We start from the raw sequence: 57,671 nt of genomic DNA, 5'->3' as shown, positions 1-57,671 counted from the left end.
TGTCAATCAACCTGAAAATATTACTTTGAAAATTTTAAAGAAGAGAGAAATAAATACAGGTGAGTCAACTCAAAAAATAAAAACTTTAGAAAGAACGGATGAATTTGAATTAGTCTCGAAAAATTGGAATTTATATTTTGATTCCGAAATTTTAGCAACAGAAATAAAAAAATTAGGTTGGAATAACGAAACTTTGATTAAAATCAAAGATTTATTATATAATGCCAATTGCATTTCAATAAAAAATGGTGAAATAACTAATATTGGTTTTGCTAGAAGTAAAATGGGGAAATACTCTTTTAACATTTTTGATAAAACTTTAACTCAAAAGCAAATTGAAGAATATAATGACGGTTGTACATATATTTATTTTATGGAGAATATTGCTTTAGAGTATCGAGGTGGCGCAGTCGGAAATCAATGCTTTGAGAAAGAATAAAATAAATACGGTTGCTAACAGCAGTTTGGCACAATTGCTAAGTTTGGTTCGGGCTTGGAAACGCTAGTGAATATCTTTTTTCTTTTTAACTTCGTTTGTTCTTTCAAAGTTTTAGGTATATTTGTTTTGGCTTGGGCTAAACTTACGCAACTGAGCCAAGCGGCGAAACGTTGGCAGAAATTTTATATGAAACACTACATACTTATACTTTTAACATTAACGCATTTATTTTCCTTTGGACAAATAAAGCCAAATAATAAAACTGATTTCAACACAATTTTTATTTGTGTTGACAGTATTACTTACAAAAATTTATTTCAAAACAAGTTTCTTAAAGACACATTATTTTTTTGTAGGGAAAGTCATCAAGAAACAAATGACAATTCATATACAGGCAAATACTTTATTGGAGAATCTTCTACAATAGAATTTTTCCAACCCAAAAAATCTGACAAAGTTGGAGACAATTTTGGCGATTGGGGAATTGAATTTAAAACTCGTAAAATCGGCATACTAGACGACATAATTGGAAAATCAAAATTGCTTAAATATCAAATTGATACTTCTACAACCACATTTTTAGACAGTTTAACTATTATTCCTTGGTATAAAACTTTGAGTTTCAAAACTTCTAAAAATGAATTATCAATTTTAGAATATCAAAATGAATACTTAAAGTATTTAGGTTTTACCAGTGACCAAATAAACAAGTCAATGACGTATAAAGAGTATAATAGTATTTTATCAAATGGAGAAAAATATCCAAGACAGTTTTCAATGGTAACCTATATTAAACTTTATGCAGACAAAAAACTTATTGATGATTTACAAAAGTTTGGTATAATTAATAATTGTAAAAAAAATAAAAATAAAATTGCTAATAGTGAAACAACAATCGAATTTATCGAAGTACAAAAGTTGCCAAAATTTCAAATAAAGGAAATAACAATTTCGCTTTTGACAAAACAGAATAATCGTATTGTAAAAATTAGCGATAATCTTTACATAAAAATAAAGGGGAAAAAAGCTAAACTTATTTTTAAGGACAACTAATAAAAAAACTTCTGCTAACAATGGTTTACAACAATTACTGGGCTTGCGCTTGCTATCTAGTCTTCGTGGAGAACATGCTAGTTACCACTACTCTATCTTTCTAGAAAATTTTGTAAATTTGTTTAGGTTCGTGTTTGCAGCAGCAACAGGCGGCAAGCATGGGAACGTTGGTGGCAATTTTACCAAACCGACCGCAGACAAATGACAGACATAAACATTAAATAATTTTTAGAACATAAATGAGAAACAAACTTTACATTATTCAGACCTTTCTATTTTTTGTTTTTATTGGTTGTCAATCAAGTAAAAACACACAAAATTTAGAAACTGAAAAAGACTATATTTTCTTTATTCATAATAAATTTTTAGAAGAAAATTCAGATGGAACTTTTTCAGACAAATACAATGTAACGGTAGATTATAATGGGATTTTACAATCTTTTAAAAAAGATGGTTTTATTGTTTTGAGTGAAAAAAGAATAAAAAATACAGATACAAAAAAATATGCTGAAAAAATAGTTTCTCAAATTGATAGTTTAATCAAAACTGGCGTTAAACCAAATCATATAACGATAGTTGGGACTTCAAAAGGTGGATATATTGCTCAATATGTTTCCACTTTTTCGAAAAACCCGAACCTGAATTTTGTTTTTATTGGTAGTTTCCAAGAAAGCGATATTGAAAATTATTCTGAAATAAATTATTGTGGAAATATCTTGACAATTTATGAAAAATCAGACTTTTTTGGTGTTACAGCAATTAAACGAAAAGAAACATCCAAACTTAAAATTAATCAATTCAAAGAGATTGAATTAAACACAGGATTAAAACACGGATTTTTGTACATAGCATCAGACGAGTGGATAAAGCCTTGTAAAATGTGGGCAAAACGAAAATATGAAATGTTAGAATAAAAAACTGCCTTCAACAACAACTTTGCGCTATTGCTGGGCTTGCGATTGCTATTTTATACTTCGTGGAAAATAATCTGGTTGCTACAATTCTATCTTTCAAAGAAAAATCGTAGGTTTGTTTTGGTCAGTTTTTTTTACAGTTACATCAGACGCAAAGCTGCCATAACGTTATATTCAAGTATTGCTCAACGAAAACTAAAATGGAATGATACAACTAATTGGATTAATTGCTATTTCATGGTTACTATTAAAGTTTTTTGCAAAAGAGAACTTATCAGTCCTTGGATTAATGCCAACTAAAAAAAGGATTATCTTTTTTTTAATCCTTTTTATTTGTTCAGCTTTTTTTTCTGCTACAACATTTCTTCTAAAAATGTACTTCACTAAAGAAGAATATATAATTTCCGAGCTTTTAACATTTGAAAACTTTTTAATTGAGATTTGGTATCAAATTAGAACTGTTTTAACTGAAGAATTAATTTGTAGAGGTGCTTTGCTTTTTATACTCATAAAAAAAATTGGAACCCAGAAAGGAATAATTATATCATCAATCTTTTTTGCTGTATTACATTGGCTAAACAATGGTGTTTGGGGAGATTTAATTCAAATGATAATAGTTTTTGCGTTTACCTTTTCTATGGGACTTTTATTAGCATATTCATATTCTAAAACCTATTCATTACTTATTCCTTTTGCTATTCATTTGGGTTGGAATTTGACACAGAACTATATTTTTCCAGATTCTGCCAATGGTAATCACATCTTTATATTAGCAAAAAATCCGCCAACTGTTACAATCTCATATTTAGCTTTCTTTACTATGATTTTATTTCCAAAAATTGCTGTAATCTCATTTAATTATTTGATTGTAAAAAAATATCCTAAGGTAGAATTGATCGAAAAAAATGCCAACATATAACAGCGGTTTACATTAATTGCAAGGCTCGCGTTTACAATTTTGCTTCTTAGAAAATAAATCTAGTGGCTACAATTCTATCTTCAATTTAATTCCGTAGTTTTGTTTTGGTCAGTGCTTGCACCAGCAAAAAACGCAAAGCAAATAACATTAGCGCTCATTTATGCGCAGAATTGACGTAAAAAATTTTATAATTTAAAACGATTAAAATGAATTTATTTAAAACTTTAATATTTGCTTTAATCCTATTTAGCGGATTAAAATTGAGTGCTCAAGAACAAAATAGCAAATCAGAAATTGAGCAGATTTCCGAAACGCTCATGGATTATATTGAAGGTACTGCAAATGGAGAACCTGAAAGATTGAGAAAAGCATTTCATCCTGACTTTAATTTATATACCATAACTGAAGAAAATAAATTAAGAATTCGTTCAGGTGAAGAATATATTTCGCAAATAAAAAACGGAGAAAAATCAAACAGAATTGGGAGAATTATTTCAATAGATTACGAAAAAGATGCTGCTATAGCAAAAGCAGAAATCATAATTCCAAACTGGAGAATATTTACAGACTATTTTTTATTACTTAAATATGAAGGCTCATGGAAAATTGTTCAAAAAAGCTATACTTGGGTGGAATATCCAAAAAGTGAAGAGAAAAAATAAAACTAGCATAACCTAAGTTTTAAGCTATTTCTGCTTGCTATTTTGAACTTCGTAGAAAATAATCTGGTGGCTACAACTCTATCTTTCTTAGAAAATTTGTGGGTTTGGTTGGTTTGTGTTCGCAGTAGTAACTGATTTAAAGCTAAGGAACATTAACGGTAATTTTAAAAACGCATTAATATGAAATATCTCATTTTTTTTATTATATTGATTTTCAATATTCAAAAATTAAATGCTCAAGAAGATAACTTAACAAATATTGGAAAACAAATTTTTGAATCTATTCGTGATATTGATACAGCTAAAATAAATCGATTAATTCCAAAAAAAGAAGATTTTTTAGGTTACATTAATGAAAGCTCAGACAATAATCGCGACATACAAGTAATGATAAAAGATTTTGATCAAGATTCTGCAAACTTTAAAGTTAATGCGTTTAATAAATTAAAATCAATTAACAAACGAGGTCAAGACATTGGAATAAATTGGGAGAAAGCTGTTTATAAATCAACGGAAATAAAAAGTATAAATACTGAAAATTCTTTTAAAAATACCCATATTTATGTTTGGTTTTCCTTTAACAAAAAAGAATATATTCTTGAAACAATTCTTATATATTATAAGAAATACTTTATAGTAAGTGAAATTTTTTTTGAAGGCAAATAAAAAAGCTATCTTTAACAACCGTTTTGCGCTATTGCTGGGCTTGGTTTGTGTTTGGACACTGTAGCAATTATTTTTTTTAATATACATTATTTAGTTGAATAAACCCATTGGAAAACCTTTGCAAAATGTCAAAAGAACATAATTTTAAAAAAGCATTTTTTGATTCCTTTAAAACATTATGCCCTGAAATAAATAAGAATGAGATAATTTTTTTGAATCAAAATAGTCAGATAGTCCAACTAAAAAAAGGAAAAGTTTATTTAAACAACTGCAAGGTTCAAAAGTCATTAGGATTTGTCGTTAAAGGCTTGATTAGAGGCTATTATTTAGATGATGAAGGAAAAGATATAACTATCTCCTTCATCAAAGAAAATGAATATGTAACTGACTATATTTCATTTTTGAAACAAAGCGTTTCAAAATATTGTTTCATTTGTTTAGAAGATTGTATAATTATAGAGTTAAGTTATGATAATATTCAACAGGGATACAAAAAATCAAAAACTTTTGAAAAATATGGAAGACTCATTGCTGAAAAAGTACTTGAAGAACGAATAAATAGAGTCGAAAAACTCCAATTTTTAAATGCAAAAGAGAGATATATTGACTTTTTAAATACTAATTTTGAATTGCTATCCAGAATCAAATTGAGTCACCTTTGTACTTATTTAGGTATTGAGAGACAATCCTTAACGAGAATTAGAAAAGAAATTATCAAAAATGACACAAATGTGTCAAGTTGAATTTATTCTTTATCATCAACTTTGGGTCAAAATATCAAGTTATGCAAAAATGTGTTCTTCTAGTTTTAATTGTTGTATTTCAAATTAACAAAATGTCAGCCTGTTCCGCATTTTTTTGTGACGGACAAACAAAATATTTTGCGAAAAATTTTGATTGGGGTTCAGGGCAAGGATATATCATCAAAAATATGAGAGGACAAACAAAATTTGCCTACGGACTTAGAGGCTCAAACCAAGCTAATTGGACTTCAAAATATGGCTCGATAACCTTTAATCAAATTGGCAAAGAATTTCCTTATGGTGGTATGAATGAAAAAGGTTTAGTTGTTGAGCAACTTTGGATGTCTGAAAGTGTATATCAAGAAAATAATAATCAAACTATTTCTGAACTTGAATGGATACAATATCAGCTTGATAATTATTCAACAATTGACGAGGTTATTTCAAACATTAATAAGTTGACAATAAAGCCAATTGCAACAATTCATTATTTCATTGCAGACAGAAATGGAAATTCAGCAGTAATTGATTTTGTAGAAGGCAAAACAGTTGTAAATAAAAAACAGGGCATAAATCAAGTCATTACTAATGAAACATTTTTAAATTCTGTAAATTACTTTGAACACAACAAAACAAAAATTGATAAAGATTCGCGAACTCATTTGGACAGATATTGCCAAATAAAAAACAGCTTATCTAATATAGAAATTGAAAACCCAAATCAAGCATTTGATATTTTAAATAACAGTTCTGAAAACAAAATCCATTATAAAACCTATTGGACTATACTATATGATCTAAGTAATTTGAAAATTTACTTTAAATCGTTTGATAATAGAACAGTTAAGGAATTTAACCTTTCTGAAATGAATTTTGACCCAAACTCAAATATAGATGCTTCTGCAATCAATCAGGATTACTTTAAACTTGAAAACTATACTTTTGAAATGAATAGAACCTTGTTCAGTACTTCTTTAAAGATGATGGGCTTAAAAATGGATGAAGAATTAGGTTCAATACACCAGATGACACCAAACCAAAATAGAATAGATAAAATTTATCAAGACAATTACATTGATTTGACAATTACTTTTGTTTCAAAATCTGCAAAAGGAAATATTTACTATACTTTAATGAATGGAGAAAAAAATTTCAATTCAAGAAAAGGAATAAAAAGTGGTATTTTCCCAATCCAGAAAACAGAAAACAAAAAAATTATTTATGGAATGCCAAAAACAGAAATTGCTTTGGCTTGTTTTCAAGACACTAACCTTGACAATAAAATAGACACTAAAATATTTGGAATACCAAAAAACTACGGATTTTCAAGAAACAACAGAGGTTTTTTGGGAACACCGCCAAAATATAAAGATGTAAAAATTAATCTAAAAGACAATACCGAAATAATAATAAAAATTAAATAGCAATAGACTCACTTACAAAACATTAAAAATATGGAAAATAAAAAAGGAATAAACTTATTCTTTGCATTAATAGCATTTACAATAGGTTTGACATTATTCAAACATATAGACTTAAAAAACTTCACTCTTAAAGAGCCTGTTTTAGACATTCTTTACATCATTGTATTTGTAATGTCTATTTACTTTATTATAAAAGACTATACAAAACGAACCAAAGATTAAAAATGAATTTTAAAGCAATATTTACACTTTTATTACTTTCAATTTATTCTGCTTTTGGGCAAAATGCTGAAGTAAAAAATTTATTATTAGATAAAACGTTAAAGAAAGACAGCATTAAAGCAGAATTTGCTGAACTGTATAATTTGACGAATGCCATCCATCCGGGACAGTTTATGTTTTGTTCTAAAAAGGAATTTGACAAAACCTATTTGAAATTAAAGAATTCAATCAAAACAGATCTTTCAATAGTAGAATACTACAAACTAACAGCCACTTTAATGGCAAAAATTAAAGATGGACATACGGCAGTTGACAGAACTCAAATCAGTTCTTTACTAAAAGATAGATTGGTATTTCCTTTCAGTATTTATAAAATTAAAGACAACTATTATTTAGATAAATCCACTATTGAAAATAAAGATTATGTTGGTTTGCAAGTGATAAAAATTAATGGAAAAGAAATGAATTCAATCGTGAAAGAAATTCAAAAATTCATTCACCTTGAAGGACAAAATAAAACAGGATTAAATACACGGTTTAAAAACTTTCCTTTTTACTATTTTATTCTTAATCAAACGGATAAATTTGAAATTGAATATTTAGATAGTAAAAATCAAAAACAAAAAGTAATAATAAAATCAATTTCTTTTCAAACATTCACAAATAGTATTTCAGAACAACACGAATCTTTAACAACCGAGTTTAAAACAAATAATTTGGCAATTCTGAAATTTCATTCTTTTGCAAATGGATATAACGAACCCGACAGAAAAGTTGCAGAAAAAAAATTAGATCATTTTTTTGCACAATTGGATAGTTTAAAAACTAAAAACTTAATTATTGATGTAAGAGATAATGGTGGCGGTGCACCTGAAATGGCAAACTATTTGTTTTCATATTTGACGAAAGAGCCTTACTATTATTTTGATTATATTGGAGTAAAATATAACAGTGTAAAAAATTGGAAGCAATATGCTCAATATCCAAACAATATAGAGGAAATAATTTTGAGCGAAACGAAACTTATAAATGGACTGAATTGCTACACAGAAACTGACAGTACAGATAATTGGTTGTTTAAAAAACAGCAAAACAAATCAAATTATTATATAGGGAAAGTTAGAATTTTGATAAATGGTGGATGTTTTTCAACCACAGGACACTTTTTATCCTTGTTGAGAGAATATAAAATTGGAACGTTTTACGGAGAATATTCACAAGGAAGTAATTATAGTAATTCGGGCATGCAAGCATTCGTTCTTCCTTATTCTAAAACATTAGTTTGGATACCGATTTTTCAATTTAAAATGAGAACACCAAATTTTAGAAGTAACCCAAAAGGAATTAAACCAGACCTTGAACTACAAATTGAGCCAAACGACTTGAAAACAAAGTTTGATAGACAAATGGATTTTGTAATAAAACAAATTGAACAAAATAAATGAACGCACACACAACAGCGGTTTTAAAAAATTGGGTTTTTGGGCTTAATTGTAAGTATGTTTGTACTTTTGATTTTCGTTGCTTAATCGAACGATGAGCATACAAATTCCCAACTTCTTAAAGCTGCATCCTTTTTGTAGCAGTCAAACCGCAGAATTCACAAATTAAATAAATTAAAAATGAAAGTTAAAATCCTTATACTTTTGATAATTGTTCTTGGGCTTTTGACAGCGTTATTTAGTTGGTTATTTTATATTCGCATCAGAATGGATTACAACTCAGAAGGCACCTATTTTGATAAAAATACTTTAGTGGTTTATAACGAACAAGCTGTATTAGTTTACGGAATAATTACATTTATATTGCTTACATTGACAGTAGTAACAACTTGGAAATTGAAAAAGAGGTAATAAAATAATTGTTTCTAATTCAATAATTTTAATATATTTGTTTGAGTTGCATTTATATCAACTAACAATACCTTGTAAAACTTATACCGTGAAAAATCAATGGCAAAAAACAACTGTCTTAACTGCGGAAAAGTACTTACCGATAAATTTTGTTCTGGTTGCGGACAAAAAGCCGATACACATCGTATTACTTTTAAAAATTTTATTTTTCACGATGTACTTCATGGTACGTTTCATTTAGATAGAGGAATTTTATTCACAGCAAAACAAGCTTTAACGCGTCCAGGACAAGCAGCACTTGATTACATTGCAGGAAAGAGAAAGCCATTTTACAATGTGTTTTACTTGATTTTGATTACTATTGGTTTAATGTTATTTACGCGTCATATTGGCGATTCATTAAATAACCAAGATGAAACAATTACTCAAAGTAAAGAATATATAAATGAAGCCAGCAGAAAAATAGATGAACTATTTGATCAAAAAAATAAAATAATAATTTTCCTATTCGTTCCTTTTGCTGCTTTAAACAGTTTCATTTTATTTAAAAGAAAAAAGCTAAACTTGAGCGAACATGCTATAATTGCAGGAATGGTTTTATTAGGTGTGCTATTAATTTCCACTTTCTCTAACATTCTCTTTTGGTTTAAACCAATTCAATACATTGGTCTTGTTATAAGTTTACTAATAATAGCACTTATTCTTTTTTACATTTGTTTTGGATATTTTAATGCCTTTGGTGAAGAATATTCCAAGTTAGGAATTGCCTACAGAATTGTATTGTTTTTTGCATTGATTGGTATTGAAATATTAATTTTAACATCGATTTTAGTTGGATTTGTAACCAATTGGAAATTTGGTAAAATTCAAATAACACCTTTTGGATAATAAATTTTAGAATTAATGCTTCAGAAATACAAAAAAATAACTACACAAATTCTTTATTTTGCATTAGTATTACTTGCACTTCTATTTGCAGATTCATGGCTTTTACCTCAAAAAACTATTAAAGATGAAATTGAATATTATTCTACAATTTATTCTACTCATAGAAGTAAATATAGTGCAAGTGAATCTAAAAAATTAATGGGTTATGTTTTTCTAACAAAAAATAAACATAAATTTTCTACTCAAGAAACTTTTATTAAAGAAAACGACATTATTATAGAACAAAGTTACCTTCTAAAAAACATAACTTCTGTTAAAACGCAAACCAAAGATTATTCTGAAAAATTAATGTCAGGATTTAGTGGTTTGAATCTTTATTTAGCTGTTGGATTATTAATCTCCATAGTAATTAGTCTTTTATCACTAAAGTTTGATAAAAACTTAACCGAAAATGGATTTCAAAATATAATTATATTCAATTCTTTTTTGGTATTAATAGCTTTATATTTTGCAATGATATTTCATTAGCTTATGCCTAAATTGTAGCTTTATATTATAACTATCGATTTGTCATAATCTTATTAATAACGATTTATTAAAAAAACTAGTATTTTTTATATTTTTGTTTTTATTATTGGATTTATTAATAGTTATGATAACAGAAATTATGAAAAAACATTTTATCCTACTCTTTTCTCTTTTTCTAATAACTACATCTAACGGACAAGAAATTGCTCGAGTTGAAAACATAAAAATCAATTCTAAAGAGCTACAACAAGAACGTGAAGTTTTAATTTACACTCCTCAAAGTTATAATGAAAATCTATATTCTTCTTATGATGTAATCTATGTATTTGATGCACACGCCAGAGAATTTTTTGATTATGTACATTCTGTAATAAGTTTTTTAAGTAATACTTCTAAAAAGTTTATTGTTGTAGGGATAACTTCACCTTACAATGAAAAATTAGATTACAGCAGAAACAACGACTTTTTACCTTATCCTAAAAATACCAATCCAAAAGATTTTTATAATGGTTATTCCGGAAATGCTGACAACTTCTTGAGATATGTAAATAAAGAAGTGGTTCCTTATATTGAATCCAATTATAGAACATTAAATCACCGAACAGCTGTAGGACATTCCTTAAGTGCATCGTTTATTGTGTATGCAATGTTAAACGAAACCAATTTATTTGACAATTACATTGCCATTTCACCTAACTTTTCTTTCGATAAAGAACGATTAGTAAATGATATTAAACAATTTGATTATACTAAAATAAAAAACAATAAATTTCTATATATAAGTCATGCCAACGAAGCCCAAAATTGGAAAGAATGGAAACCTGCTAGAGAAAAAGTGTATTCGTTTCTGCAAGATTCTCTAAAAACAGATAAGCTGAAAGTTGTAATTAAAGATTACTCAACAGAAACCCATTGGAGTACTTTTGCACCGAGTTTTAATACTGCTATTCAATATTATTTTGATAACATTTATGAAAACCAACAAAAAGAACTTTCTACCGAAGCATATGAAATTACAATCAATGTTAAAGTTCCAAATAAAGAAGATGAAATCTACATTACAGGAAACCAAATAAATTTAGGAAATTGGAATCCAAGTCTGATTAAAATGAATAAAAAATCTGATTTTGAAAGAGAGTTAAAAGTAAAGCTACATTCGCCAGCACAATTCAAGTTCACAAAAGGAAGTTGGGAAACAGAAGCCGAAGTTAAAAACAGCATTTCAGAAAACATAACAATTATGCCTAAAAAAGGCAAAGAATATAGCTTTGAAATCGTTGGTTTTAATCAGTAAATTCTAAAGACACAATTCTGAAAAAATAAATTTCTACTAATTTTTATACCAAAAAATCAGAAATCAAGCGCTGTTTAAAACGGTCTAAAGTTTTTAAATCAACATCGATTTCATCATTTGAAATATCGAAAGGGTCGTCTAATCCTACTATAAGTAAATACAAATAACAAAACAAAAAAGTAATAGAAAAAGTCACAAAATAGTCAGCAGCTGTAGTTTTAAATTTGGTGATTAACAACAAAGCCATTACAATAAACAAAATGCTTTGCAACAAAGTATAAGCAGGTTTAATAAAATTGTTTCTTGAAATGGAATACGCACGTGTCAATTGTTTGCGCATAGCATTAGTATTTTCTTGAATACCTTTTATAGCTTCTTTATCAACACCACGTTCGGCAAAATAATAAGCAATTTCGTTAGAATGTCTAATCAAAGGAAAAATAACATTGGAATCTTTCGCTTTAGAATAAATCCAAGAAATAATTCCGTCAGTTACAAAAATTAATTCCTCACGAAGAAAAGTGCTATTCAACTCCTCTTTACACAAATCAGAAGTTCCTGTTCGAGGAGCTTTGAAAGCCAAATAAATCCAATCTTTAATAGCTTCAAGATTTGCAGCAACTTCACCAGGAATCTTTTCACTTTCCTTAAAATCCGACATCGTAGCGGCAAGTAATAATCCAAAAACAAAAAAAGCACCTGTAAATATGATGGTAATATCGGATAGTTCAATTAAATCGTGAAAATCTTGTCCGTAAATAGACAAGTTTTTAAAAACAAAGTTCTTAATTATTAGTATAACAATACCAGCAATAATCGATTTTATAACAATAGCTCTTTTTGTAAAGAAACGCATAATGACTTTTTTTTTTACAAACATAATAAAAAGTTACTTTAGAATTTTCTGCAATACAGATTAGAAAAGTTTTAATAATTTCTCTAATCAGTATTCCTAAATAAAACTTCATATAGCTCACTTCTTACTTCGTATTTCGTACATCAAACTTAAAAAAATACTATGCGTGCATAAAATTTAACATAAATACTATGCGTGCATAATAAATTTTTTATATATTTGAATCCGAAACTAAAACGATATAGTAAAATATGATGAAAGAAAAAACTATAGATTATGTGCTACGCGCGACATGGCAAGCAGTTTCACGAATGTATAACGAGGAAGCATCAAAATTTGACGGTTCCATGGCAATTGGATTTGCCTTATTAAGTATAGACAAAGAAGAAGGAACGCCTTCAACTTACATAAGCAACCGAATGGGAATGGAAGCCACATCGCTAACCAGAACCCTAAAAACATTAGAAGAAAAAGGATTAATCATAAGAAAGAAAAATCCAGATGACGGCAGAGGCGTATTAATATACCTAACCGATCTAGGAAAACAAATGCGCGAACAATCAAAAACTACAGTGTTAAAATTCAACGAAGTAGTAAAACAAAACATCACCGAAGAAAAACTAAACCATTTTATGGAAGTAGCTGATGTGATAAATGATTTGATAACAGAGAAGAAGATTTTTTAAATATAATAAGTTGTCAGTTGTCTGTTATCAGTAAACTAACTGAAAACCGATAACTGAAAACCGATAACAAAAGAAAAAAATGAAACGAACAATTAAAAAAGTGGCAGTCGTAGGTTCTGGAATCATGGGTTCTGGGATAGCTTGTCATTTTGCTAACATCGGTTTGGAAGTACTCCTTTTAGACATTGTGCCAAACGCACTAACTGAAATCGAGGAAAAGAAAGGACTAACTTTAGAAAGTAAAGTCGTTCGCAACCGTGTGGTGAATGATCATTTGGCAAATGCTTTAAAGAGCAACCCATCACCTATTTACAGTCAGAAATTTGCTAGTCGAATTACAACAGGAAACACAACTGATGATATGTCCAAAATTGCAACTTGCGATTGGATTATCGAAGTAGTTGTAGAACGTTTAGACATCAAGAAATTGGTATTTGAACAAATCGACAAATTCCGTAAACCAGGAACTTTGGTAACTTCAAATACATCAGGTATTCCAATTAACTTTATGAGTGAAGGAAGAAGTGATGATTTTCAAGCACATTTCTGTGGAACGCATTTCTTCAATCCTGCACGTTATTTGAAATTATTCGAAATCATTCCAGGTCCAAAAACGTCTCAAGAAGTATTGGATTTCTTATTCGAATATGGTTCAAAATTCTTAGGAAAAACTTCTGTAATTGCAAAAGATACTCCAGCTTTTATCGGAAACAGAATCGGAATCTTCGGAATTCAAAGTTTGTTCCATCAAGTGAAAGAAATGGGATTAACCATTGAAGAAGTTGATAAACTAACAGGTCCAGTTATTGGTCGTCCAAAATCGGCAACTTTCAGAACGGTTGACGTAGTTGGTTTAGATACTTTAGTTCACGTTGCCAACGGAATTTATGACAATTGTCCGAATGACGAAGCACACGACTTGTTCAAACTACCAGATTTCATCAACAAAATGATGGAAAACAAATGGCTAGGAAGCAAAACTGGTCAAGGATTTTACAAAAAAGAAGGCAAAGATATTTTATCTTTAGACTTAGATACATTAGAATATAGAGCAGCTAAAAAAGCATCATTCGCAACTTTAGAATTAACTAAAACAATTGACAAACCAATTGATAGATTCAAAGTTTTAGTAAAAGGAAAAGACAAAGCTGGTGATTTCTACAGAAAAAATTTCTCAGCAATGTTTGCTTATTGTTCTAACAGAGTTCCTGAAATTACTGACGAATTCTACAAAATCGACGACGCTATGAAAGCTGGTTTCGGTTGGGAAAACGGTCCATTCGAAATTTGGGATGCTATTGGTGTAGAAAAAGCCATCGCAATGATGGAAGCAGAAGGTTACAAACCAGCAGCTTGGGTAACGGATATGTTGATTTCAGGAAACAAATCGTTTTATTCGGTTAAAAACGGAAAAACTTGTTTCTACAATATTCCATCAAAATCTCAAGAAGAAAAACCAGGTCAAGATGCTTTTATCATTTTAGATAATATCAGAGAAAGTCACAAAGTTTGGGGTAATTCAGATGCTTCAGTTATCGATTTAGGTGACGGAATTTTGAACTTAGAATTCCATTCCAAAATGAATACTATTGGTGGTGGCGTTTTAACCGCAATCAACAAAGCAATCGACTTAGCTGAAAAAGATTATAAAGGATTAGTAATTGGAAATCAAGGAACTAATTTCTCTGTTGGAGCTAACATCGGAATGATTTTCATGATGGCGGTAGAGCAAGAATACGACGAATTGAATATGGCTATCAAAATGTTCCAAGACACGATGATGCGTGTACGCTACTCTTCTATTCCGGTAATCGTTGCGCCTCACGGAATGACACTTGGTGGTGGATGCGAAATGAGTATGCACGCCGATAAAGTTGTTGCCGCTGCTGAAACGTATATTGGTTTGGTAGAATTTGGAGTTGGTGTAATTCCTGGTGGTGGTGGTTCAAAAGAAATGGCAGTTCGTGCAGCCGATTTGTTCCGCAAAAATGATGTGGAATTGAATGTACTTCAAGAAAACTTCCTTACAATCGGAATGGCAAAAGTAGCAACATCAGCTTACGAAGCTTTCGACTTGGGAATTTTACAAAAAGGAAAAGACATCGTCGTGGTAAACAAAGACCGTCAAATTGCAGTTGCTAAACAAGTAGCATTACAAATGGCTGATCAAGGTTACACACAACCTGTTAGAAGGAACGATATCAAAGTATTAGGTAAACAAGCTCTTGGAATGTTCTTAGTTGGAACCAATCAAATGGTAGCCGGAAAATACATCTCAGAACACGATTTAAAAATTGCCAACAAATTAGCTTATGTAATGGCTGGTGGAGATTTATCAGAACCAACATTAGTAAGTGAACAATATTTATTGGATATTGAAAGAGAAGCATTTTTATCTCTTTGTACAGAAAGAAAAACATTGGAGCGCATCCAATTTATGTTAACAAAAGGAAAACCGTTGAGAAATTAGTATTAAGACTGAAGTATTAAGTATTAAGACCTTAAAAAGTATGCACAATTTTGAAAAACTAAAAATCTGGCAAAAAGCAATGGACATAGCTGTTGAAGTTTATGAAATTTCTTTGCTTTTACCTGATGATGAAAAATTCAATTTGATACATCAAATAAAAAAATGTGCAGTTTCTATTCCTTCTAACATAGCTGAAGGTTCAGGTAGAAATCATAATAAAGAATTTATCCAATTTTTAGGAATAGCTAATGGTTCTACTTTTGAATTAATAACTCAACTAATACTCGCAAAAAGGTTAAAACTAATATCAGAAGAAATAATACAGCCTATAATTAACAAATTAGTAGAAGTTTCAAATATGAATTTCTCTTTTCAAAAAACATTAAAAGTATAATATAACGATTGGCTAGTCTTAATACTTAATACTCCAATCTTAATACAATAAAATATGAAAACAGCATATATAGTATCCGGATTTCGTACAGCAGTTGGAAAAGCCCCAAAAGGAGTTTTTCGTTTTAAACGTCCTGACGAATTAGCAGCAGAAACCATCGAACACATGATGGCACAGTTTCCAGATTTTGATAAAAAACGAATTGACGACGTAATGGTTGGAAACGCAATGCCAGAAGCTGAGCAAGGTTTAAATGTAGGTCGTTTAATTTCCTTAATGGGATTAAAAGTTACGGACGTTCCTGGAGTAACAGTAAATAGATACTGCGCTTCAGGATTAGAAACTATCGGAATGGCGACAGCAAAAATCCAAAGTGGAATGGCAGATTGTATCATTGCCGGTGGCGCTGAAAGCATGAGTTTTATTCCAATGGGTGGATATAAACCAACACCAGATTATGCTGTAGCAAAAGAAGGTCACGAAGATTATTATTGGGGAATGGGTTTAACGGCTGAAGCAGTTGCTAAACAATTTAACGTTTCTCGTGAAGACCAAGATGAGTTTGCTTACAATTCACATCAAAAAGCCTTAAAAGCGCAAACCGAAGGTAAATTTGATAAACAAATTGTTCCAATTACTGTGGAGCAAACTTTTATCAATGAAAATGGTAAAAAAGAAACCAAATCTTACGTTGTAACTAAAGATGAAGGGCCAAGAGCTGACACAAATATTGCCGCTTTAGGGAAACTAAAACCAGTATTCGCGGCAGATGGTTCTGTAACAGCAGGAAACTCTTCACAAATGAGTGATGGTGCGGCTTTCGTATTAATTATGAGTGAAGAATTGGTAAAAGAACTAGGTGTTACTCCTATTGCAAGATTAGTAAATTTTGCATCTGCAGGTGTTGAACCAAGAATTATGGGAATTGGTCCAGTAAAAGCCATTCCGAAAGCATTGAAACAAGCAGGTTTAACTTTAAATGATATTGATTTAATTGAATTAAACGAAGCTTTTGCATCTCAATCATTAGCTGTAACTCGCGAATTAAATTTAAATCCTGATATCATTAACGTAAACGGTGGTGCAATTTCTTTAGGCCATCCACTAGGTTGTACAGGAGCCAAATTATCAGTACAATTATTTGAAGAAATGCGATTAAGAAAATCTAAATACGGAATCGTAAGTATGTGTGTTGGAACTGGACAAGGTTCTGCAGGAATTTATGAATTACTATAATCAACCAACTATAAAAAAATAAAAAATGAGCGATATAACCAGAGGAGGACAATTCCTAGTTAAAGAAACAAAGTGTGAAGACGTTTTCACACTAGAAGATTTCTCGGAAGAGCAAATCATGATGCGTGATTCTGTTAAAGAATTCGTTGATAAAGAAATTTGGCCAAACAAAGACCGCTTTGAGCATAAAGATTATGCATTTACTGAAGAAACCATGCGTAAAGCAGGTGAAATGGGCTTTTTAAGTGTTGCTGTTCCAGAAAATTATGGTGGAATGGGAATGGGATTTGTGGATACTTGTTTAGTTTGTGATTATATTTCGGGAGCAACAGGTTCATTTTCTACAGCTTTTGGTGCGCATACTGGAATTGGAACGATGCCAATTACATTATACGGAACAGAAGAACAAAAACAAAAATACGTTCCAAAATTGGCTTCAGGAGAATGGTTTGGTGCTTATTGCCTAACAGAACCAGGTGCAGGTTCGGATGCGAATTCAGGGAAAACGAAAGCAGTTTTATCAGAAGATGGAACGCATTATAAAATCACTGGACAAAAAATGTGGATTTCAAATGCAGGTTTCTGTTCGGTTTTCATTGTTTTCGCAAGAATTGAAGATGATAAAAACATTACAGGTTTCATCGTAGAAAATGATCCTTCAAACGGAATTTCTATGGGTGAAGAGGAGCATAAATTAGGAATTCGTGCCTCTTCTACTCGTCAGGTTTTCTTTGCTGATACTAAAGTTCCAGTAGAAAATATGTTAGCTGCGCGTGGTGAAGGTTTCAAAATTGCAATGAACGCTTTAAATGTTGGTCGTATCAAATTGGCAGCAGCTTGTTTAGACGCACAACGTCGTGTGACTTCAAATGCAGTTAACTACGCTAATGAAAGAGTTCAGTTTAATACACCAATTTCATCTTTTGGAGCTATTCGTTACAAATTGGCAGAAATGGCAACTTCAGCTTATGCTGGTGAAAGTGCTACTTATCGTGCAGCAAAAGATATTGAAAACAGAATCAAACTTCGTGAAGCTGAAGGTGCAAGTCATCAAGAAGCTGAATTAAAAGGAGTTGAAGAATTTGCTATAGAATGTTCTATTCTGAAAGTAGCCGTTTCTGAAGACGTTCAAAATTGTGCTGACGAAGGAATTCAAATTTATGGTGGAATGGGATTCTCTGAAGATACTCCAATGGAAAGTGCTTGGAGAGATGCTCGTATTGCTCGTATCTATGAAGGAACCAACGAAATCAATAGAATGTTATCGGTTGGAATGTTAATCAAAAAAGCCATGAAAGGTCACGTTGATTTACTTGGACCAGCGATGAAAGTTCAAGAAGAATTAATGGGAATTCCATCATTTGACACACCAGATTATTCTGAATTATTTTCGGAAGAAAAAGAAATGGTTGGCAAATTGAAAAAAGCGTTCCTAATGGTAGCAGGTGCTGCTGTTCAAAAATACGGAATGGATTTAGACGCTCACCAACAACTATTAATGGCTGCAGCTGATATGTTAATTGAAATTTACATGGCAGAAAGTACTATTTTAAGAACTGAAAAATTAGTAAAATCAAAAGGTCAAGAAGCTGTTAAAGAACAAGTTGCAATGGCTGAATTATACTTATACAAAGCCGTTGATATCGTAGCTTCAAGAGGAAAAGAGAGCATCATTTCTTTTGCAGAAGGCGACGAACAACGTATGATGCTAATGGGATTAAGACGTTTTACAAAATACACCAATATGCCTAATATTGTAGGATTGAGAGAAACAATCACTGCAAAATTAGTAGCTGAAAATAGTTATTGTTTTTAATTTTTAGTTAAGTTAATTGTTAGAAGAAACCACTTGAGAAATTGAGTGGTTTTTTTTTATGCCCTTTTTAAATACTAAAAAACTAACTTTTAAGTTATTATAAAATGAAAAAGTTAGTTTACATACTCCTTCTAATACTACTTGCTTCTTGCAAAACAAAGCAACCTAGCACCTCTAAAGTTAACGAAAATGAATCTGTTGAAGTCAAATCACGTTTCGAAAAAATTAATCTTAAAGAAGTGAATAACCAAAAACTTACAAGAGCATATAATCTTGGCAAACGTTTATTAGAAACTTGTAATACATCAAGATTTAAAGTTTTTTCTAAAGAAGAAGCCACCGACAAAGTGATTCAAAATGCAACCGCTGAAAAAATAACAAAAACTTGTCAGAAAATTTTAATGCGTAATGGAAAGTTTATTGATTTGAATTTAATTGATGTAACTCAAGATAACGAAACAGAAGACTTATTTTTTAGATATAAAATCGAATATGAAAAGAAATATTTCGAACGTGAATTGTATATCACAATAAATTCAGAAGGCAAAGTTTCAGAAATGAAAACAAAAGAGTTACCAAAAAAACCTATATAAAATTGATTTTTTTGCTACTTTTGAAAAATAGCAAAGAATGAATTTTGGACAAAAAAGACTTACACTATTTTAAAAACACTCAAGAATGGCGCGATTGGTTGCATGAAAATCATCATTCATCTAGCGGCATCTGTTTAATGTTTTACAAAGTTGGAAGCTCAGAAGAAAGCATGCGTTGGGAAGAAGCCGTTCAGGTTGCTATTTGCTATGGTTGGATTGATTCTACCGTAAAAAAAATTGATGACGAACGACGTAAGCAAATGTTTACACCAAGAAAAGACAAAAGCGTTTGGAGTAAACTAAATAAAACTTACATCGAAAAACTCCTTGCTGAAAACTTGATGCACGAAAGTGGCTTGAGAAAAATTGAAATAGCCAAACAAAATGGTTCATGGGAATCACTAGATGCTGTTGAGAATCTTGAAATCCCAACTGATTTACAAAAAGCTTTTGATGTGAATAAAACTGCCTTCAATAATTATCAAAACTTTAGTCCTTCTTACCGAAAAAGCTATTTGTATTGGTTAAATCAAGCCAAACGTGAAGAAACACGTAACATTAGAATTACAGAAATCATTTGTCTTTGTGAAGAAAACATAAAATCAAGGCAATAAAATCTTAACATTTATAGTCTTGAACTTTCTTAAAAATAACTAGCTTTGTAACTCTAAATAAAGCTATGATAAACCCATCTGCACATGGTTGGATTGATAAGTATTTTGTGGAACAAAAATCATTGTTCGACACTACTATTGATGGTTTATCGTTTTATAAAAACATCAGAACCACTGGATTTATTTATGGACATATCATTGCAATAAATTCCAATCCAAAAATAGAAATATCACAATGGAAATCGGATGAAATTTCTAAAGTTGCTTTACTGACAACACTTCTTGATGTTTATCTTTTTACTTTTCAAAAAGAAAATTCAGAAGATTTCATTAAAAAAACAGTTGCCTTTTACAAGGAAATGACACCAAAAGGTTTTGTGCTTTTTGATAAAATAATGACTTCTAGTTCGAGTTCAAAATTGGAAACTTTGATAAACGAACGCGTTCAAACAAACAAAGATATTATCAGTAAAAATTTCTCTCACATTGTAACAAATGCCTTATTGTTTGTAGATGTTTTAGCATTTCACCAATATCTACAAAAAGGAGAAATTCCGGAAAAATACTTGAAACGCATGGAAGAAACGATTATGAGTATTGTTTCTTTAGCATTAAAGGTTAAGACTATTAAGTCGCAACACGATGATTTATTGATAAAATTATTTGAAGCGTCGGTTCGTTATACCAAATTTTCAAAAGTAAGTATTCAGAATTTAGAGGAATTACCTTTGGATTACTTTACAAATGATTTTGAAAAATTCTATCTTTTAGATTTAGCAGGCATCACACTTTGGAATGATGGAAAAGTAGAAAATGACGAAGTGTATTTCCTTCATAAATTGGCAGAAGCTATGACAATTTCTAGCGATTTTGTAAATGAAAGTGTTATTGCAACCAACGAATTTATAACGTTGCACAAAAAAGAAATTCAGTATTTTAATTATTCCAATCCGGTAAAGCATTTTTACGACCAAACTACTACTGGAGTACAAGTTTTGATTAAAAGAAATCAAAAACGATTAACAAAAGAAATTTCTGAGAGCAAAGAATTAATGAAACTTCTTGCTAAATCAACTCAAAAAGATTTGAGTACAGAAGAAAAAAAGAAAGTAAAAAAACAATTACTCGACATTTGCAAAAGCATTCCGTCTTTAACTATTTTTTTACTTCCTGGTGGCGGATTATTATTACCTATTTTGATAAAATTTATTCCACAATTATTGCCTTCGGCTTTTAATGAAAATTTGGAAGATTAAATATCAAAATATAACTGGTGTACTTCATCTAAATCTTTATTGCTGCTGAAATTCACATTTAAATCAGTTACATAACCATTATTTAAACCATAAACCCATCCGTGTAAACTAAGCTGTTGTCCTTTTTGCCAAGCCGATTGAACTATAGATGTTTTTGCCAAATCTAAAACTTGTTCACGAACATTTGTTTCAACGAATCTATTAAATCTTTCCTTTTCATCAACAACAGCATCTAACTCTGTTTTGTGCAAACGATAAACGTCTTTTATATGGCGAATCCAATTATCAATGATTCCAATAGAATTATTTTCCATAGCGGCTTTTACACCACCACAACCATAATGTCCGCAAACAATAACATGTTTTACTTTCAAAACATTTACTGCATAATCTAAAACGCTTAGCATATTCATATCACTATGAACCACCATATTAGCAATATTTCTATGAACAAAAACATCACCAGGTTTTCCGCCAACAATTTCATTAGCTGGCACACGACTATCAGAACATCCAATCCATAATAATTGAGGATTTTGACCTTTTGCCAAATCCTTGAAAAAATCAGGATCTACAGCCAATTGACTCTCAACCCATTTTTTATTGTTCTCTAATAGTTGCTTGTAAAAATCGCTCATCATTTTTTTATTATTTTCAAATGTATAAAAAAACCATCAATCAAATAATTAATGGTTTTAAAAGTTTTTAATGTCTTAATTCAGAAACTGTAAAATTAGGATTTTGTTCATCTTTTATAAATTCTACCTCTTTATAAAAAGTAACTTCACCTGTTTCAAGATTGTGCATTGCTCCTACTATTCCTATTTCTCCATTTTCAACCATTTGTTCCAAGATAAAACTTCTTTCAATAATGTTTTTAACACTTCTTTTAACATTGATTTGAGCTACATTTTCAACAAACTCAGAATTTTTAGAACTTCTATCAGCAGTTGTTTCTTTTTCTTGGTAAACAGAAGGTTGAATTTTGGATAATAATTCAGTTAAATTTCCCATCTCAACATGATCGCAAGCTCCTTTTACTGCGCCACATTTTGTATGACCTAAAACTACTATTAGCTTTGAACCTGCAACTTTGCAAGCAAATTCCATACTTCCTAAAATGTCTGTGTTTACTATATTTCCTGCAATTCTAACTGAAAAAATATCTCCTAATCCTTGGTCAAAAATTAATTCAGCAGATGTTCTACTATCGATACAACTCAAAATAGTAGCAAAAGGCCATTGTCCATCTACCGTAGCATTTGCTTGCTCTAATAAATCTCTATGAGCGTTAAGATTACTTATGAATCTTAAATTTCCTTCTTTTAAAAACTCCAATGCTTTTCTTGGAGTCATTTGTGCTTGTGATTCTCTATTATGTGCTTTCATATTAATTTTTATTTGTGTTCAACAAAAACATGTTTATCTTCTTCTCCAGTTTCTTGAATATTGTAAATTTTTTTGAAACCTACTAATTTAACTTTAATGTTTTCAGTTTTAGAATGTGCTTTTTTGAATTCTTTAATTAATGTTAATACATCATAATCAATATAAACTGTTTTAGATGCATCAATAAATACAGTAGAATTTTCTGGTATGTTTGTTAATGTTTGTTTGATTGCCGCTTTATTTAAAAACGAAACTTCTTCTGCCAAATCAATATGTATTACATCACCTTCTTTATATTTATCTTTTCTAAAAATATAGGCACGTTGCATATTTCCTTTAAGAACGAAGTAGATACTTATTATCATACCTAATGCAACACCTTTTAACAAATCAGTGAAAACTACTGCAATAATGGTAGCAAAAAACGGAAAATATAAATATTGATTACGTGCTAATTGAACAACAAAATCTTTATTACTTCTTGATTTTAAAAAAATAAATGCAAATTGCACTATTAGAGCTACTCCGAAAGCATATAGTAGTATTTTAGCTAAATCAAATGTAAACTTTTTGTTGATACTTTCTGTATTTACAAATACAGTTATAAACCCAACAATTAAAAATAATAATATATTTATTGCACTAGGCATGTATTTTGCAAAATGTTTAATATTTGGAACTGCCAATTTATAACCTATCAAAAGCAAAACTGCTGCCAAAGTTGCAAATGGAATTTTATTCAATAAAAGAGGTATTGAAAGTACACTAACTAACAATAAAATTCCGTGAATAATTGTTGACATTTTAGATTTTGCTCCAGCTGCATTATTTGCTGTAGTTCTTACTACAACTGAAGTCATTGGTAAACCACCTAAAAGACCACTTATTAGATTACCAATACCTTGAGCTTTTAACTCAACATTAGTATTAGTATATCTTTTTTGAGCGTCCATTCTGTCAGAAGCTTCAATACACAATAAAGTTTCAATTGAGGCTACAATTGCAATAGTCATTGCAACAATCCATACTTTAGGATTTGCAAATTGAGAAAAATCAGGAAATACAATAATTGCTTTAAAATCATCAACAGATTGTGGAACAGGCAAACTAACTAAATGCTCTTTTAACACTTGTAAACTTGAACCCGATTGAATAAAAAATTCATTGATTAAAATACTAACAATAACAGCAACTAATGCTGGTGGCACAACTTTAATTTTTTTGAATAATTCAATTTTTGGCCATATTATTAAAATTAATAAAGATACTAATGTAATAATTACAGCACCAAAATTTACTTTATCAACTATGTTCAATATTTCAGAAAATGTATTTTGATTGTCAGCCTGATTAAAAGACATGTCGCCTTCATAATCGGCATCATATCCAAAAGCATGAGGAATTTGCTTTAATAGTATAATTATACCAATACCTGCAAGCATTCCTTCTATAACATTATTTGGAAAATAATTAGAAATTGAACCCGCTTTTAAAAATCCTAATACTAATTGAATTAAACCGGCTAATAAAACAGCTAATAAAAAAATATTAAAAGCTCCTAAATCGGTAATAGAAGTTAGAACTATTGCAGTTAATCCTGCAGCTGGGCCAGAAACACTCAAGTGAGATTGGCTTAAATACCCCACAACGATACCACCAATAATACCCGAAATAATTCCAGAAAACAAAGGAGCTCCACTTGCCATTGCAATTCCTAAACATAGCGGCAACGCCACCAAAAAAACCACTAAACCTGAAGCAAAATCAGATTTAAGGTTAGAAAAAAGGTTGATTTTTTTTGTCATACCAATAAATAAATTTAATACATAAAGTAGCTTCCAAACAATTTGAAAACGAAAAGTCGAGATGTATTAAACCAATTCTGGCGGTGGTGAGAATATTTCTTCGGCAACATTGTCATGGTGCGACAAGTTTTCAGAAACAATTTTAGAGTTCAACTTGATTTTTGAATCTAGAAAAGGATAATCAAATTGTTGTTTTAAATCAGCTTTGATTTCTTTTAAATCTTTGTGAATTTCTTCTTCAGCAAAGCTATAAAACAAAGACACGTCAGTATTCTTTTCAATCAATGTTACTATTGTTGGCATTGATAGAAAAGCTATAAAAAGAACCATCAAAATTCTTGCTACTGACTTCATATTGCAAAAATAGCTTTTCAATCAGAATAAAAAAGTTATTGTTCAAATTTAACTAAAAATTATTAAGATTTATATCCATAACTTAAATTGATAGTTTTTATATTTGCATCAAATTTTACTATACAATGACCATTACACAACTTCAATATGTTTTAGCAGTAGCTGAATACAAAAATTTTACCCTTGCAGCCGAAAAATGTTTTGTTACACAACCCACTCTAAGTATGCAAATTCAAAAAGTGGAAGACGAACTTGACATCCAAATATTTGATAGAAGTAAGAAACCAATTCAATTGACAGAAATTGGTCAGAAAATTGTCAATCAAGCTAAGAACATTGTTAATGAAGCCGATAGAATTCAAGACATTGTTCATCAACAAAAAGGGTTTATTGGTGGTGAGTTTAGATTAGGTATAATTCCAACCATTATGCCAACACTTTTGCCAATGTTTTTAAAGAATTTCATAAAAAAATACCCAAAAGTAAAACTGATTATTGAAGAATTAAATACTGATGACATAATTTTCAAATTGAATAATGGTCATCTTGATGCTGCCATTGCTGCAACGCCACTAAACGAAGAAAAAATTAAAGAAGTTGTGCTTTATTTTGAGCCATTTGTAGCCTATATTCCTGAAAATCATGAAAGCTTTTCTAAGAAGGAAATTGAAATTTCAGATTTGAATTTGGATGAAATCCTTTTGCTTCAAGACGGACATTGCTTTAGAGATAGCGTTTTAAATTTATGTAAAAACAATACTAATTCTGAACACAATCATTTTCAAATTGAAAGTGGAAGCTTTGAAACATTAATAAAATTAGCAGACGAAGGTTTAGGCACTACGCTACTTCCTTATCTACATACATTGGATTTAAAGGAAAAAGATCAAGTAAAATTGCGTCAATTTAAAGAACCAAAACCAGCAAGAGAAGTAAGTTTAATTTATCCGAAAAACGAATTAAAAATTCATATAATTGATGCTTTAAGATCTTCAATAAGTGGCGTTGTAAAAGGCGCAATCGCTTTTCAAAATGTGGAAATTGTAAGTCCTAAATCAAATAAGTAAAATAAAAAAAGGAGTTAAAAAACTCCTTTTTTATTTTTTATTGTTTCGGTTATACATTCTTGCAAGTGAGGCTTGTTTATAGTAAAATAAGACAACCAATTTTGCAACAAGTCAATCTCATAAGGTAACAAGCTATTCACAGCTTTTTTTAACTTCCTTCTAAAAAGGTTAGGATCAATACTTACACTCTCTAATTCTGACTTAGTGTAATCGTAAATCATTCTTGGCATAAGAAAAAAAATTAGTAGGTTAATATTCTATGATAGATTTGGGAATCATAATGTAAACTTAAAAAGTATATTTTGATTAAACAAATAAAACTGTATTTTTTTATCGATTAAATACATTTTATTACGATAAAATACATTTTTTACATTTTTTAAAAGTTAAATCTTACAAAAATTTAATTCTCATACTATTCTAAAAACAACTTCAGATACATAAACCCTACTTTGTAAAACAAAAAAAAGGAACCGTTTAAGTTCCTTTTAGTTTTATTTGTTCATAATCAGTAAACATTGCCTTAACTCTGGCTTTTCTTTAGTGAAATTGAGCAACCATTCTGTTAGCTGTTCGATTTCATAAGGTAAAAGCACTCTGACCGCCTTGTCTAATTCTTTACAGAAAAGTATCGCATCAAAGCTAACTCTTTCCAATACAGATTTAGTGTAGTCATAAATCAATCTTGACATAATTAGTGGTTAAATTGTTAGACTTTTAAATCACAGATTTAATAAGAACGTAAATATTGGGATTTTATTATTATCAAAATTAAATTATTTTTAAATACAAAATAAAAATAATACGTTAAATTTTAATTGCGCGAAGCATTTCTCGCTTGCCAGGTGCTCCAGGAAGTTTTTCTACTTTAAAACCACATTCTAACATCGCGTTTTTAATAGATGAGCGACAAGCATAAGTCACCAAAATACCATTAGGTTTTAGCGCAAGATACATTTTTTGAAAAATTTCTAACGACCATAATTCTGGTTGTACTCTAAAACCGAAAGCATCAAAATAAATCAACTCGAAAGCATTCTCATCTGTAATATCTTGAAAGAATTGCTTTCTTTTGGTTAAAGAAAAATTGCTTGAAATTGTATGCTTTCCTTCCCAAGAAATTTGATGCATTTTATTGAAAACATCCTTTTCATTAAATGCATTTAATTCGGAAACATAATTCATTTGTAAAGCTTCTTCCACAAAAACTGGATAAGCTTCTACTCCAACATAATCAATGGTTTGATTAACTTTTTGAGATTCTAAGTAGGTAATAAAAGCATTCAAACCGGTTCCGAAACCAATCTCTAAAATTGAAACAGACTTTCCTTCAAACAAAGAAAGTCCGCTCTTGATAAAAACATGATAAGCTTCTTGAATGGCACCATGCTTGGAATGATAACTTTCATCCCAATCGGGTAAATGAATGGTTGTTGAACCATCGTTTGTGGTAAGAATTTCTCTTTTCAAGATTACTTAATATACAATTTCTTAATTCTCGGAATTGGTCCACCACATTTACCTTTATGGCAAGTAACACAAGCATCAACTCCTTTATTAAAGTTCTCTTTTACATTTTCAGTTTCCGAATAAATCAATTTTTGAGCTGCAATGTATTTATCTGCGTTTTCTTTAAAAAAAGCATCGTTATCACTAGGAGTTGTGAATTCTGCAGAATAAATTTTGTTGAAAAATTCTGGGAACTTTCCAACAGTATCTCCTTTTATAATTCTTAATCTCAATTGTTGATTGTGAGCATACATTTGTTCCATAAGCGAAGCCATCTCTGACATTTCGTACATTTCAAATTTCTTTTCTTTTACAGAATCATTTGCACAAGCTTCTTTATCTTCTGCTTTTTCTGTTTGCTTATTCTGACAAGAAATTAATAGCAAAACAGAAAACGATAGTATTAAAAATTTCTTCATTTTATATTATTTCTTTATAAATACTCCAGTTGCAGTAAAGGAATAAGTAATTTCTGGTTTTTTAATTTTATTAATTTCTGCTTGAGATTTCCCAGCATCTTTTGCATAATGCTTCAATTCATCAACCGATACTACATCAATAAAAGCTACACCATTCACAACAACTTCACTTCCATCTGCATTAAGTGGTACAAAAAAGCCATAATCTTTAAATTTTACAAATGCAGATTCTCCGTTACCTAAATCTAGTTTCATCCAACATCCTTTCTTTTTACAAACTGAGTTGATTTTAGTAACAAATTTTACAGTAATAGAATCACCTTTTTTCAATGATTTATATTTCTTGAACATTTGCTCTTTGGTAATTACTTTATTCAATTCAAATTTATCTCCAAAAGAAACAAAATCATTTGAATTTAAAGTTGTTTGTGTTTTTGCTTTTTTTGCTGCTTGTTGTGCATTTACGTTTAAACCAATTGAAACGAAAGCAACTAATAATAGTAGTTTGAAATTTTTCATTTTATAAATTTATTTTTTAATTAAAACACCATCTGCCATGAAAGAAAACTTTTTTTCTGGTGCAACAATGCTATCAATTGCTGCTTGTGATTTTCCTGCATCTTTTGCATATTCTTTCAAATCTTCAATTGAAGTTAGCTCTACAAAAGCTTTTCCGTTTACAACAACTTCACTTCCAGCTGCATTGAATGGCATGAAAAATCCGTAATCTTTAAATTTTACAAAGGTAGACTCGTCATTTCCTAAATCTAAATTCATCCAACAACCTTTCTTTTGGCAAACATCAACAATTTTAGATGCTACTTTTACCTGAAGTGTATCTGTTTCTTTCATTGTTTTATATTTCTCAAGAAGCTCTTCAGAGGAAATGGCCTTATCATCTGTAATTTTATCACCAAATTCAGCATAAGAAACTGGCTTTGCATCAACTTTTACTTCTTCATTTTTTTTACAACTTATTAATGCTAATACAACAAATGCTGCGATAACTATTTTTCTCATCTTGATTTAAATTTTAATTAAAACAAAATTAAGGAGTTTATTGTGATTTTTCATACTATTTTATGGATAAAATACATTAGTTGATAACATCAATAAATAGTGAATAAATAAATTTTGAAGGCAACTAATTCAATCTATTTTTTTATTAGTTTAGCAAAAACTAAATAACATTTAATTGCTTTTTATAAATAACTGAAAAACAATTATTTATAAATTTAATTAAAAAATAAACTTACATTAAATGACTTTAAACAACACTATCGAAATCGATATAGTTAAAGCTTCATCGTCAAAAATTGCATCAGTAGATTTTGAAAACTTAACCTTTGGAAATATTTTCACAGACCACATGCTAATTTGTGATTTCAAAGATGGCGCGTGGCAAAAACCAATTATCACACCTTATGAACCTTTTTTAATAGATCCTTCTGCTAAAGTTTTTCATTATGGTCAAGCCATATTTGAGGGTATGAAGGCTTATAAAGATGACAATGAAGATGTTTGGTTGTTTCGTCCTGACGAAAATTTTAAACGTTTCAATAAATCTGCAAAAAGAATGGCAATGCCAGAAGTTCCTGAAAATATTTTCATGGAAGGCTTGAAAACTGTTGTAGATTTAGATAGAGAATGGGTTAAGAAAGGTCTTGGAAACACGTTATATTTGCGACCATTTATGATAGCTACCGGTCATGGAGTAATTGCACAACCATCTAGCGAATATCGCTTTATGATTATTCTTTCACCAGCAAAATCATATTATTCTGGAGAAGTAAAAGTGATTATTGCGGAACACTACAGTCGTGCTGCAAATGGTGGAATTGGAGCTGCAAAAGCTGCTGGAAACTATTCGGCACAATTCTATCCAACGAAATTAGCTAACGAAAAAGGATACCAACAAATCATTTGGACTGATGATGCAACACATACCAAACTTGAAGAAGCTGGAACTATGAATGTTTTCATTAGAATAAATGATACTTTATATACGGCTCCAACAAGTGAAAGAATTTTGGATGGTGTAACTAGAAAAAGTTTAATTGAATTGGCTCAACGTGATGGATTGAATGTAGAAGTGCGTTCCGTATTAGTTGAAGAACTAGTAAATGCTGCCAAAGACGGAAGTTTGAAAGAAATTTTCGGAGCAGGAACAGCTGCTGTTGTTAGCCCAATTGTAGCATTCGCCTACCAAGGAACAGAATATCAATTGCCAAAAATTGAAAATTCTTTTGCTTCTCAATTAAAAGAAGATTTAACTAAAATTCAGTATAAATTAGCAGAAGATACTTTTGGCTGGACGGTGAAGATATAGTGTTCAGTGTTCAAAATTAAAATATCTATTATAAAAAAAGCGATTTTCATATGAAAATCGCTTTTTTGTTATATCTATATTTTAAACCAATTGTGAACCATTTCTTTTTCTAAATGAGAGGCATTTTTGTGCACAAACTCATTGCTTTTTCCGTTGTAAACATAATCTTTTTCCCATTCTTTGTGATTTTTTGCTAACTCTTTTATACTATCACAAACAAATTTAATCTCTTCTGAAGTTGTTGTTGGATGTATAGACATTCTAATCCATCCTGGCTTTCTAATTAAATCACCAGAAGTTATCAAACAAACCAAATCACTAGAAGTTTCCTTATCAACATGGAGCAAATAATGACCATAAGTTCCGGCACAACTGCAACCACCACGAGTTTGAATTCCGAATCGGTCATTCAATAATTTTACTCCTAAATTATAGTGTAAGTCGTCAATATAAAACGAAATTACTCCTAACCTATCTTGATGTTCTTTAGCTAAAATCTTGATATTTTCAATAGCTCCAAGTTCTTCAAATACATAATCAACAATTTCATGCTCTCTATCCAAAATATTTTGAATGCCCATTTTTTCTTTCAATTGAATGGCCAAAGCTGTTTTGATAACTTGAAGAAATCCTGGCGTTCCACCATCTTCTCTATCTTCAATATTGTCAATATATTTATGTTCACCCCAAGGATTTGTCCAACTTACAGTTCCACCACCAGGACAATCTGGAACACTATTTTTATAGAGATTTTTATTAAAAACTAAAACACCAGATGTTCCTGGACCACCAAGAAACTTGTGTGGAGAAAAGAAAATAGCATCCAAATAACTTTCTGAATCTTCTGGATGCATGTTGATTTCAACATAAGGTCCAGAGCAAGCAAAATCTACAAAACAAACACCATTATTTTGATGCATAACCTTTGCAACTTCATGATAAGGCGTTTTAATTCCGGTAACATTTGAGCAAGAAGTTATTGAAGCAATTTTGAAATTTCTGTCTTTATATTTATCCAAAAGAAGTTTCAAATTTTCAATTGAAAACAATCCATCTTCGTTGGCTGGAATAATTTCAACATCAGCAATAGTTTCTAACCAAGAAGTTTGGTTAGAATGATGTTCCATGTGAGAGATAAAAACTATAGGTTTCAATTCTTTTGGAATGGTAGTAAATTCTCTAATATTCTCTGGAAGTTTTAAACCCAAAATACGTTGAAACTTATTTACAACACCAGTCATTCCTGTGCCGGTATTGATTAGGATATCATCATCTGTTGCATTTACATGGTGCTTTATGATACTTTTTGCTTCATGATAAGCCATCGTCATCGCTGTACCTGAAATTGTAGTTTCTGTATGTGTGTTGGCTACAAAAGGTCCAAAATCATTCATCAACTTTTCTTCAATAGGTCGATATAATCTTCCGCTTGCTGTCCAATCAGTGTAAATAATTTTCTTCTTACCAAAAGCAGATTCAAACTCTTGATCAATTCCGATGATATTATCTCGAAACTGTTGAAAATAAAGTTCTAAAGCTGTTGTAGTTTCCGTTGAAATCATTGCGTTTAATTTGTGTTCAAATATACGGATTTTTGACAATTATTCAGTAAACTAAAAAATGATGAAACTAGTTGTTTTTCAATTTGATATCATTTAAAATCCATTCCATTTCTGGATCTTTATTTTCAATTTTATCTTTCAATGTTGGAATAATTTCTTGGTCTGGAAAAACACCTCTACCAAAAACAGTAGTTTTGTTTGTAGTTCCAATATCCATAAGACCAACTCTAAGGTATAAATTTGAATTGGGTAGCTTCAAAACTGGCAATAATCCAGCAACAGTAGAATTGAAAGCACCTCCAGTTTCCTCTCCAACAAAAGTAATATCCTTGTTTTCTTTCAAGGCAGCTGAAACCAAGCAAGCTGCCGAAAAGCTATTTCCATTAATCAAAACATAAATCTTACCCGAAAAATAATTGGTTTTATTTTGTTGCTTTTTAGAACCAACCAATGAATAAGTATAAGTTCCGTCATTATTTTTCTTAGTTCTCAGAGAAGAAAACGCCATATAAAATGGATATCCAATTGCCGCAAATGGATAAGTAATTTTTGGGATTTTATCAAACATTCCCGATTTCCACAAACTTGTTTTAGAAACTACTTGAGCTGGTTCAAGCATTTGAAAATCTTTATTTGTTAAATAGGAATATAAATCGACAGCATCAGCAACTCTTCCTCCAGGATTATTTCTTAAATCTAAAACTAAAGTTTTTACATTTTTCTGCTTAAGGTTTTCAAAAACTATATCGTAAGCTTTTCTAAATTTACCTTTAGAAAAATCTTTAATCTTCAGAACAGCAATACTACTATCTGTAGCAAAAAATGATAATTTTTTACTGAAACTTTTAGTGGTTTCATCATATCCGAAAATTCTCTTATCCTTCTTACTATCAACAACTTTCTTTTCTGTTTTTGGTGTTGTTTCAGTTACTTTCGGATTTGCTTCTGCTTTTTTAACCTTCTCTTTTTTTTCTGCCTTTAAACGACTTACAACTACTTCTTTCAAGGAATCATTTTGCCTAAAAACATAGTATAAACTATCATTGATTCCTATTTCGTTGGTTAAATAATTTGTAAAACGTTTTGAAAATGCTCTTTTTAAATAAGTTTTATTTAAACCATCAGAAGCATATGTTTTTCTATATTTATTATGAAGTTGTTGCGGCGTAATGGAATTTATACTTACAACTTCTGCACCAGAAACAATACCTTTTTGTTTAGATTTATTTTTCAAAACATACAATTTATCATTCATCCATTCAAAGTCAAATTGTGATAATGGACCTGTTCCAGATTTAGCTAAACGCTTTTGTTGCTTTTTACTAATTCTCTTTGATGGTGATGACATACTCATGTGTCCTTGCTTAACCGAAGCAACAACTGGACTGATAAGTAAGAAAAAATCTTGGCTTGAAATTGGTTTGTTTAATACATTTCTAATACTATCAAACTTTCTATTCAATTCTTCTTTAGAAATGTAGGTGTATAAATTAGGGTGGTACTTTTCTAATTTTCTTTGAACGAAATTTACATCTTTTATTAAATCCTTTTCAGAAATTGGTTGTGCTAATCTTTTGTTATACTCCTCAACAGAAACACAACTGAAAGATACTATTGAAACTAAAATTCCAATAAACAAACTAAAATAAAAATTACTAAATTGACTAAACTTCATAAAATATAATCGCTATTGACATCTAATTTTCAAATATACATTTATTTGTTGTTTCATGTGATATTCATTAATATATTAACTTAATTCTAATAATAATTAGACAAAAATTGAGTAAATTTGTAATACAAACATACTATTAATGCAATTAAAAATTAATAATCGATTTAGTGCTGAATTATCTGCCGATGTTAATGAAACTAATATCACCAGACAAGTACTAAATGCTTCTTTCTCTTATGTTACTCCAAGAATTCCTTCGAATCCAAAACTAATTCATGCAACGAAAGAAGTTGCTCAAATGGTTGGAATAACCGAAGATGAAATCACATCTGTGGCTTTTTTAAACCTTTTTTCAGGAAAAAAAACTTTACCAAATTCTCGTTCTTATGCTATGAATTATGCAGGACATCAATTTGGAAATTGGGCTGGTCAATTAGGTGATGGAAGAGCTATTGTTTTAGGCGAAGTTAAATACAACAATCAAAATTGGATGTTGCAATTAAAAGGCGCAGGAAGTACTCCTTACTCTCGTCGTGCTGATGGATTGGCTGTTTTGCGTTCTTCTATTAGGGAACATTTATGTAGCGAAGCAATGCATTATTTGGGTGTACCAACTACGCGTTCACTTTCTCTAATCTCGACAGGAGATGAAGTTTTGAGAGATATGATGTATGATGGAAATGCTGATTATGAAAAAGGTGCTGTAGTTTGTAGAGTTGCTCCTACTTTTATACGATTTGGAAATTTTGAACTGTTTTCTGCACAAAACGATTTAGAAAATTTAAAAAAATTAGCCGATTTTACTATAAAATATTATTATCCAGAAATTACAACTGATGGTGTTGAAAAATACATTCAGTTTTTTCATAAAGTAGCCAATAAAACTCGTGAAATGATTGTTCATTGGCAAAGAGTTGGATTCGTACACGGAGTGATGAATACTGATAACATGTCTATTTTAGGACTAACAATTGATTATGGTCCATACGGATGGTTAGAAGATTATAATCCCGATTGGACTCCAAATACAACCGACAGAGAACACAGAAGATATCGATTTGGCAATCAAGGAGATGTTGCACTTTGGAATTTATTTCAATTAGCAAATGCACTTTATCCATTAATTGAAATAGCTGTTCCTTTAGAAAATGTTTTGAATGATTTTCAAACCAAATTCACGAAAGATTATATTCAGATGATGCGAGATAAATTGGGTTTAAAAATTGTCTCAAAAGAGGATATCAAATTAATAGAAGAATTAGAAAATGTTTTAATATTATCTGAAACTGATATGACTATTTTCTTTAGAGAGTTAAGTAGAGTTAAAAAAGCGCACACGCCAGGATGTGGAATTGCTATTATTGATGATGCCTTTTACAAACCGGAAGAAATCAAAAAAAATATACTAGAAGATTGGGAGAAATGGTTTAAAAAATACATCAAAAGATTAAAAAGAGAATCCACAAGTGATGAAGATCGTAAACTAAAAATGGATGCTATAAATCCGAAATATGTATTGAGAAATTATATGGCTCAAATGGCTATTGATGCAGCTAACAAAGATGATTTTAGTATTATCAAAGAATTGCACGAGTTATTAAAAAACCCATATCAAGAACAACCAAATTCAGAAAAATGGTATGCAAAAAGGCCTGATTGGGCAAGAGAAAAAATAGGATGCTCAATGCTCTCTTGTAGTTCGTAAAAAACAAAACCCTGAACTATTTCAGGGTTTTGTTTTTATTTAAATTCCAGCCACAGCTTTAATCTCATCGATAATTCTAAAAGCTAATTTATCGGCTTCCGTTTGTGTTGGAGCTTCAGTATAAATTCGGATAATTGGTTCAGTATTAGATTTTCTTAAATGAACCCATTCCGTAGCGAAATCAATTTTCACACCATCAATTGTATTGATTTCCTCATTTTTATATTTTTCAGTCATCGCAACCAAAATGGCATCTACATCAATTTGAGGTGTCAATTCAATTTTATTTTTACTCATATAATATTGCGGATAACTTGCTCTTAGTTCGGCAACTGTTTTGTCTTGGTTTGCTAAATATGTTAAAAACAACGCTACTCCTACCAAACTATCTCTTCCGTAATGTAATTCTGGATAAATGATTCCGCCGTTTCCTTCACCACCGATTATAGCATTTGTAGCTTTCATTAATTCCACCACATTTACTTCACCAACAGCACTAGCTTGATAACTTCCATTATGTTTGTTAGTAATATCTCTCAATGCACGAGACGAACTCATATTAGAAACCGTATTTCCTGGCGTTTTACTCAAAACATAATCGGCAATCGCTACCAAAGTATATTCTTCTCCAAACATTTCGCCATCATTTGAAATAAAAGCCAATCTGTCAACATCTGGGTCAACCACGATTCCGAAATCGGCTTTTTCTTCAACTACCAATTTACAAATATCACCCAAATGTTCCTTCAAAGGTTCTGGATTATGCGGAAAATGACCATTTGGTTCGCAGTATAATTTTACCACTTCAACGCCCATTTGTTCCAATAAATTCGGAATTACAATTCCACCTGTAGAGTTTACAGCATCAACAACTACTTTATATTTCTTGTTTTTTACCAAATCAGCATCCACTAAAGGTAAATCTAGAACTTCATCAATGTGAATATCCATATAAGAATCGTTGGTAGTGATTTCGCCTAACGAATCTACATCAACAAAATCAAAAGCTTCTGCTTCTGCAATTTCTAAAATTTTCGCACCATCAGCACCATTCAAAAATTCGCCTTTTTCATTCAATAATTTCAAAGCATTCCATTGTTTTGGATTATGAGAAGCCGTTAAAATGATTCCGCCATCTGCTTTTTCTAAAGGAACTGCTACTTCAACAGTTGGTGTTGTAGAAAGCCCTAAATCGATAACATTTATTCCTAATCCGATTAATGTATTTTGAACTAAATTGTGAATCATTGATCCTGAAATTCTGGCATCACGACCAATTACAACGGTTAGTTTTTCTTTTGAACTATTATTTTTAAGGAAAGTTCCATAAGCAGAAGCAAATTTTACAGCATCAACTGGAGTTAAATTATCACCTACTTTTCCACCGATGGTTCCACGAATTCCTGATATTGATTTTATTAAAGTCATTTTTAAATATTAGATTTTAGATATTAAATATTAGATTTGGAAGTACAAATATACTAATTTGAAATTCTAATTAAAATAACTAATTTGGTCAAATGAATTTCCTAGCTCACATATACCTTTCTGGAAACAACGATTTGCTTAAAATTGGAAATTTTATGGCTGATAGTGTTCGTGGGCATCATTACTTAGATTATCCTGATGAAATTCGAAAAGGTATTCTTTTGCATCGTTATATTGACACTTTTACTGATGCTCATCCCATTTACCGTAAAAGCAAACATAGATTACACGAAAAATACGGTCATTATTCAGGTGTGATTATGGATATAGTTTATGATCATTTTTTAGCTAAGAATTGGAACAACTATTCTGATGAAAAATTAGAAGATTATGCAGATGAATTCTACAAATTACTTCAAGATAATTACGACATTCTAACAGAAAAAACGAAAGGAATGCTTCCTTATATGATTGCTCGAAATTGGTTAGTAAGTTACGCGTCATTAGCTGGCTTAGAAATGATTTTATTTCAAATGGATTATCGAACGAAACATCGCGCCAATATGCAAGAATCGATTGTAGAAGTTCAAGAATTTTATACCGAATTTGAAGAAGAATTTACTTTGTTTTTTGAAGAGTTACGAAGTCATTGTGAAGAGAAATTAAAAGAATTAGAATGAATTTTATACAAAATTTAGGACAAGATTTACATCAAAAAGCCAATCGAGAACTAGCTATTCCGATGGAGAATTATATGAAAAATAATTTCTCTTTCTTAGGAATAAAAACCGAGGAAAGAAGAGCAATTTTTAAAGAGAATTACGAAAAATCCAAATCTGAAATAAAAGCAAATTTCAGAACAATTGCCTGGGAATTATTCAATAAAAACGAACGAGAATTTCATCAATGCGCTATAGACTTATTGGTAAAAGAGTTCAAGAAAAACTATGTTTTAGAAGATATTGAATTAATTGAAAACTTAATTATTACAAACTCTTGGTGGGATTCGGTTGATGTTGTTGCTAAATATTTACTTGGTGGCTATTTGCAACAATTTCCAAATGAAACTTATGACATAATTGAACGCTTTTCGAATTCAGAAAATATGTGGTTGAACCGAAGTGCTATTATTTTTCAGTTGAGTTATAAAGAAAAAACCAATTTCGATTTACTAAAATCAGAATGTGAAAAACATAAAGAATCTAAAGAGTTTTTTATTCAAAAAGCAATTGGTTGGGCTTTGAGAGATTACAGTCGTTTTAATCCAAGTGGAGTTTCTGAATACGTAAATTCATCCAATTTAAAGCCTTTAAGTCAACGAGAAGCATTGAGAAACATTAAATAATTACATTTCACCTAGAAGTGTAGAAAAAATCTCTTTTGTTTCATCTCCAAATACTTTTGGAGTTTTATAAAAATATACTTTTTGAATAATTTTAATATTAGTAACCACTCCTGACTTCGTTCGAGTAATGGTATATCCTGTGTTCCAACTCTGATATTCTACCGAATTAAATTTGGTTTCTTCTGAAACTGAAAATAAAATGGGTTCCGAAATTAAAAGCTTCTGAATGAACTGTTGCAAGGTAATTTTATCAAAAGAATCCGAAGTAAAATCGATTACCAATGTATTGGGATTTTGAAATAATAAATTGATGTTTTTGACTACTTCATTTTTCAAATCATCATTCAATGATGCATCGGTAAGCATCTGAAAATAGGAAAACAAATCTTCCACTTTTGTTTTAGAATTTTCTTGATAAGCATTCAAAACTTTGGCAGAAAATCTTTTATTTAAAGACATTGTTGAAGCAGCTTTCTTTTCTGAAACACTCTCTTTCACAACATCTTGAGCATTAACAAAAAAGCTACATAATAAAATAACGATAAATAAAAATTTCTTATTCATTCTATTCTTGTTTAATTCTAATGAACTGAATTTTATCATTAGCATCGTTTTTAATTTCAACAATCTTCATCTTTTTTAACGAAGCCGTTGGTACAATCAACTTTTGTGAAAACTCGCTTTTATTGAAATATTCTGCTCCCAAATCGTCTTTCAGCATCACAATTACTTCCAAATTATCTGATAATATTTTATTCAATTGCTCTTTTCTAGTTTGCCAATCTTTAATATCTGATAACATAAAAGCCTTAAGCATCATCGCATAATCATCGGGTTTTAAATCAATTCTTTTTGGAGGTTCTGTTGTTGTTCCATTTGGATTAATTACTATTGTCTTTGGCAAGTAAAACGGACTTTGAATAACCAATTTTGATTTCTCATTACCATTATTTGAAACTTGAACTTTACCTTCTTTTATTTCTAATTCTTGTTTGACTGAATCTTTTACTTCAAAAACTTTAACTTCTTCTGCATTTACTTTTTCATTAGTGTATTCGTTATTTAGCTGAATTGTTTTGGATTTAGATTCTTCTTTTTTGCTAAAAAAAACAACAACTAAAGCCAATGGAATAAAAAATAGTAACAGCCATTTTTTAGATATTTTCGATTTTTCTGATTGACTTCCTTGAATTGTTTGAACACTTTTTTCTTCAAATGTAAACTCATCCCAACCTGAAAAACCTACAAATTCCGATAAAATATTCAACATATCTTTTCGTGGAATCTTGTTGTTGGTTTCGGGCTTTAGATGCGTGTAAATCCATTTTTCACTAATTGTTTGCTTACACTTTTCTTCGATTAAACCAATCAAATTTTGAATATCCTGCGAACTAAATGTCTTCCAAGTTCCTTGAAAAAAAGGATAATGCTCTTGATATTTCAAAAGCACTTTTTGTTTCAATTCCTGAAATTTTTCAAGTTCTGTCATTCTGATAATTCGATTCAAATGTAAGGATACAGCTCGATAGTGCTACTGAAAACCAACTGTAAATGTGCTGTAAATGTAAGTAAAAAACTTTACAGTCAGTTGAAAGTAGTTTTACCAAACCAACTTTGAAAAACGAGAGTATCATTGCATCATTAATTTTAAAAACTTTAAAAAAATGAAGACAAATTTAATTACAACAATCGCTCTTTCAATTGCATTAAACTTTGCTAATGCACAAGACATGGGAAATGCCCAATACGAAAAAAAAGGAAACGCTGATTATGGAAATGGCGCTTACGGAAATGGTGGCTACACTATTAATAGAGTAAACACCATTCAAACCACTTCAAGCAGTCAAGACGAAATGGTTTTAACTATTAAAGGAATTTACAACGAACGTGCAACTGCTCAAATTGCCACATTTGCTGTGCTTCAATTAGGAAAAACTGCCGAAGAAGCAACTAACTTAATTGACGAACGAATTGGAAATGTTATGAAAGAATTAGCACTTTTCAATAAAGAAATTGTGGTTGAAACCGATATGATTTCATTTGTTCCAACTTATGATTATGCTGTTGATAAAAAGATTTTTAATCCAAAAACGTATAACGAAAAACCATCTGGATTTGAATTGAAAAAGAACATCTTAATCAAATTTAGAAATAACAATGATTTTGATAAAATTCTATCAATTTGTGGTAAAAATGAAATTTATGATATCGCAAAAGTAGATTATGTAACTACTAATTTTGACCAAGTTAGAAGCGCAATGCAAAGAAAAGCTTTGGAAGTTTTTAAAGACCAAATGGCAAATTATTCACTTATCATGAATACAGATTTGAACAAAAAAGAAAAAATTCTTCAAGAAGGTTTTAATGTAACCTATCCAATGGAAAGCTATAGAAGCTATCAGGCGTATTCTCAAGCTGATGCCAATTTTGATCCAAAAGGAGAAGTTCATAATATTAAGAAAAACACAACACAATATTACAACCAAGCATTGGTAAAAGATCACAATTTTGTTATGAATCCTGATATTACTGAACCAACTATTCAAGCGTTTTACGATATCACAATTCGAATCAAACTTAAAGAAGACCAATTGCCAAAAAACACTATCATTAGAAACAATCGTTACTATATCATCACCGCAGCTGGAGATATTAAATTGTTGAATTTATAATAACTGATATGAAAAAAACACTAATCTTTTTAATTATTTTGGTATCAAATGTAATTAACGCACAACATTGTCCATATGATTTTTCAGATATAATAGTTTTAAAAGTTCACACTAGAGAAAATCAGAATACGATTCCAAATTTGAAAGTAACTTTAGTCAAGAAGAAAAAAGATAAAGTAGTGAATAATAAAGTCTACATTTTAACTCAAAATAATAGATTCCAATTTTTATCTGACGAATATAGCGTAATAATTCCAAGTAGACTTGACATTGAAAATTACTATTTAATAATTGAAAGTTTTTGCGAATATGGAAACAATGACTGGATTTTTTATGGAACTAAAGAAATTAAACTTACTGAAATTGATAAATTTCCATTGTGTGGAAATTATGATTCGAATGATTATTATGATTCTACCTTTGGTGAAAGAGTTTACAAACCAATAGAAGTCATACTCAGCAAAAAAAGTTGCGAAATAAATTAAATTCAAAATCCGATGAAGAAATATCCTTCATCGGATTTTTTTATGTAAAATTTTAAAACACTACTTTTGTCTTTCGCAGTGAATAAATCAAAATGCCAAACAGAAAGTCAGTAATCATTCAATTATTTTTTAGAAAAATTGCTCGCCGATTAGAATCCTTATTCTTCTTGGCAAAAACAATTTTGTCTGAACGTAATTTTATATACTTATCGGCTGTTGCTGTTGCTATTTCATGTGCTTTGGCTGTTATTATTCTTAAAAGTTTTGCGCATAATGTTTTCATTTTTGCCAATTATGCTAATAAATATTTAAAACTACCTTATGCCAATAGTATTTTTCCAATTATAGGTATTTTGCTTACTGTTTTTGTTATCAAAAAATTTCTTGATGGTTCAATAGAAAAAGGTAGCTCGCGAATTCTTTACGCTGTTGCTAAAAAAGGTGGAATTATTCCAAAAAAACAAATGTACGCTCAAATCATAACAAGTTCGTTAACTGTTGGATTAGGTGGCTCTGCTGGACTGGAAAGTCCGATTACAATTACTGGAGCTGCTTTTGGTTCTAACTTTGCTCAAAAATATAAACTTTCTCAAAAAGATAGAATTTTATTACTTGCTTGCGGAGTTGCGGCCGGAATTGGTGCGGCTTTTAATGCTCCAATCGCTGGCGTTTTATTTGCAATTGAAGTCGTTTTGACTGATGTAAGTATATCTGCTTTTATTCCGATTATCATTTCTGCAGCAACTGGTGCTTTAGTTTCTAAAGTGCTTTTGAGTCAGGATGTTTTATTGAGTTTTGAACAAGAACAAAATTTTGATTTTCACAATACACCTTACTACATTTTACTTGGAATTTTAGCTGGATTAGTTTCTGTTTATCATGCCCGAAATTTCAGAAAAGTTGAACATTTCTTTAGTCGATTTAAAAACAACACGTACAAAAAAGCTTTATTTGGCGCCACTATTTTAGCTGTTTTAATATTCTTTTTTCCAACACTTTTTGGTGAAGGTTACGAAAGCATGAAAACACTTTCAACTGCTCATCCAGAAAGTTTACTAGAAAATACTTTATTGGAAAATCATAAAAGTAATGAATGGATTCTATTAGGATTTGTTGGTTTGATTGTCTTATTAAAGTCTTTCGCAACTGGTTTAACATTAGGTTCTGGAGGAAATGGAGGTAACTTCGCTCCTTCTCTATTCGTAGGTTCTTACCTTGGCTTTTTCGTAGCAAAATTTATGGATTTGACGAACATCAATTCGCATCTTCCTGTTACTAATTTTACCATTGTAGGAATGGCTGGAATTTTATCTGGTTTATTTCATGCGCCTTTAACCGCAATTTTCTTAATTGGAGAAATTACTGGAGGTTATGATTTAATGGTTCCATTGATGATTGTTTCTTCAATAAGTTTTGCTGTTTCCAAACAAATGGAACCTCATTCAATGGATGTTAAAGCATTGGCTGATAAAGGTGACGTTTTTACAAGTGATAAAGATAAAAATATCTTGCAAAGTATTGATTTTCTTGGATTAGTTGAAACTGATGTAAAAACAATTTCTCTCGACAAATCTTTAGAAAATCTTATCGAACATTTATCAAATGCAAACCAACAAATCATTCCTGTTTTGGACGATAGGAATAAATTATTAGGAATTGTAGATTTTGAAAATATACGTTCTATCGTCTTTAATCCTTATAGAATTAAGTTCACAGAAATCAAAGAAATCCTTACTCAACCAAAAGAAATCATCAACCACGATGACGGAATGGAAACCATCATGGAGAAATTTGAAACTTCAAATCAAAACCTACTTCCTGTTACCAAAAACGGAAAATTCTTTGGATTAATTTCTAAAGTAACTATTCTTGAAGCTTATCGCGAGCAACTGAAAGAAATGGTGATTGAATAAACTACTTCGTCTTCTCACCAACAAAATAATCATTGGTGCTTTTAAACAACACGTTAAAAGTCGTTAAACTTCCGTAACATCTTGTTATATATTGTTGCAATTCAACTTTTTCAGCATTATCTAAATTACTTGAATTAATTTTTTGCTCCATAACACGAAGTCGATCTCTAACCATAATTATCTTATTGAAAAAAGTATCAATTGACACTTCTTTATTTTGAGTTGGTGTTCCTGGCTCCATTACCAATTTTCCGCCTTTCCATTTGTCTGCAATGGGAACAATTTGAGTAACATCACTCCATTTCTGAAGAATATTTTTCAAAGTTTTTTCCACTTCATAAAAACTCACTGAATCTACTTCATCTTCCACAGCTTCAATTACTTCAAATTCACTGTCAACATCAATTGTTTCCAATCCATTTTCGATAAAAGTTACCCAATAATGTTTAGAAGTTACATTGGTTACAACTCCCAATCCAAATTCTGAATGCTTTATACGTGATCCTATTCCTAATATTTTCATCTTACTTATTTTTGATGCCCAAATATAAAATGTTTAATTGAATTTTTATTTTAGTATATTTATTTTTTTAGTTGTTCCAACCTTTTTGAAAAAAACAACCTCTATACTTAAAGTTAATCACACATATTATTTACTATGAAATACTTTTACCTAATGACAGCATTTGTAATTTCAATACTTTCAAATGCTCAAAATACCATTACTATTGAAAAGAAAATACTCTTTGAACACAATCAATTTTTACTTACAACAAATGCTACATCAACATTAGACAGCTTAATCACAGTGGCTAATAAGTATTTCAATTATTCAATCAAAATTGTTGGATATACAGACCCTAGTGGCTCTTTAAAATACAATCAAAAACTATCCAGCGATAGAGCAAAAACAGTTTTCGACTACTTTATTGATAAAAAACTAAATAAGTCATTACTTTCTTATAAAGGATTTGGCATCGATAACAAGTCTGAAAACGAAACAATCCAAAGAAATACAACTGTGACATTTACAGCAAAATCGGAAGATTGCTATTACAAATTAAATTCACTTACAGGAAAAAATGGAACAGAGGTTTCATTTAAATTAAAAAATGAATCGAATGCCGAATTTACCTTAGAAGAATATTTTTCGACACAAAGCATGATTCAGAATGAAAAGTTTGCTTTAGACATCAATGATGAAGTATTAGAAACCGCAGGAATGATTGATATCGATTTGAAAGATATTAATTCGAATGATATTGAAGATGGGATAATTCAAGTTGCAATTCCCACAATTTCAAATGCCGTTTATGATGAAGAAATGACTGTTTGGGTTGAGGAAACCGATAAAGATGGAAGAAAACGTTGGAGAAATTTAAAACTAAAACCAAAATGGAATAATAACACAAAACGTTACGAATTCAATCTTAATGTATCCAATTTTAGAGGAAACAAAATATCCATTAATCTTGATAAAAACATTTATCGTGACCAATTTACAAACGTGACAACTGGTAAAAAGAAAAAAGTAATCATTGTTGCTACTGAAAGAGAAGAGTACTTTTATGATGTTTATCTAAGTTATGCCTCTGAAAAACAAAATGATTTAAAATTTTCTGCTCGAATGGATAAAACAGGTTTTGCCTTTGTAATTCCTAAAAATATAAATCCAAAAAAACTTTATTTCACTGGAATTAATAGCTCTGGAAAAGTAACTTTTGGACTTATCGTCTGCAAAGTTTCAAAATACAATAAAAAATATCCACTTTATAAATATATTCCGACATCAAGTGAGGATGCAAAAGATAAAGAAAAAGCTAAAAAGAAAGGTTTTTGGGAATGGTTAAAACGAATTTTTAATTAAAATCTTTAACAAATTCTTCTGTTCTGACTAACTGAATTTTGCTCATAAAATCGTATTTTTGCGTTTTGACTAAAAACATGCTAGAAAACGAAAATACAATTGAAGTAATTGGTGCAAGAGTTCATAATCTCAAAAACATTGATATTTCTATTCCAAGAGAACAACTTGTGGTAATTACTGGACTTTCTGGTTCGGGAAAATCATCTTTGGCTTTTGATACCATTTATGCCGAAGGACAACGCCGTTATATAGAAACTTTTTCTGCATATGCAAGACAATTTCTTGGCGGATTGGAACGTCCAGATGTAGATAAAATCGATGGACTTTCTCCTGTAATTGCTATCGAACAAAAAACTACAAGTAAATCTCCGCGTTCAACAGTTGGAACTATTACTGAAATTTATGATTTCTTACGTTTGCTTTTTGCTCGTGCTGGTGATGCTTTTAGTTATAATACTGGCGAAAAAATGGTTTCCTATTCTGATGAGCAAATCAAGGAATTGATTAAGGAAAACTTCAAAGGAAAGCGTATTAATGTTTTAGCTCCAATCATTCGTGCAAGGAAAGGCCATTATGCCGAATTGTTCCAACAAATTGCCAAACAAGGTTTTGTAAAAGTTCGTGTGAATGGAAAAATTACCGACATCACAACCGGAATGAAGCTTGACCGTTATAAAACACATGATATCGAAATTGTAATTGATAGATTGCAAGTCGAAAACGATGAAGATACCGATAAAAGATTAGCAGAAAGCATCAAAACCGCAATGTATCATGGTGAAGATGTAATGATGGTTATCGAACATGAAAGTGATGAAGTACGTTTTTTTAGTAGAACTTTGATGTGTCCGACGACTGGGATTTCGTATCAAAATCCGGAACCCAATTTGTTTTCATTCAACTCTCCAAAAGGTGCTTGCGAACATTGTAATGGATTGGGAATCGTAAACGAAATCAACATAAAAAAGATTATTCCAAATCCGAAATTATCTATCAACAAAGGTGGATTTGCGCCACTTGGAGAATACAAAAATTCTTGGATGTTCAAACAATTGGAAATTATTGGTGAAAAATATAATTTCAAATTGACTGATGCCATCGAAACCATTTCGGAAGAAGCCATGGAAATGATTTTGAATGGCGGAAATGAAAAATTCTCAGTGGTTTCAAAAGCTGCTGGTGTTACCAAAGAATACAAAATTGATTTTGAAGGAATTGCTAAATTTATAAAAAGTCAGCACGATGATAGTAATTCAACTTCCATAAAACGATGGGCAAAAGACTTTATGGACGAAATAAATTGTCCTGAATGCAATGGTTCAAGATTAAAAAAAGAATCACTTTTCTTCAAAATAAACAATAAAAATATAGCTGAATTATCAGCGATGGATATTTCAGAATTGACTATTTGGTTTCAAAATTTACCAAAAGAATTATCTGAAAAACAAAAAACAATCGCCACTGAAATCCTAAAAGAAATCAATGATAGATTGAAGTTTTTAATGGATGTTGGTTTGAATTATCTCTCCTTAAGCCGAAGTTCTAAATCACTTTCTGGTGGTGAAGCACAACGTATTCGATTGGCAACGCAAATTGGTTCGCAATTGGTTGGCGTACTTTATATTTTGGACGAACCTAGTATCGGTTTGCACCAACGTGATAACGAAAGATTGATTAATTCTTTGAAAAATCTTCGTGATATTGGAAATTCTGTTTTGGTTGTAGAACATGATAAAGACATGATTGAATGTGCCGATTATGTAATTGACATTGGACCTAAAGCTGGAAAATTTGGTGGAAACATCATTAGCAAAGGAACTCCAAAAGAATTGCTTAAAGAAAATACCATTACAGCACAATATCTAAACGGAAAAATGCAAATTGAAGTTCCGAAAAAGCGTCGTGAAGGCAACGGAAAATCAATAAAATTAACTGGTGCTAACGGAAATAACCTTAAAAATGTTACAGTAGAATTTCCATTAGGAAAACTAATTTGCGTAACAGGAGTTTCAGGAAGCGGTAAGTCAACATTGATTAATGAAACGCTCTACCCTATTTTGAACGCTCATATTTTTAATGGTGTCAAAAAACCAATGCCTTACAAGAAAATTGAAGGTTTAGAACATATCGACAAAGTTATTGATATTGACCAAAGTCCAATTGGAAGAACTCCTAGAAGTAATCCTGCCACTTACACCGATGTTTTTTCAGAAATTAGAAGTTTATACACAATGACTCCTGAAGCAATGATTCGCGGATATAAAGCAGGACGTTTTAGTTTTAATGTGGCTGGCGGAAGATGCGAAACTTGCGAAGGTTCAGGTGTTAGAACTATCGAAATGAGTTTCTTACCAGATGTTTATGTAGAATGTGAAACTTGCATGGGTAAACGTTTTAACAGAGAAACTTTAGAAATTCGATACAAAGGAAAATCAATTTCTGATGTATTGAACATGACAGTTGATGAAGCGGTTGATTTTTTTGAACTAATTCCTAAAATATATAGAAAAGTCAAAACCATTCAAGATGTTGGATTGGGTTATATCACACTTGGTCAACAAAGTACAACACTTTCTGGTGGTGAAGCCCAACGTATAAAACTGGCAACCGAATTGTCTAAAAAGGATACCGGAAATACCTTCTACATCATGGACGAACCGACAACTGGTTTACATTTTGAAGACATCCGAGTTTTGATGGATGTTATTCAAAAATTGGTTGATAAAGGAAATTCTGTGCTGATTATCGAACACAATTTAGACGTTATAAAACTAGCCGATTACATCATTGACGTTGGTATGGAAGGCGGAAAAGGTGGTGGAGAAATATTATGCACAGGAACGCCTGAGGAAATTATAAAAAATAAGAAAAGTTATACTGCTCAGTTTTTGAAAAAAGAATTATAAATCAGTCTATTATGAAAAAAATACTTTTATTAATTATGCTTCTAATCAACTTCTTAGGCTGGTCACAAGAGCAAAAGCCCGAAGAAATCGTTCAAAAACAAGTTGAAGCTTACAACAGCGGAAAGATTGAAGATTTTTTAAGCTTTTATTCAGAAGATGTAAAGATATATACTTATCCAAACAAACTAGAAACAGAAGGAAAAAATGCTATGCGAGAAAGCTATGCTTCCTTTTTTAAAAATGCAAAAAAACTACATTGCACCATTACAAAAAGAATTGTAACCAAAAATATTGTCATTGATGAAGAGAGTATTCTTTATAATGAAACTCAATTTGGTGGTGTAGCTATTTATGAAGTTGAAAATAATAAAATTATAAAAGTTACATTCTTTCAATAGAAGAAACTTTTAAAAAAAAGAATTACTTTAGCACGTTTGCAAAAAAATTAAAATAATTAGAATATGTCAATTAACAATTACGAAAACGAAGACGAAAAAATACACGATAAATTAAAACAAAAAACTTGGAACGAAATTAGAACCAACGACTCATGGGCGATTTTTAAAATCATGTCAGAGTTTGTAAATGGTTATGAATCAATGGCTCGTATTGGTCCTTGCGTTTCTATTTTTGGTTCGGCAAGAACAAAACCTGAGGATAAATATTATTTATTGGCAGAACGAATTGCCTACAAAATCAGTAAAGCTGGTTATGGTGTAATCACTGGTGGTGGACCTGGAATCATGGAAGCTGGAAATAAAGGCGCGCATCGTGGCGAAGGAACTTCAGTAGGTTTAAACATCGAATTACCTTTCGAACAACATTTCAATCCTTATATTGATAAAGACAAAAACTTGAATTTTGATTATTTCTTTGTTCGTAAAGTAATGTTTGTAAAATACTCGCAAGGTTTTGTAGTAATGCCTGGTGGTTTTGGTACATTGGACGAATTATTTGAAGCCGTAACTTTAATTCAAACAAAGAAAATTGGTAAATTTCCAATCATTTTGGTGGGAACAGAATTCTGGTCTGGACTTTTAGATTGGATTAAAAATGTAATGATTGACAAGCAAAAAAATGCCAATCCAGAAGATATGAATCTAATAAAAGTTGTTGATACCGAAGATGAAGTAGTTGAAGCTTTGGATAACTTCTACAAAAAATACAATTTAAGTCCTAATTTTTAAATAATTTCCAGCCACGAATTACACAAATTCTCACAAATTAATTCGTGAATATTTGTGTAATTCGTGGCTCAACTTTTTCCGAACAGATGTTTTTCAACTCGTTACATTTTGCCATTTTTCTTCCAATCGTTTTTATAATGTATTGGTTTGTTGGGCATAAATCTAAAATCAATCAGAATTATATTTTGATTTTGGCGAGTTATTATTTCTATTCATGTTGGGATTGGAGGTTTCTGTTTCTTTTAGTTTTTTCAACATTATTGGACTATGTTTCAGCAATGAAAATTGAAAAAAGTAAAACGCAATCTGAACGAAAAATGTGGCTTTGGCTTTGCATTTCCATCAATTTAGGATTTCTAGGAATATTCAAATATTATAACTTTTTTGCCACTTCATTTGCCGAATTATTGCAAGGTTTTGGTTTGACAGCAAGTCCAATTTTATTAAAACTGATTCTTCCAGTTGGAATATCCTTTTATACTTTTCATGGCTTATCCTACATTATTGATATTTATTATAAACGAATAAAATCAGAAAAGAACTTTGTTGATTATTCCTTATTTGTAAGCTACTTTCCTCTTTTAGTTGCAGGACCAATTGAACGAGCTACTCACCTTTTACCACAAATAAAAGTGAGAAGAAAATTCCAATTTGAAAAAGCCAAAGAAGGAATTTATCAAATCGTTTGGGGTTTAGTAAAGAAAGTTGTTATAGCCGATTCTTGCGCGATTTATGCCAATGAAATTTTTGATAATTATTCAACAATGAATTCTTTATCCTTAATTTTAGGAGCGATTTATTTTTCTTTTCAAATTTATGGTGACTTTTCAGGCTATTCTGATATTGCTTTGGGAACCTCCAAATTATTTGGAATTGACTTATTGAAAAACTTCAATTATCCTTATTTTTCTAGAGATATCGCTGAGTTTTGGCGTCGTTGGCACATTTCTCTTTCGTCATGGTTTAGAGATTATTTATACATTCCTCTTGGCGGAAGCAAAGGCAATAAACTTTTTCAAGTTAGAAATACGTTCATCATCTTTTTAGTTAGTGGTTTTTGGCATGGCGCGAATTGGACCTTCATCGTTTGGGGTTTGATAAACGCTTTGTACTTTTTACCACTTTTATTATTAAATAGAAATCGAAAAAATGTTGATGCGTTTACTTTAGGATTCAATATAGAATCGATTAGAATATTGTTTAATATTACCACAACATTTGCAATTACAGCATTGGCTTGGATATTTTTTAGATCCAAAACTATAACAGATGCGTATAATTATGTTATCCGAATGTTTAGCGATTTACATTTCTCTGAACAATATTTCAGAATCGAACGTTACAGTCACAATTTAATAGCATTAATTTTAGTTTTTATTTTAGTAGAATGGAATAACCGAAATAGAATCGAACCAATTTCTGGTAAGTATAGTTGGTTAAAATTAGGTTTATGCCTAGCAGCAATTGTAGCATTAGGTGTTTTTTCAGATTACAAAGAATTCATTTATTTTCAGTTCTAATGAAACAGTTTATACAATTTCTTTTAAAAGGTTTGGCAATTCTCATTCTTACAATGATATTGCTTGATGTGTTGTATACAACCGTTTACATGCAATCTAAATCTAGAAACAAAATCAGCTACATTTTTAGCTCAAAAGACAAAGATTTTGATGTCGTTTTTCTTGGTTCTTCTAGAGTCAACAATCATTTTGTTCCAAAAATTTTCAACGACCAAGGTTACAAAACTTTTAATTTTGGAATTACACGCTCAAGATTAGAAGAATCGGCATTGATGCTGAAGTTAATGGTTGAAAATAACTATAAAATTGAAAATCTCATTCTTCAAGTTGATTTAAATATCAATACCAACGACCATTCAGAAGCCATTCGTTCCTTGTTTATGCCTTATTTTCATACTTCAAAAACCATTAGAAATCACTATAAAAATATTCCAGAATACAATAAATTACTCTATATACCATTTTACCGATACCTTCATTATGATGCTCGTGTTGGTTTTAGAGAGTTTTATCAAACTGCCATTCAAAAGCCCACTAATTCATTAGATAGAGATGGTTTTTATCCTTTAATGACCGATAAAAGACCAATGGTGGCTGCTGATTTATCTAAATATTACCCAAAGAAAAACAAAGCTTACGAAGAAATTAAAGCCATTTGTAAAGCAAATAACATCAACTTGATTGCCATGACCACGCCAATGTGCATGGAAACTATCAATAGAGATTATTTTAATCATATTAATAAGGTTTATCCAGAAATTCGTAGATTTGAAAATCTCGTAACTGAGGACAAGTATTTTTCTACTTGTGGACACATGAATAAAGGTGGTGCAGAAAAATTTACAAAAGAAGTCTTTAATCTATTATTTAAACCCAAATCTAAACCTTGAAAAAAGTAACCTATATACTCTTTTTATTAAGCTTTTTTGCAGCAGCTCAACATCATTCTAAATTTGTTGTCAATGTTGATCATGAAAAAAAGATGCTTAGCGTCTATCAAGAGTTGACCTATTTCAACCAATCTGCTGACACCATTAAATCCATTATATTAAACGACTGGAATAATGCATACTCTGATAGAAATAGTCCTTTAGGCAAACGATTTTCAGATGAATTTGTAAGAAGCTTTCATTTAGCGTCCGAGAAAGAGCGTGGTGAAACCAAAAATCTTACCATTATAGATGAATCAAAATCACTTCTAACATGGAACAGACCAGAAAATCATCCAGATTTAGTGGATGTTACCTTAAATAGCAACATCTTACCCAATCAAAAAAGAACATTTGTACTCTCCTATTTTTTGAAAATTCCTGATGATAAATTCACACGATACGGATTTAATTCACAAGAAGGAATGGTGCTTAAAAACTGTTTTCTTACACCAGCAGTTTATGAAAACAAATCGTTTAAAAAATATAGTAACTTAAATATTGATGATGCCTCAAATGCAATTTCTGATATTGATTTGCAAATTAATACTAATGACCATCAAGTAGTAAGTGATTTACCTCTAGAAAAGAAAGAGAACAATTCGTTTTACTTTTCGGGAAAAAAATATTCGTATTTCAATTTATATATCGAGAAGAACACCAGCTTTATGAGTTTTAAAAATGGTGATTTAGATATAGTTACAAATATTGAAGACAAAAAAGTAAGCGATATCAACAAAGCCATTATTGTTGATAAAGTGTTAACCCATGTAGAAGCAAATTTAGGAAAATATCAAAAATCTAAAATCACCGTTTCTCAAGTAGATTACGATACCAATCCTTTTTATGGATTAAATCAATTGCCTTCATTTATTAGTCCTTTTCCAGACGAATTTATCTATGAATTAAAGTTCTTAAAGACATTTTTGAACAATTATTTAAAATCTACTTTAAGATTAGACGCTAGAAAAGACAATTGGATTTATGATGCCATCCAAATTCATTACATGATGAAGTACATCGATGAGCATTATCCTGATGCCAAAATGATGGGCTCGGTGGCAAAATTGAAATTGGTAAAAGGTTATCGATTAGTTTCTTTAGATTTCAACGAACAATACAGCTATTTCTATATGTTAATGGCGCGTAAAAATCTAGACCAACCTCTTGGTGATCCAAAAAATACATTGATAAAATTTAATGAGAAAATTGCTTCTAAGTATAGAGCCGGATTAAGTTTTAGATACCTATCTGATTATATTGGTGAGGAAAATTTGAAAAAAAGTATTAGTGAATTTGTCACTTATGCTGAAAAAAACCAAACAGACAGTGGCAAATTTGAAAGCATTATCAAAAACAATAGCCTAAAAAACACCGATTGGTTTTTTAATACTATTATCAATTCCAGAAAAATTGTCGATTATAAATTCGATAATGTTACTAAAACTGGTGATAGTGTTTCTTTTACATTAAAAAACAAAACTGATGTAAATGTTCCGATTCCAGTTTATGGTATTAAAAATAAAAAAGTAGTTTTTAAAGAATGGATTGACAATCCAAGTGTTGATTCAATTTATACTTTTAAAAGAAACAACGCCGATAAAATTGTAATCAACTACAAAAATATAGTACCCGAATTCAATCAGAGAAACAATTGGAAATCGTTAAAACCATTCCGACTTAGCAATCGTCCAATCAAATTTAACTTGATGAAAGACTTGGAAGACCCTAATTACAATCAAGTTTTGTATGTTCCAACTTTGGAATATAATTACTATGATGGTTTCATTCCTGGGCTTAATTTTCATAACAAAACTATTTTGGATAGACCTTTTACTTTCGATGTAAATCCTTCTTTTTCAACCAAAACCAAAGACATTTCCGGTAGTTTTTCTTTTGTTGTAAATCAGTTCAATCGCGATAGTAACTTATTCTTGATGCGCTATGGTTTCAGCGGAAGCACTTTTCATTATGCTCCTGATGCCTATTATCAAAAAGTAAATCCATTCGTGATTTTTCGCTTTAGAGAGGATGATTTAAGAAACAACCAAGGTAGAAGTATTGTTTTAAGACAAGTGTATGTTAATAGAGAGCCAAGCCAGTTTGTAAAAAACACTTTTGAAGGCAACTACTCTATTTTCAATGCGCGTTTTAATAGCAGCAAAATAGAAATCACTAAAGCATTCGCTTATTCTACCGATTTGCAATTGGGTTCTCAATTTGGAAAAACATCGGCAAGTATTACTTTTAGAAGACTTTTTGATAATAACAGACAAGTAAATTTGCGACTTTATGGCGGACTTTTCTTGTACAATAAATCAGAAAGTAATTATTTCAATTTTGCTCTTGATAGACCTACAGATTATCTTTTCGATTATAACTATTTAGGACGTTCTGAAAGTACCGGTTTGTTCAGTCAACAATTTATTGAAGCTGAAGGTGGATTCAAATCCAGACTCTCTAATCCTTTTTCAAATCAATGGATTACAACTCTTAACGGAAGTTTTAACGTATGGAATTGGGTAGAAATTTATGGTGATTTAGGATTTCTAAAAAACAAACAACAAGACGCACGATTTGTCTATGATAGTGGAATTCGCTTGAATCTAGTTACCGATTTCTTCGAACTATACTTTCCAGTTTATTCAAACAATGGTTGGGAAATTTCTCAGCCAAGATATTCTGAAAAAATACGTTTTATTGTAGCTTTTAGTCCAAAATCTTTGGTTGGTTTATTTACTCGAAAATGGTTTTAATTCTTAAAATTTAAATTCATTTTTTAATAATTTACTTTAAAATTTAACATTTTTATAAATATTTCCTATTCAAAGGCTATTATCAAGCATTTTAATTATCAATAATTAAATTATATTTTTTTCACAGAATTACAATTATTACTACTTTTTCATTAAATTTGTTTCAAATGTTTAAATTTTATTTTTTATAAGTAACATATGGTATCGCCTTTTTAATCATTGGTGTTTGTTTGCAACAAACTTCTTGTTAGTGGCGATTTCATAAGAAATTCCTTTTCAGTTATGACCGAAACACAAAACAAAGTCGAAATTACTTTTGAAGATTTTAAAACCGAAGTTTTAAACGATTATAAAATTGCCACTATTAGTAGAGAATGTAGTCTATTAGGTAGACGTGAAGTCCTTACTGGAAAAGCCAAATTTGGTATTTTCGGTGACGGAAAAGAAGTCCCACAATTAGCCTTGGCAAAAGCGTTCAAAAATGGTGATTTTCGTTCTGGATATTATCGTGACCAGACTTTTATGATGGCAATTGGAGCGATGAATATCGAACAATTCTTTGCCGGATTGTATGGTCATACCGACATCAATTTCGATCCTATGAGCGCTGGTCGTCAAATGGGTGGACACTTTGCAACACATTCTTTAGATGGCAAAGGAAATTGGAATAACTTAACCCAACAAAAAAACTCAAGTGCAGATATTTCTCCAACTGCTGGGCAAATGCCAAGATTGTTGGGATTAGCTCAAGCTTCTAAAATTTTCAGAAATGTAAAAGGATTAGAAGACAAAACTAATTTCTCAATCAACGGAAATGAAGTAGCTTGGGGTACTATTGGAAATGCATCAACTTCTGAAGGTTTATTTTTTGAAACAATTAATGCTGCTGGTGTTTTACAAGTACCAATGGTGATGAGCGTTTGGGATGATGAATACGGAATTTCTGTTCATGCAAGACATCAAACAACTAAAGAAAATATATCTGAAATTCTTAAAGGCTTTCAACGTGATGAAGATAATAATGGTTATGAAATTCTTACTGTAAAAGGTTGGGATTATCCAGCTTTAGTAGCCACTTACGAAAAAGCTTCTGCTATTGCTCGTGAAGAACATGTACCTGTTTTAATTCACGTACAAGAGTTAACACAACCACAAGGACATTCAACTTCTGGTAGCCACGAACGTTACAAAAATGCCGAAAGATTAGCTTGGGAAGCTCAGTTTGATTGTTTAGTTCAAATGCGTAATTGGTTAATCGAAAATAATCTTGCAACTACAGAAGAGTTAGATGAAATAGACAATCAAGCTAAAAAAGACGTTCTTGAAGGTAAAAAAGCAGCTTGGACTGCATTTGTAACTCCAATGAAAGAGGAACAAAAAGAATTGGTTGATTTATTAAATTCTATTGCTTCTTCAAGCGAAAACAAAATCTTCATTGAAAAAATTGCTTCTGATTTATCAGCAACTAAAGAGCCAATTCGCAAAGATATTCTTATAACAGCACGAAAAGTTTTAAGAATGATTTTATCTGAAAGTGGTCAACCGCAATTAGCTTCTTGGATTACAAATTATATTGCAAAAATTCAGCCTAAATTCAGTTCGCATTTATTTTCTGAATCCGATAAAAACATTTTAACTTCAACTGAGGTGGCTCCTACTTATGATGCTGCTGCAGAAGAAGTTGATGCTCGTTTGGTTTTAAGAGATAACTTCGATGCCATTTTTACTAAATATCCTGAAACCTTAATTTTTGGAGAAGATTCTGGGAACATTGGTGACGTTAATCAAGGTTTGGAAGGAATGCAAGAAAAATATGGTGAACTTCGTGTTGCCGATGTAGGAATTCGTGAAGCAACCATTCTTGGGCAAGGAATTGGAATGGCTATGCGTGGTTTGCGTCCTATTGCTGAAATTCAATATTTAGACTATTTATTGTATGCCATTCAAATTATGAGTGATGATTTAGCAACATTACAATATAGAACTGCTGGAAGACAAAAAGCACCATTAATCATCAGAACTCGTGGTCACCGTTTAGAAGGTGTTTGGCATTCAGGTTCACCAATGGGAATGATTATCAATGCAATCCGTGGAATTCATGTTTTAGTTCCTAGAAATATGACTAAAGCTGCAGGATTTTACAATACTTTACTTGAAAAAGACGAACCAGCTTTAGTAGTAGAATGTCTAAATGGTTACCGTTTGAAAGAAAAAATGCCAACCAATTTAGGTGAATTCAAAACTCCTATTGGTGTTGTAGAAACCATAAAAGAAGGAAGTAACATTACCTTAGTGTCTTATGGTTCAACTTTAAGATTAGTTGAACAAGCTGCGAAAGAATTAGAAACTGTTGGAATAAGTGCAGAAATCATTGATATTCAATCGTTATTACCATTTGATATCAATCACGATATTGTAAAAAGTGTTGCCAAAACGAATCGTTTGTTAGTAATTGATGAAGACGTTCCTGGTGGAGCAAGTGCTTATATCTTACAAGAAATTGTAGAAGTTCAAAATGCTTATCAACATTTAGATAGTGCACCTCAAACATTAGCGTCAAAACCACATCGTCCTGCTTATGGAACTGATGGCGATTATTTCTCTAAACCTTCGGTTGAAGATATTTTTGAGAAAGTTTATGCTATTATGCACGAAGCAAAACCAAAAACTTTTCCAAGTTTATACTAAACTCTAAAACCACATATAAAAAAAGACCTTTGCAATTACAAAGGTCTTTTTTATTCTAATAAAGTTGATTTCTAGAAAACGAACATCGCTCTTTCGCTCATCATTTCGTTAACCTCATCGGCAACTTGCTCAATAATTTCTTCGTTAGTGTGATTCATCAAAACTCTATCGATAAATTCAACGACAGTTTCCATATCTTCTTCAACTAAACCTCTTGTAGTAATTGCTGGTGTTCCAATACGAATTCCAGAAGTTACAAAAGGTGATTTATCATCAAATGGAACCATGTTTTTATTCACCGTAATTTCTGCTTTTACTAACGCATTTTCAGCTTCTTTACCAGTAATATTTTTATTTCTTAAGTCAATCAACATCATATGGTTATCTGTTCCACCAGAAATTAAATTATAACCTCTTTTGTTGAAAGCTTCTGCCATTGCTTTGGCATTTTTCTGAACTTGCATCGCATATCTAAAGAATTCATCTGTAAGACATTCTCCAAAAGCAACCGCTTTAGCAGCAATAATATGCATCAAAGGACCACCTTGATTTCCTGGAAAAACTGACATGTCCAAAATATGTGACATCATTCTAATTTCACCTTTTGGAGTAGTTAACCCCCAAGGATTTTCAAA

General features: G+C 30.7%; 56 protein-coding genes (2 of these 56 only partly in view). 38 read left to right on the top strand and 18 right to left on the bottom strand.

The features are described 5' to 3' along the window. The 14 genes from ACYU7A_RS10120 to ACYU7A_RS10055 all read left to right on the top strand — a co-directional run. On the top strand, positions 1 to 439 hold the 3' portion of the coding sequence (locus tag ACYU7A_RS10120) for a hypothetical protein (RefSeq protein ID WP_460576256.1). Its footprint begins 347 nt before the window's first position; 439 of the gene's 786 nt are visible here — the last part of the coding sequence; its start codon lies off the left edge, out of view; the stop codon is at positions 437 to 439. A gap of 186 nt (positions 440 to 625) precedes the next feature. Continuing rightward, the gene (locus ACYU7A_RS10115) at positions 626 to 1,492 is read left to right on the top strand and encodes a DUF5829 family protein (protein WP_460576254.1); all 867 of its coding nucleotides are present in this window, start codon (positions 626 to 628) and stop codon (positions 1,490 to 1,492) included. A 239-nt stretch (positions 1,493 to 1,731) separates the two neighbouring features. Further along, positions 1,732 to 2,406 carry an alpha/beta hydrolase gene (locus ACYU7A_RS10110; protein ID WP_460576252.1) on the top strand — a complete coding sequence of 225 codons (675 nt, stop codon included), beginning with the start codon at positions 1,732 to 1,734 and terminating at the stop codon, positions 2,404 to 2,406. A gap of 205 nt (positions 2,407 to 2,611) precedes the next feature. Beyond that, complete coding sequence (locus ACYU7A_RS10105) at positions 2,612 to 3,325, top strand: CPBP family intramembrane glutamic endopeptidase (protein WP_460576250.1); 714 nt, start codon at positions 2,612 to 2,614, stop codon at positions 3,323 to 3,325. A 206-nt stretch (positions 3,326 to 3,531) separates the two neighbouring features. Beyond that, positions 3,532 to 3,987, top strand: a complete 456-nt coding sequence (locus tag ACYU7A_RS10100; protein ID WP_460576248.1) for a nuclear transport factor 2 family protein — start codon at positions 3,532 to 3,534, stop codon at positions 3,985 to 3,987. Positions 3,988 to 4,167: 180 nt separating this feature from the next. Beyond that, on the top strand, positions 4,168 to 4,653 hold the full coding sequence (locus ACYU7A_RS10095; RefSeq protein WP_460576246.1) for a hypothetical protein: 486 nt from the start codon (positions 4,168 to 4,170) through the stop codon (positions 4,651 to 4,653). Between the two features lie 125 nt (positions 4,654 to 4,778). Then, entirely contained in the window at positions 4,779 to 5,396 is a 618-nt protein-coding gene (locus tag ACYU7A_RS10090; protein ID WP_460576244.1) for a Crp/Fnr family transcriptional regulator, read from the top strand. 92 nt (positions 5,397 to 5,488) lie between these two features. Beyond that, positions 5,489 to 6,820 (top strand): DUF2141 domain-containing protein, encoded by a 1,332-nt coding sequence (locus ACYU7A_RS10085; RefSeq protein ID WP_460576242.1) that lies wholly within the window; start codon positions 5,489 to 5,491, stop codon positions 6,818 to 6,820. A 30-nt stretch (positions 6,821 to 6,850) separates the two neighbouring features. Continuing rightward, positions 6,851 to 7,042: a hypothetical protein gene (locus ACYU7A_RS10080; RefSeq protein ID WP_460576240.1), complete on the top strand. Its 192-nt coding sequence runs from the start codon at positions 6,851 to 6,853 to the stop codon at positions 7,040 to 7,042. Between the two features lie 2 nt (positions 7,043 to 7,044). Next, positions 7,045 to 8,487: a S41 family peptidase gene (locus tag ACYU7A_RS10075; RefSeq protein WP_460576238.1), complete on the top strand. Its 1,443-nt coding sequence runs from the start codon at positions 7,045 to 7,047 to the stop codon at positions 8,485 to 8,487. A 177-nt stretch (positions 8,488 to 8,664) separates the two neighbouring features. After that, on the top strand, positions 8,665 to 8,895 hold the full coding sequence (locus tag ACYU7A_RS10070; protein WP_460576236.1) for a hypothetical protein: 231 nt from the start codon (positions 8,665 to 8,667) through the stop codon (positions 8,893 to 8,895). Positions 8,896 to 8,994: 99 nt separating this feature from the next. Then, on the top strand, positions 8,995 to 9,783 hold the full coding sequence (locus ACYU7A_RS10065; protein WP_460576234.1) for a DUF3667 domain-containing protein: 789 nt from the start codon (positions 8,995 to 8,997) through the stop codon (positions 9,781 to 9,783). Positions 9,784 to 9,798: 15 nt separating this feature from the next. Continuing rightward, positions 9,799 to 10,311, top strand: coding sequence for a hypothetical protein (locus ACYU7A_RS10060; RefSeq protein ID WP_460576232.1), 513 nt, complete (start codon positions 9,799 to 9,801; stop codon positions 10,309 to 10,311). Between the two features lie 139 nt (positions 10,312 to 10,450). After that, entirely contained in the window at positions 10,451 to 11,605 is a 1,155-nt protein-coding gene (locus tag ACYU7A_RS10055; protein ID WP_460576230.1) for an alpha/beta hydrolase-fold protein, read from the top strand. A gap of 43 nt (positions 11,606 to 11,648) precedes the next feature. Here ACYU7A_RS10055 and ACYU7A_RS10050 read toward each other — a convergent pair whose 3' ends face one another. Next, positions 11,649 to 12,461, bottom strand: coding sequence for a hypothetical protein (locus ACYU7A_RS10050; protein ID WP_460576228.1), 813 nt, complete (start codon positions 12,459 to 12,461; stop codon positions 11,649 to 11,651). A 254-nt stretch (positions 12,462 to 12,715) separates the two neighbouring features. On the opposite strand from ACYU7A_RS10050, the gene ACYU7A_RS10045 reads away from it, so the two are divergent. The 8 genes from ACYU7A_RS10045 to ACYU7A_RS10010 all read left to right on the top strand — a co-directional run bounded on the left by ACYU7A_RS10045 (position 12,716) and on the right by ACYU7A_RS10010 (position 21,526). Further along, a complete protein-coding gene (locus ACYU7A_RS10045) occupies positions 12,716 to 13,147 on the top strand; it encodes a MarR family winged helix-turn-helix transcriptional regulator (RefSeq protein WP_298308273.1) in 432 nt (143 codons plus the stop codon). A gap of 79 nt (positions 13,148 to 13,226) precedes the next feature. Continuing rightward, positions 13,227 to 15,617 (top strand): 3-hydroxyacyl-CoA dehydrogenase NAD-binding domain-containing protein, encoded by a 2,391-nt coding sequence (locus ACYU7A_RS10040; RefSeq protein WP_460576226.1) that lies wholly within the window; start codon positions 13,227 to 13,229, stop codon positions 15,615 to 15,617. Positions 15,618 to 15,657: 40 nt separating this feature from the next. Next, positions 15,658 to 16,011: a four helix bundle protein gene (locus ACYU7A_RS10035; protein WP_169524909.1), complete on the top strand. Its 354-nt coding sequence runs from the start codon at positions 15,658 to 15,660 to the stop codon at positions 16,009 to 16,011. A 54-nt stretch (positions 16,012 to 16,065) separates the two neighbouring features. Then, positions 16,066 to 17,247 carry an acetyl-CoA C-acyltransferase gene (locus tag ACYU7A_RS10030; RefSeq protein ID WP_460576224.1) on the top strand — a complete coding sequence of 394 codons (1,182 nt, stop codon included), beginning with the start codon at positions 16,066 to 16,068 and terminating at the stop codon, positions 17,245 to 17,247. 25 nt (positions 17,248 to 17,272) lie between these two features. After that, entirely contained in the window at positions 17,273 to 19,063 is a 1,791-nt protein-coding gene (locus tag ACYU7A_RS10025) for an acyl-CoA dehydrogenase family protein (RefSeq protein ID WP_460576222.1), read from the top strand. A 104-nt stretch (positions 19,064 to 19,167) separates the two neighbouring features. Further along, on the top strand, positions 19,168 to 19,656 hold the full coding sequence (locus ACYU7A_RS10020; RefSeq protein WP_460576220.1) for a hypothetical protein: 489 nt from the start codon (positions 19,168 to 19,170) through the stop codon (positions 19,654 to 19,656). A 44-nt stretch (positions 19,657 to 19,700) separates the two neighbouring features. Further along, positions 19,701 to 20,270 carry a YdeI/OmpD-associated family protein gene (locus tag ACYU7A_RS10015; RefSeq protein WP_460576218.1) on the top strand — a complete coding sequence of 190 codons (570 nt, stop codon included), beginning with the start codon at positions 19,701 to 19,703 and terminating at the stop codon, positions 20,268 to 20,270. Between the two features lie 65 nt (positions 20,271 to 20,335). Then, a complete protein-coding gene (locus tag ACYU7A_RS10010) occupies positions 20,336 to 21,526 on the top strand; it encodes an LETM1-related biofilm-associated protein (RefSeq protein ID WP_460576216.1) in 1,191 nt (396 codons plus the stop codon). Here ACYU7A_RS10010 and can read toward each other — a convergent pair. The 4 genes from can to ACYU7A_RS09990 all read right to left on the bottom strand — a co-directional run bounded on the left by can (position 21,523) and on the right by ACYU7A_RS09990 (position 25,074). Next, on the bottom strand, positions 21,523 to 22,164 hold the full coding sequence (gene can / locus ACYU7A_RS10005; protein ID WP_460576699.1) for a carbonate dehydratase: 642 nt from the start codon (positions 22,162 to 22,164) through the stop codon (positions 21,523 to 21,525). The genes ACYU7A_RS10010 and can overlap by 4 nt on opposite strands. Positions 22,165 to 22,231: 67 nt before the next feature. After that, the gene (locus ACYU7A_RS10000; protein WP_460576214.1) at positions 22,232 to 22,915 is read right to left on the bottom strand and encodes a carbonic anhydrase family protein; all 684 of its coding nucleotides are present in this window, start codon (positions 22,913 to 22,915) and stop codon (positions 22,232 to 22,234) included. An 8-nt stretch (positions 22,916 to 22,923) separates the two neighbouring features. Continuing rightward, on the bottom strand, positions 22,924 to 24,720 hold the full coding sequence (locus ACYU7A_RS09995; protein WP_460576212.1) for a SulP family inorganic anion transporter: 1,797 nt from the start codon (positions 24,718 to 24,720) through the stop codon (positions 22,924 to 22,926). A 66-nt stretch (positions 24,721 to 24,786) separates the two neighbouring features. Next, entirely contained in the window at positions 24,787 to 25,074 is a 288-nt protein-coding gene (locus ACYU7A_RS09990; RefSeq protein WP_460576210.1) for a hypothetical protein, read from the bottom strand. A gap of 125 nt (positions 25,075 to 25,199) precedes the next feature. Here ACYU7A_RS09990 and ACYU7A_RS09985 point away from each other — a divergent pair, with 125 nt between their 5' ends. After that, positions 25,200 to 26,141 (top strand): LysR substrate-binding domain-containing protein, encoded by a 942-nt coding sequence (locus ACYU7A_RS09985; RefSeq protein ID WP_460576208.1) that lies wholly within the window; start codon positions 25,200 to 25,202, stop codon positions 26,139 to 26,141. Positions 26,142 to 26,155: 14 nt separating this feature from the next. On the opposite strand, the gene ACYU7A_RS09980 is transcribed toward ACYU7A_RS09985, so the two are convergent. The 6 genes from ACYU7A_RS09980 to ACYU7A_RS09955 form a co-directional block, all read right to left on the bottom strand. Beyond that, on the bottom strand, positions 26,156 to 26,371 hold the full coding sequence (locus ACYU7A_RS09980) for a hypothetical protein (RefSeq protein ID WP_460576206.1): 216 nt from the start codon (positions 26,369 to 26,371) through the stop codon (positions 26,156 to 26,158). Positions 26,372 to 26,635: 264 nt separating this feature from the next. Continuing rightward, a complete protein-coding gene (locus ACYU7A_RS09975; protein WP_298308238.1) occupies positions 26,636 to 26,833 on the bottom strand; it encodes a hypothetical protein in 198 nt (65 codons plus the stop codon). Between the two features lie 115 nt (positions 26,834 to 26,948). Continuing rightward, positions 26,949 to 27,611 carry a tRNA (5-methylaminomethyl-2-thiouridine)(34)-methyltransferase MnmC2 gene (gene mnmC2 / locus ACYU7A_RS09970; protein ID WP_460576203.1) on the bottom strand — a complete coding sequence of 221 codons (663 nt, stop codon included), beginning with the start codon at positions 27,609 to 27,611 and terminating at the stop codon, positions 26,949 to 26,951. 2 nt (positions 27,612 to 27,613) lie between these two features. After that, positions 27,614 to 28,069, bottom strand: a complete 456-nt coding sequence (locus ACYU7A_RS09965) for a hypothetical protein (protein WP_460576201.1) — start codon at positions 28,067 to 28,069, stop codon at positions 27,614 to 27,616. Between the two features lie 6 nt (positions 28,070 to 28,075). Beyond that, positions 28,076 to 28,588 (bottom strand): DUF4920 domain-containing protein, encoded by a 513-nt coding sequence (locus ACYU7A_RS09960; protein WP_396147022.1) that lies wholly within the window; start codon positions 28,586 to 28,588, stop codon positions 28,076 to 28,078. A 9-nt stretch (positions 28,589 to 28,597) separates the two neighbouring features. Further along, positions 28,598 to 29,089, bottom strand: a complete 492-nt coding sequence (locus ACYU7A_RS09955; RefSeq protein WP_460576199.1) for a DUF4920 domain-containing protein — start codon at positions 29,087 to 29,089, stop codon at positions 28,598 to 28,600. 241 nt (positions 29,090 to 29,330) lie between these two features. Between ACYU7A_RS09955 and ACYU7A_RS09950 the strand changes: the two genes are divergently transcribed. Then, positions 29,331 to 30,398, top strand: a complete 1,068-nt coding sequence (locus ACYU7A_RS09950) for a branched-chain amino acid aminotransferase (RefSeq protein WP_396147026.1) — start codon at positions 29,331 to 29,333, stop codon at positions 30,396 to 30,398. A 74-nt stretch (positions 30,399 to 30,472) separates the two neighbouring features. Here the strand turns inward: ACYU7A_RS09950 and ACYU7A_RS09945 are convergent, their stop codons facing one another. Then, positions 30,473 to 31,960: an aminotransferase class V-fold PLP-dependent enzyme gene (locus tag ACYU7A_RS09945; RefSeq protein ID WP_460576197.1), complete on the bottom strand. Its 1,488-nt coding sequence runs from the start codon at positions 31,958 to 31,960 to the stop codon at positions 30,473 to 30,475. Between the two features lie 67 nt (positions 31,961 to 32,027). Further along, on the bottom strand, positions 32,028 to 33,635 hold the full coding sequence (locus ACYU7A_RS09940; protein WP_460576195.1) for a S41 family peptidase: 1,608 nt from the start codon (positions 33,633 to 33,635) through the stop codon (positions 32,028 to 32,030). A 139-nt stretch (positions 33,636 to 33,774) separates the two neighbouring features. Between ACYU7A_RS09940 and ACYU7A_RS09935 the strand changes: the two genes are divergently transcribed. Further along, complete coding sequence (locus ACYU7A_RS09935) at positions 33,775 to 35,340, top strand: protein adenylyltransferase SelO (RefSeq protein WP_460576193.1); 1,566 nt, start codon at positions 33,775 to 33,777, stop codon at positions 35,338 to 35,340. A 39-nt stretch (positions 35,341 to 35,379) separates the two neighbouring features. On the opposite strand, the gene glmM is transcribed toward ACYU7A_RS09935, so the two are convergent. Next, positions 35,380 to 36,768 (bottom strand): phosphoglucosamine mutase, encoded by a 1,389-nt coding sequence (gene glmM, locus ACYU7A_RS09930; RefSeq protein WP_460576191.1) that lies wholly within the window; start codon positions 36,766 to 36,768, stop codon positions 35,380 to 35,382. Positions 36,769 to 36,860: 92 nt separating this feature from the next. Here glmM and ACYU7A_RS09925 point away from each other — a divergent pair, with 92 nt between their 5' ends. Beyond that, positions 36,861 to 37,448 (top strand): acyl carrier protein phosphodiesterase, encoded by a 588-nt coding sequence (locus ACYU7A_RS09925; protein ID WP_460576189.1) that lies wholly within the window; start codon positions 36,861 to 36,863, stop codon positions 37,446 to 37,448. After that, positions 37,445 to 38,113, top strand: a complete 669-nt coding sequence (locus ACYU7A_RS09920) for a DNA alkylation repair protein (RefSeq protein ID WP_460576187.1) — start codon at positions 37,445 to 37,447, stop codon at positions 38,111 to 38,113. The genes ACYU7A_RS09925 and ACYU7A_RS09920 overlap by 4 nt, the downstream gene beginning before the upstream one ends. Here the strand turns inward: ACYU7A_RS09920 and ACYU7A_RS09915 are convergent, their stop codons facing one another. Beyond that, entirely contained in the window at positions 38,114 to 38,677 is a 564-nt protein-coding gene (locus tag ACYU7A_RS09915; RefSeq protein WP_460576185.1) for a hypothetical protein, read from the bottom strand. Between the two features lies 1 nt (position 38,678). After that, a complete protein-coding gene (locus tag ACYU7A_RS09910; protein ID WP_460576183.1) occupies positions 38,679 to 39,602 on the bottom strand; it encodes a hypothetical protein in 924 nt (307 codons plus the stop codon). 175 nt (positions 39,603 to 39,777) lie between these two features. On the opposite strand from ACYU7A_RS09910, the gene ACYU7A_RS09905 reads away from it, so the two are divergent. The 3 genes from ACYU7A_RS09905 to ACYU7A_RS09895 all read left to right on the top strand — a co-directional run bounded on the left by ACYU7A_RS09905 (position 39,778) and on the right by ACYU7A_RS09895 (position 43,183). Then, positions 39,778 to 40,785 carry an SIMPL domain-containing protein gene (locus tag ACYU7A_RS09905; RefSeq protein WP_460576181.1) on the top strand — a complete coding sequence of 336 codons (1,008 nt, stop codon included), beginning with the start codon at positions 39,778 to 39,780 and terminating at the stop codon, positions 40,783 to 40,785. 8 nt (positions 40,786 to 40,793) lie between these two features. Beyond that, a complete protein-coding gene (locus tag ACYU7A_RS09900) occupies positions 40,794 to 41,270 on the top strand; it encodes a hypothetical protein (RefSeq protein WP_460576179.1) in 477 nt (158 codons plus the stop codon). 92 nt (positions 41,271 to 41,362) lie between these two features. Next, entirely contained in the window at positions 41,363 to 43,183 is a 1,821-nt protein-coding gene (locus tag ACYU7A_RS09895; protein WP_460576177.1) for a chloride channel protein, read from the top strand. A 1-nt stretch (position 43,184) separates the two neighbouring features. Here the strand turns inward: ACYU7A_RS09895 and ACYU7A_RS09890 are convergent, their stop codons facing one another. Next, the gene (locus tag ACYU7A_RS09890; RefSeq protein ID WP_460576175.1) at positions 43,185 to 43,706 is read right to left on the bottom strand and encodes a hypothetical protein; all 522 of its coding nucleotides are present in this window, start codon (positions 43,704 to 43,706) and stop codon (positions 43,185 to 43,187) included. Between the two features lie 135 nt (positions 43,707 to 43,841). Between ACYU7A_RS09890 and ACYU7A_RS09885 the strand changes: the two genes are divergently transcribed. From ACYU7A_RS09885 to ACYU7A_RS09850, 8 genes are all read left to right on the top strand, one after another. Continuing rightward, positions 43,842 to 45,050 carry an OmpA family protein gene (locus ACYU7A_RS09885; protein WP_460576173.1) on the top strand — a complete coding sequence of 403 codons (1,209 nt, stop codon included), beginning with the start codon at positions 43,842 to 43,844 and terminating at the stop codon, positions 45,048 to 45,050. Positions 45,051 to 45,127: 77 nt separating this feature from the next. Next, positions 45,128 to 47,956 carry an excinuclease ABC subunit UvrA gene (uvrA, locus tag ACYU7A_RS09880; RefSeq protein ID WP_460576171.1) on the top strand — a complete coding sequence of 943 codons (2,829 nt, stop codon included), beginning with the start codon at positions 45,128 to 45,130 and terminating at the stop codon, positions 47,954 to 47,956. Between the two features lie 11 nt (positions 47,957 to 47,967). Beyond that, entirely contained in the window at positions 47,968 to 48,354 is a 387-nt protein-coding gene (locus tag ACYU7A_RS09875; protein ID WP_460576169.1) for a nuclear transport factor 2 family protein, read from the top strand. 63 nt (positions 48,355 to 48,417) lie between these two features. After that, a complete protein-coding gene (locus ACYU7A_RS09870; protein ID WP_460576167.1) occupies positions 48,418 to 49,143 on the top strand; it encodes an LOG family protein in 726 nt (241 codons plus the stop codon). Between the two features lie 86 nt (positions 49,144 to 49,229). Beyond that, the gene (locus ACYU7A_RS09865) at positions 49,230 to 50,663 is read left to right on the top strand and encodes an MBOAT family O-acyltransferase (RefSeq protein WP_460576165.1); all 1,434 of its coding nucleotides are present in this window, start codon (positions 49,230 to 49,232) and stop codon (positions 50,661 to 50,663) included. Next, entirely contained in the window at positions 50,663 to 51,553 is an 891-nt protein-coding gene (locus tag ACYU7A_RS09860; RefSeq protein WP_460576163.1) for a hypothetical protein, read from the top strand. Before ACYU7A_RS09865 ends, ACYU7A_RS09860 begins: the two co-directional genes overlap by 1 nt. Further along, complete coding sequence (locus ACYU7A_RS09855; RefSeq protein ID WP_460576161.1) at positions 51,550 to 54,348, top strand: gluzincin family metallopeptidase; 2,799 nt, start codon at positions 51,550 to 51,552, stop codon at positions 54,346 to 54,348. Before ACYU7A_RS09860 ends, ACYU7A_RS09855 begins: the two co-directional genes overlap by 4 nt. A gap of 282 nt (positions 54,349 to 54,630) precedes the next feature. Beyond that, the gene (locus ACYU7A_RS09850) at positions 54,631 to 57,036 is read left to right on the top strand and encodes an alpha-ketoacid dehydrogenase subunit alpha/beta (RefSeq protein WP_460576159.1); all 2,406 of its coding nucleotides are present in this window, start codon (positions 54,631 to 54,633) and stop codon (positions 57,034 to 57,036) included. A gap of 71 nt (positions 57,037 to 57,107) precedes the next feature. On the opposite strand, the gene glyA is transcribed toward ACYU7A_RS09850, so the two are convergent. Then, a protein-coding gene (glyA, locus tag ACYU7A_RS09845) for a serine hydroxymethyltransferase (protein WP_460576157.1) crosses the window boundary here: on the bottom strand, positions 57,108 to 57,671 show its 3' end. The gene runs 711 nt beyond the window's last position; only the last 564 of its 1,275 coding nucleotides appear in the window; its start codon lies off the right edge, out of view; its stop codon occupies positions 57,108 to 57,110.

The organism is Flavobacterium koreense (assembly GCF_054776075.1).
Note: the sequence above shows the minus strand (reverse complement) of the source record. Positions and strands in the feature narration are given on the sequence as shown.

Bases quoted from the DNA above. Each gene is read 5' to 3' on its own strand.
- ACYU7A_RS10090 (WP_460576244.1), top strand. From the start codon at position 4,779: ATGTCAAAAGAACATAATTTTAAAAAAGCATTTTTTGATTCCTTTAAA.
- ACYU7A_RS09960 (WP_396147022.1), bottom strand. From the start codon at position 28,588: ATGAAAAATTTCAAACTACTATTATTAGTTGCTTTCGTTTCAATTGGT.
- ACYU7A_RS09925 (WP_460576189.1), top strand. From the start codon at position 36,861: ATGAATTTCCTAGCTCACATATACCTTTCTGGAAACAACGATTTGCTT.
- ACYU7A_RS10030 (WP_460576224.1), top strand. From the start codon at position 16,066: ATGAAAACAGCATATATAGTATCCGGATTTCGTACAGCAGTTGGAAAA.
- ACYU7A_RS09875 (WP_460576169.1), top strand. From the start codon at position 47,968: ATGAAAAAAATACTTTTATTAATTATGCTTCTAATCAACTTCTTAGGC.
- ACYU7A_RS09945 (WP_460576197.1), bottom strand. From the start codon at position 31,960: ATGATTTCAACGGAAACTACAACAGCTTTAGAACTTTATTTTCAACAG.
- ACYU7A_RS10105 (WP_460576250.1), top strand. From the start codon at position 2,612: ATGATACAACTAATTGGATTAATTGCTATTTCATGGTTACTATTAAAG.
- ACYU7A_RS09850 (WP_460576159.1), top strand. From the start codon at position 54,631: ATGACCGAAACACAAAACAAAGTCGAAATTACTTTTGAAGATTTTAAA.
- ACYU7A_RS10095 (WP_460576246.1), top strand. From the start codon at position 4,168: ATGAAATATCTCATTTTTTTTATTATATTGATTTTCAATATTCAAAAA.
- ACYU7A_RS10045 (WP_298308273.1), top strand. From the start codon at position 12,716: ATGAAAGAAAAAACTATAGATTATGTGCTACGCGCGACATGGCAAGCA.
- ACYU7A_RS10050 (WP_460576228.1), bottom strand. From the start codon at position 12,461: ATGCGTTTCTTTACAAAAAGAGCTATTGTTATAAAATCGATTATTGCT.
- ACYU7A_RS09895 (WP_460576177.1), top strand. From the start codon at position 41,363: ATGCCAAACAGAAAGTCAGTAATCATTCAATTATTTTTTAGAAAAATT.
- ACYU7A_RS10000 (WP_460576214.1), bottom strand. From the start codon at position 22,915: ATGAAAGCACATAATAGAGAATCACAAGCACAAATGACTCCAAGAAAA.
- ACYU7A_RS10060 (WP_460576232.1), top strand. From the start codon at position 9,799: ATGCTTCAGAAATACAAAAAAATAACTACACAAATTCTTTATTTTGCA.
- ACYU7A_RS10110 (WP_460576252.1), top strand. From the start codon at position 1,732: ATGAGAAACAAACTTTACATTATTCAGACCTTTCTATTTTTTGTTTTT.
- ACYU7A_RS09935 (WP_460576193.1), top strand. From the start codon at position 33,775: ATGCAATTAAAAATTAATAATCGATTTAGTGCTGAATTATCTGCCGAT.
- ACYU7A_RS09915 (WP_460576185.1), bottom strand. From the start codon at position 38,677: ATGAATAAGAAATTTTTATTTATCGTTATTTTATTATGTAGCTTTTTT.
- ACYU7A_RS10070 (WP_460576236.1), top strand. From the start codon at position 8,665: ATGAAAGTTAAAATCCTTATACTTTTGATAATTGTTCTTGGGCTTTTG.
- ACYU7A_RS09905 (WP_460576181.1), top strand. From the start codon at position 39,778: ATGAAGACAAATTTAATTACAACAATCGCTCTTTCAATTGCATTAAAC.
- can (WP_460576699.1), bottom strand. From the start codon at position 22,164: ATGAGCGATTTTTACAAGCAACTATTAGAGAACAATAAAAAATGGGTT.
- ACYU7A_RS10115 (WP_460576254.1), top strand. From the start codon at position 626: ATGAAACACTACATACTTATACTTTTAACATTAACGCATTTATTTTCC.
- ACYU7A_RS09995 (WP_460576212.1), bottom strand. From the start codon at position 24,720: ATGACAAAAAAAATCAACCTTTTTTCTAACCTTAAATCTGATTTTGCT.
- ACYU7A_RS10035 (WP_169524909.1), top strand. From the start codon at position 15,658: ATGCACAATTTTGAAAAACTAAAAATCTGGCAAAAAGCAATGGACATA.
- ACYU7A_RS10055 (WP_460576230.1), top strand. From the start codon at position 10,451: ATGAAAAAACATTTTATCCTACTCTTTTCTCTTTTTCTAATAACTACA.
- ACYU7A_RS09910 (WP_460576183.1), bottom strand. From the start codon at position 39,602: ATGACAGAACTTGAAAAATTTCAGGAATTGAAACAAAAAGTGCTTTTG.
- ACYU7A_RS10040 (WP_460576226.1), top strand. From the start codon at position 13,227: ATGAAACGAACAATTAAAAAAGTGGCAGTCGTAGGTTCTGGAATCATG.
- ACYU7A_RS10080 (WP_460576240.1), top strand. From the start codon at position 6,851: ATGGAAAATAAAAAAGGAATAAACTTATTCTTTGCATTAATAGCATTT.
- ACYU7A_RS09940 (WP_460576195.1), bottom strand. From the start codon at position 33,635: ATGAAGTTTAGTCAATTTAGTAATTTTTATTTTAGTTTGTTTATTGGA.
- ACYU7A_RS09885 (WP_460576173.1), top strand. From the start codon at position 43,842: ATGAAATACTTTTACCTAATGACAGCATTTGTAATTTCAATACTTTCA.
- ACYU7A_RS09860 (WP_460576163.1), top strand. From the start codon at position 50,663: ATGAAACAGTTTATACAATTTCTTTTAAAAGGTTTGGCAATTCTCATT.
- ACYU7A_RS09985 (WP_460576208.1), top strand. From the start codon at position 25,200: ATGACCATTACACAACTTCAATATGTTTTAGCAGTAGCTGAATACAAA.
- ACYU7A_RS09980 (WP_460576206.1), bottom strand. From the start codon at position 26,371: ATGCCAAGAATGATTTACGATTACACTAAGTCAGAATTAGAGAGTGTA.
- ACYU7A_RS09920 (WP_460576187.1), top strand. From the start codon at position 37,445: ATGAATTTTATACAAAATTTAGGACAAGATTTACATCAAAAAGCCAAT.
- ACYU7A_RS09965 (WP_460576201.1), bottom strand. From the start codon at position 28,069: ATGAAGAAATTTTTAATACTATCGTTTTCTGTTTTGCTATTAATTTCT.
- ACYU7A_RS10025 (WP_460576222.1), top strand. From the start codon at position 17,273: ATGAGCGATATAACCAGAGGAGGACAATTCCTAGTTAAAGAAACAAAG.
- uvrA (WP_460576171.1), top strand. From the start codon at position 45,128: ATGCTAGAAAACGAAAATACAATTGAAGTAATTGGTGCAAGAGTTCAT.
- glmM (WP_460576191.1), bottom strand. From the start codon at position 36,768: ATGACTTTAATAAAATCAATATCAGGAATTCGTGGAACCATCGGTGGA.
- ACYU7A_RS09975 (WP_298308238.1), bottom strand. From the start codon at position 26,833: ATGTCAAGATTGATTTATGACTACACTAAATCTGTATTGGAAAGAGTT.
- ACYU7A_RS09870 (WP_460576167.1), top strand. From the start codon at position 48,418: ATGTCAATTAACAATTACGAAAACGAAGACGAAAAAATACACGATAAA.
- ACYU7A_RS10075 (WP_460576238.1), top strand. From the start codon at position 7,045: ATGAATTTTAAAGCAATATTTACACTTTTATTACTTTCAATTTATTCT.
- ACYU7A_RS09865 (WP_460576165.1), top strand. From the start codon at position 49,230: ATGTTTTTCAACTCGTTACATTTTGCCATTTTTCTTCCAATCGTTTTT.
- ACYU7A_RS10100 (WP_460576248.1), top strand. From the start codon at position 3,532: ATGAATTTATTTAAAACTTTAATATTTGCTTTAATCCTATTTAGCGGA.
- ACYU7A_RS09900 (WP_460576179.1), top strand. From the start codon at position 40,794: ATGAAAAAAACACTAATCTTTTTAATTATTTTGGTATCAAATGTAATT.
- ACYU7A_RS10010 (WP_460576216.1), top strand. From the start codon at position 20,336: ATGATAAACCCATCTGCACATGGTTGGATTGATAAGTATTTTGTGGAA.
- ACYU7A_RS09990 (WP_460576210.1), bottom strand. From the start codon at position 25,074: ATGAAGTCAGTAGCAAGAATTTTGATGGTTCTTTTTATAGCTTTTCTA.
- ACYU7A_RS09950 (WP_396147026.1), top strand. From the start codon at position 29,331: ATGACTTTAAACAACACTATCGAAATCGATATAGTTAAAGCTTCATCG.
- ACYU7A_RS09955 (WP_460576199.1), bottom strand. From the start codon at position 29,089: ATGAGAAAAATAGTTATCGCAGCATTTGTTGTATTAGCATTAATAAGT.
- ACYU7A_RS10085 (WP_460576242.1), top strand. From the start codon at position 5,489: ATGTCAGCCTGTTCCGCATTTTTTTGTGACGGACAAACAAAATATTTT.
- ACYU7A_RS09890 (WP_460576175.1), bottom strand. From the start codon at position 43,706: ATGAAAATATTAGGAATAGGATCACGTATAAAGCATTCAGAATTTGGA.
- ACYU7A_RS10020 (WP_460576220.1), top strand. From the start codon at position 19,168: ATGAAAAAGTTAGTTTACATACTCCTTCTAATACTACTTGCTTCTTGC.
- ACYU7A_RS10065 (WP_460576234.1), top strand. From the start codon at position 8,995: ATGGCAAAAAACAACTGTCTTAACTGCGGAAAAGTACTTACCGATAAA.